Below are 56,956 nucleotides of genomic sequence, written 5' to 3'. Positions count from 1 at the left end.
CCCGGCGATGCCATACAGCTGACCCGCGACAGCCGGCACGGCGTGCCCGTGACGATGCTGATGGGCTCGTACGACCAGGCGAAGGTCGATGCCGAATCCGGCGAATGGGGCGCGTACGGCGAAGAATATCGCGCCATCGCGAACGCCGAGGTCGTCAGGATCGGCTCCGGCCACTGGCCGCAGTTCACCGTGCCGGACCGGCTGTCCGAACTGCTGGTGGCTGCCGTCGACCGCTGACGTCGTCGCCGGACGGGATCGGTGTCAGTGCCCCATCCCGAGGCCGCCGTCGACGGGGATGACGGCACCCGAGATGTAGGCGGCATCATCACCGGCCAGCCACACGACGGCTCCGGCGACCTCGTCCGGGGTGGCGAAGCGGCCGGCGGGAATACTCGCCTTGTACTGCTTCTGCGTCTCCTCGGGCAGCTGAGCGGTCATGTCGGTCTCGATGAAGCCGGGAGCCACCACGTTGGCGGTGATCCCGCGCCCGCCCAGCTCGCGGGTGAGCGAGCGGGCGAAGCCGACCAGGGCGCTCTTCGACGCGGAGTAGTTGACCTGCCCTGCAGAGCCGTACAGGCCGACGACGCTGGAGATGAGGATGACGCGGCCGAAGCGCGCCCGCAGCATACCCTTCGACGCGCGCTTGACGACGCGGAAGGTGCCGCCGAGATTCGTCGCGACGACGCTGTCGAAGTCGTCCTCGCTCATGCGCATCAGAAGGGTGTCCTTGGTGATCCCGGCGTTGGCGACCACGATCTCCACCGGCCCGAGCTGCTGCTCGACCTCGGTGAACGCCGCGTCGATCGCCGCGGCGTCGGTGACGTCGGCACGGACGGTCAGCGTGCCCTCGGGCCCTTCGCCGCTGCGTGCCGTGACCGCCACGCGGTATCCGTCGCGGACGAAGCGTTCGGCGATGGCGCGGCCGATGCCGCGGTTTCCGCCGGTGACGAGGACGACGCGCTCAGCGCTCATGTGGGGCTCCTGACTGGGGATCGGATCGCACGCCATCCTACCGAGCGCGGCCTCGCGGGACGGCGTCCCGTGGGCTGGGCGCGGCGTAGGCTTGAAGCACCGTGAAAGAGAAGCGCCCCGCAGCCGCCGTCACCTCCCTGCCGCAGTCGCCGCAGGTCGAGGCCGATCACCGCGTGCGCCGTTACGCGCTGACGATGATCATCCGCACGGTGTGCTTCCTGCTCATGGTGGTGGTGCAGCCGCTCGGCTGGTGGACATGGGCGTTCGCCGTCGCCGCGATCTTCCTTCCGTACATCGCCGTGGTCTATGCCAACGCGGGCAGCGACAGCACTCCACGCAGCGTGGAGTCGCCGGTCGCGCAGCTCGAAGCGCCCCGCGGTTCCGCACCGTCCCCGACCGGGGCGGAGCCGGAAGTGATCACGATCATCGAGCGCCGCGACGACGGCGGGGCGGACGACCGATGAGAGCTGAGCTGGAATGCGCGCGCGCCGCGTGCCGTCAACCCGCCACGCATCACATCGTCTGGCGCAATCCCCGCATCCACGCCGAGGATCGGCGCAAGATCTGGCTTGCCTGCGATGCGCACGTGGGGTTCCTGAGCGACTACCTCAGGGCACGGGACTTCCCCGTCACGGTGCACGAGGGGGTTCCGGCGTGAGCCGACTGATGCGCTGGGGCGTGTACCTGCTCGTCGCGATCGGCTTCGCGATCGCGTGCGCTTTCCTGTCGCAGTGGCAGTTCGACCGCAACGAGTCGCGCGCCGCGCAGATCTCACTGGTCGAGCGGAACTACGACGCGCAGCCCGTGCCCGTCGCGGACCTGCTCGGCGACGGGCGGGCGCTCGCGCCGGCCGACGAATGGCATCCGGTGCTGCTCGTCGGTGAGTACCTCGCCGACGAGCAGCTGCTCGTGAGGAACAGACCGCACGGCGGCACGAGCGCGTTCGAGGTGCTCGTGCCCTTCCGTGACGAGAGCGGTGTGGTGCTGCTGGTGGATCGCGGCTGGATCTCGCCCGGCGAGGACACTGTGCCCAAGACGGTGCCCGCGCCCCCCGAGGGAGAGAGCACTGTGGTGGTGCGCCTGCGCGCCGGTGAGCGGCTTCCGTCGTCGGGTCGCAGCGCGCCGGAAGGACAGGTGCCCACGATCCACCTGCCGACGATCGCCGACCGAGTGGATGCGTCGCTGGTTACGAGCGCCTACGGGCAGCTCGTCTCGGAGGATCCTGCCGCGGCTTCCGCCTTGGGTGGGTTCGCCTCCCCCACCGATGATCCGGGCCCGCACCTGTCGTACGCGATCCAGTGGATCCTGTTCGCCGTGATGGGGTTCGCGTTCATCGGCTACGTCATCCGCATCGAGATCGTGAAGGCGAAGGAGGATGCCGGCGAACTGCCGTCCCGCCGGCCTCGCCGCCGCGATCGGGACGCCGCTGACGAGGACGCACTGCTGGACTCCGCGGCACGCTGAGACCGGTGATCATCAGGGCTCAGGCGAGCTCGATGAGGTCCTGATACTCCTTGCTCCAGATGTCCTCGACGCCGTCGGGCAGGATCAGCACCCGCTCGGGGTTGAGCGATGCGACCGCTCCCGGGTCGTGCGAGACGAGCACGACAGCACCCTCGTAGTGAGCCAGGGCCCCCAGGATCTCCTCGCGGGAGGCGGGGTCGAGGTTGTTCGTCGGCTCGTCGAGAAGCAGCATGTTGGCCGCCGAGACGACGAGCGTCGCCAGCGACAGACGCGTCTTCTCGCCGCCGGAGAGAACGCCGGCGGGCTTGTGCACGTCATCGCCGGTGAAGAGGAACGAACCGAGCACCTTGCGCGCCTCGGTCTCGTTCAGATCAGGAGCGGCGGAGATCATGTTCTCGAGCACCGACCGCTTCACGTCGAGGTTCTCGTGCTCCTGGGCGTAGTAGCCGATCTTCAGTCCGTGGCCGGGCTCGAGCTGACCGGTGTCGGGCTGGTCGACCCCGGCGAGCAGACGCAGCAGCGTCGTCTTGCCCGCGCCGTTGAGCCCGAGCACGACGACCTTCGAGCCCCGGTCGATCGCGAGATCGACGTCGGTGAAGATCTCGAGCGAGCCGTACGACTTGGACAGGCCGGATGCCATCAGCGGGGTCTTCCCGCACGGTGCGGGCTTGGGGAATCGCAGCTTGGCGACCCGATCGACCTGGCGCACCTCGTCGAGGCCGGACAGCAGCTTCTCGGCTCGCGCCACCATCTGGTGCGCGGCGGCCGCCTTCGACGCCTTGGCGCCGAATCGCGCCGCCTGAAGCTGCAGCTGGGTCGCCTTCTTCTCGGCGTTCGCGCGCTCCTTCTTCCGGCGCTCCTCATCGGCCACCCGCTGGCGCAGGTAGTTCTTCCAGTTCATGTTGTAGATGTCGATGACCTGACGGTTCGCGTCGAGGTAGAACACCCGGTTGACCGTCTCGCCGACGAGCTCCACGTCGTGACTGATCACGATGAGCCCGCCCTTGTAGTTCTTCAGGAACTCGCGCAGCCAGACGACGCTGTCGGCGTCGAGGTGGTTGGTCGGCTCGTCGAGGATCATGGTGTCGGCGTCGGAGAACAGGATGCGCGCGAGCTCGATCCGGCGCCGCTGCCCACCCGAGAGGGTGCTCAGCGGCTGGTCGAGGATGCGGTCGGGCAGCGAGAGGTTGTTCGCGATGGATGCCGCCTCGGCCTCGGCCGCGTAACCACCCAGCGCCTCGAAGCGCTCGGTCAGATTGGCGAACTTCCGCATGGCGCGCTCGGCGATCTTGGGGTCGTCGGATGCCATGTCGTGCGACGCCGTGGCGATGCCCAATTGGATGGTCCCGAGCCCGCGCGCATCCAGGATGCGCGTCCTGGCGAGCATCTCGGGGTCGCCGATGCGCGGATCCTGCGGGAGGTAGCCGATCTCACCCGAGCGCGTGACCTTGCCCTCGGAGGCGAGGACGTCACCGGCGAGCACCTTGGTGAGCGTGGTCTTGCCGGCGCCGTTGCGTCCGACGAGGCCGATCTTGTCGCCCGCGGCGACCCGGAACGACACGTCCGACATGAGCACGCGTGCTCCGACGCGGATCTCGAGGTCATGCACGGCGAGCACAGCGGTATCCGTTCGTTGGGGGGAAGCGGCCGAAGGGCCAGCCTCCCAGTATAGTTCGCGGGCGGCTCGGGGCCCTTTCAGGGTGAGCACGACGTCGACGGCGGCGTCGGCGATGTCAGCGGCCGAGCCCCCGAGCCGTGAGCGCATCGCCGACGTCATCCGCGTGCTTCATCGCGAGCACGAGCAGCGGCACGGCTGCTCGCGCTGCGAGCCGCACTCCCCTGGCGCGCTGCGCGTCACGCACCTGCTCGAGAAGGCCCGCGAGCACCGGCACCATCGCGATCGTCAGCGAGACCGCCAGGGCCGGTGTGCCGGGATCGATGCCGAACACACGCAGCGGCCGGAACAGCGTGCGCAGCACGTCGAGCAGATCGCTCGTCTTCGTGGTTCTCGTCAGAGCCTCGGCGAGCAGCAGCAGCGCCACCACGCGTCCGGTGTTCTGCACGGCCGCGGCGACGCTGACGAAGACGACGAGTGCGCCGCCCAGCACGATGATGAGCCAGCGCAGACGCCACCACACGAGGAGCAGATCCGGCACCTTCGCACCGGCGGCGAGCAGCACCAGCGAGGCTGCCCCGAGCAGCACCAGCGTGCAGGTCGTCCCCGGGCGCGCGATCGAGATGGCCAGAGCGCTGGTCGCAAGGCCCAGCAGCTTCCACCCGGCAGAGACCCGATGCAGGATGCTGTCGCCGGGCCGGTACAGCGAGATCACGAGCTGACCCGGCGGTAGGTCTCGATCACGCCCCTGGGCTCCCCCTCGGCGACGAGCCGCCCTCCGTCGAAGAGCACTGCTTCGTCACAGCGCGCTGCCAGCTCGAGGTCGTGCGTGACGATCACGACGGGCACCGCGAGGGTCAGAAGCAGATCGGCGATCCGGCGGGCGTTGCGCAGATCGAGCAGCGTCGTCGGCTCATCGGCGACGACGAGCTGCGGCTCTGTGCACAGCACCGCCGCCAGCGCCAGCAGCTGTCGCTGGCCGCCGGAGAGCTCGGACACCGGCTGATCGCCGCGACCCGCGAGCCCGTACTCGTCGAGGATCCGCTCGACCCGTGCCGCGCGCATCGCACGCGGCACGGACGCGAGGGAGAGCGCCAGATCCTCGGCGGGCGTCGGCATGAGGATCTGCGCCTCGGGGTTGGTGACCACGAAGCCGACGCGCGAGCGCACGCGCGTCGCCTCGGCGGCAGGGTCGAGCCCCAGAACGCGCACGGCCCCCGACGTGGGCTGACGCAGTCCGTTGATCATGCGGGCGAAGGTCGACTTGCCTGAGCCGTTCGCGCCGATCACCGCTGTGCGCCGGGCGGCCAGTGCCGTCGTGACACCCGTCAGGATCGGAACACCGTCGACCTCGTAGGACACGTCGTCGAACGCGACGTGGGCGCGGGTCACTGCGCCGGCACGGCACCGGTCCGGACCGCGCGGCCGTGCGCGCCCGCGCTGACCGGAAAGGCGCGCGGATAGGCGCGGTGCAGGGCGACGGCGAGCACAGTCGCGAGCGCCGCCTTGAGCAGATCGCCGGGCAGGAAGGCGATGGTCGACAGTGCCGTCACATCCAGCGGCACCCCGGTGACCGCGGCCTGCACCGGAACGCCGAAAAGGTAGACGACGAGGATACCGCCGATGAGGGCGCCGCCGGCCGCACGCCACCAGGTGAAGCGCCCGCTGTGCGCGATCAGGCCGATCAGCATCGCCCCCGCCACCCAGCCCAGCATGTACCCGGCGGTCGGTCCTACGAAGGCGCCCAGGCCTCCGCGGCCCCCGGCGAGCACCGGCAGTCCGATCGCCGCGAGCGCCAGCACGAGCAGGATCGAGAGCGGGGCGCGTCGCGCGCCCAGCACGAGTCCGGCGAGCATGACACCCAGCGTCTGGCCTGTGATCGGAACTCCGCTCGGCAGCGGCACCATGACCGTGCCGAGCACGATCACCAGAGCGGCGAAGACGGCGATACGCGCGAGATCAGCGCTGAGTGGACGGCGGTCTGGAGTCATCGATCCTCCGATGGTCGTGGATTATGTGCACGAAACGGCATTCGTGTTGTCGATTCCCACAGTATTGAGCACATCGCTGTCGGCCCTGGACGACACCTACAGTGTGCGGGCGCGGATCTTGTCGGACAGACGACCGTCAGCGCACCGGATCCCCCATTTGCAGACCGGGCAGCAGAGCGGCCACGGTGCAGGCAGCAGCGAACGCGTACACGCTCGCGAAGCCGCTGCCCAACAGCGGAAGGGCGACGAAGCCAAGACCGGCGACGGCCACCGCGAGGGCGGATCCGGTGGCATCCGAGATCGACAGCGCCGACGAATTGAACCCCTCGTCGCGAGTCGTCGAGTAGGCCAGGGTGAGCACCGTCAGCCGGGGATAGAGCAGGCCCATCCCCGCCCCCGCGAGGCCCCACCCGACCACGACGATCCAGGGCGCAGGCCAGACGAGCACGACGGACAGGATGCCGGCGAGTGCCGAGATGAGGAGGGTGAACGTGATGAGCATGATGCGCCGACTGCCGAGACGGTCTCCCCACCGGCCCTGCACGGCGGATGCGCCTGACCAGCCGAGAGCCGCCAGTGTCAGTGCCAGGCCGGCGATGGACGGCGAGAAGTCGTGCTCATCCATCAGCAGCTTCGGGATGTACGCCTCGGCCGCGAAGAACGCCCCAGCGATGAGTCCGCGGGTCAGCACGACGCTCGGCAGGCCCGGTGCCGCACGCAGAGTGCGCCCTGGCAGCAGCGGCAGCAGGGCGATGCCGATCACGATGATGCCGACCAGGGCCAGTGGCCCTCCGATCGGGAACGGCAGCTCCACGGTGAACCCGACCCCCACCGCGCACACCGCCACGACGACGGCCAGCAGCATGCGCGCTGCGAACGAACCCGGCGCGGGTGCCGCGTTCGCGGTCTCGGCCACACGGGCATCCGGCACCGCGTCAGGGTCGCCCGTCTCCACCGCGTCGGCCTCCAGCGATACGTCGCGCAGGCGCTCCGCGACGAGCACGAATGCCGCTGCGGTGAGCACCGCGACTCCGAGGAAGGTCCAGCGCCAGGGCAGCAGCTCGGTGACGAGCCCAGCCAGGAACGGCCCGATCATCGATGGGACGACCCAGGCTGCGGCATACGCGGCGAAGATCCGCCCATGCAGGTGCGGTGGATACACCCGCGCGACCACGACGTACAGCGCGACCGTCTGACCGCCCGCGCCGAGCCCTTGGATGAGACGGCCGACGAGGAAGGTGTGCATGTCGGGGGCGATCCCGGAGACGATCAGCCCGGCCAGGAACAGCGCGACCGCCGTGTACAGCGCGGCGCGTGGCCCCGCGCGGTCACTCCAGGTTCCGGCGGCCACCATGCCGATGACGCTGGTGGCGAGCGTGCCCGAGAACGCGACCGCGTAGAGCGCCTCGCCGTGCAGGTCGACGCTCACCACCGGCATCACCGTGGTGACGGCGAGTGCCTCGATCGCGGCGAGGAAGATGAGCACGACCGAGCCGATCGTGATCCCGAGGCGGGTGGCATCCCAGATCGTCGCGGCCGGAGCTCTCTCGGTCACGCCTCCGCCTCGGGGGTGGGATGTTCCGCCCGCGAGCCGATGCGGAGCGCGCCCATCCGCGCGACGGCCTCGGTGATGATCTCCGGGCTCGTGCCGAAGTTGAGCCGGACGTGCCCTGCCCCCTCCGCACCGAACGCCGGACCGAAGTGCAGCGCGACCTCCGCCTCCCGCAGGATGCGTCGAGCGGGGTTCGGCCCCCACCCCAGGTCGGTGAGGTCGATCCAGGCGAGATAGCCGGCGTCCGGCATCCGGTAGCGCGCGCCGGGCAGCTGCTCGGCCAGCAGCGCGCCGAGCAGACGTCGGTTCTCGTCGAGCGTGCGCAGCAGCGCGTCAAGCCAGGCGTCGCTCTCGGGGGCGAATGCGGCGACGGCCGCTATCAGACCGAACTGACCGGTGCGCCACTCGACCTCGACCGGCATCTCCCGCAGCACGCGTCGGGTCCTGTCACTCGCGGCGACCATCAGCGCGCACTTCAATCCGGCCAGATTGAACGCCTTGCTGGCACTGACCACGGCGTACCCTACTTCCCTCGCCGCGTCTCCTGCGGCGAGGAACGGCATGTATCCGGCATCAGGCTGTGCGAGTGGCGCATGGATCTCGTCCGACACCACCGTCGCGCCGTGCGCGGCCGCGATCTCGGCGAGGGCGCGCAGGGTCGTGGCGGAGTGCACCGTCCCGGTCGGGTTGTGCGGGTTGCACAGCAGCACCGCCTTCGCCCCGGCTGCCAGCGCCGCTTCGATCGCGTCGAGATCGAGCTGCCACGCCTCGCCGGTGTCGCGCAGAGGCACGCGCTCGACGACGCCACCGGCCTCTTCGACGAGCTCGAAGAACGGCGGGTACACCGGCGGGTTGACGATCACCCTCTCGCCGGGAGCGATGGTCCGACGGAGGATCTCGACGATGCCCATGCTCACGTCGGCGGTGCTGCGCATGCCTGCCGGATCGGGTGCCCAGCCGAAGCGTCGCTCGGCGAACGCCGAGTAGGCCGTCGCGAGCGGCGTCCTGGAGGCGACATAGCCGGTGTCCCCCACCCGCACGGCGCGTTCGAGCGCCTTGGTGATCTCGGGGGCGAGCGCGAAGTCGGTCTCGGCGACGAAGAGCGGGAGCACCCCTTCCGGGTACTCCCGCCACTTCTCGCTCGTGCGCTGCCGCAGCTCCGCCAGGGGAAGAGCGACGACGTCCGCCGTCACGTCAGATCGCGAACCCAAGGGCACGCATCATGTCGCGGCCGTCGTCGGTGATCCGCTCCGGACCCCACGGCGGCATCCAGACCCAGTTGATCCGGAACTGGTCGACCACAGAGTCCAGCGCCTGGGCGGTCTGCTCCTCGAGAACGTCGGTCAGCGGGCATCCGGCGCTGGTCAGCGTCATGTGGATGACCAGCGCGTCGTTCTCGTCGTCCCAGGACAGATCGTAGATCAGGCCGAGGTCGACGACGTTGATCCCGAGCTCCGGGTCCATGACGTCCTTCAGAGCCTCGGTGACCTCGTCGAACTTCTCGGGAGTGAGCGTCGCGGTCATGCTCTCAGCCTACGCTTCGATGGGCTCGACGGGGTCGAGGAAGCGGTCGTAGCCCTCTTCCTCGAGACGATCGGCGAGCTCCGAGCCGCCCTCTTCGACGATCCGGCCCTTGACGATGACGTGCACGAAGTCCGGCCGGATGTAGCGCAGGATGCGCGTGTAGTGCGTGATCAGCAGCACACCGAGGTTGGTCGCCTCCTTGGCGCGATTGACGCCCTCCGAGACGATCTTCAGCGCGTCGACGTCCAGACCGGAGTCGGTCTCGTCCAGCACGGCGAACTTCGGCTTGAGCACCTCGAGCTGCATGATCTCGTGACGCTTCTTCTCGCCGCCCGAGAAGCCCTCGTTGACGTTGCGCTGTGCGAACTTGGGGTCCATGCGCAGGTTGCCCATGGCCTCCTTGACGTCCTTCGTCCACTGGCGGATCGAAGGCGCCTCGCCATCGATCGCGGTCTTGGCGGTGCGCAGGAAGTTCGTCACGGTGACACCGGGGATCTCGACCGGGTACTGCATCGCGAGGAACAGTCCGGCGCGGGCGCGCTCGTCGACGCTCATCTCGAGCACGTCCTCCCCGTCGAACGTGATGGTGCCCTGGGTGACGGTGTACTTGGGGTGACCGGCGATCGTGTAGGCGAGGGTCGACTTGCCCGAGCCGTTGGGGCCCATGATGGCGTGCGTCTCACCGGTCTTGATGGTGAGGTCGATCCCGTTGAGGATCGGCGTCTCGCCCTGGTCGGTCTCGACCGTTACGTGCAGGTCGCGGATCTCGAGAACAGACATTCAGACTTCCTTAGTGACAGAGGGGTCGATGAGCACGTCGTCGCCGTCGATCTCTACGACGAAGACGGGGACGGGCTCGTAAGCGGGGAGGTTGAGGGGGCGGCCGGTCTCGAGCGAGAACGCCGAGCCGTGGGCCCAGCACTCCAGCGTCTTGCCTTCCACGAACCCCTCGGACAGCGAGATGTCGCCGTGCGTGCAGCGGTCGCCGATCGCGTGGATCTGGTCGTCGCCGTCCTTCACGATCGAGATCGCGATGCCGTCGAGCTCGACGCGCAGGGGCGTGTCCTGCTCGAGCTCGCTGACGCTGCAGGCGCGCTGTGCGCTCACTTGCTCACCGCCTCGAGCTCGGCCTCGAGGGCTGCGGTCAGCTCGTCCTGCAGCGACGGGATGCCGATGCGCTGCACGACCTCGGTGAGGAAGCCGAACACGACGAGGCGACGGGCCTCCTCCTCCGAGATGCCGCGCGCCTGCAGGTAGAACAGCTGCTCGTCGTCGAAGCGACCCGTGGCGCTGGCGTGGCCGGCGCCGGCGATGTCGCCGGTCTGGATCTCGAGGTTCGGGATCGAGTCGGCGCGGGCGCCCTCGGTGAGCACCAGGTTGCGGTTCGCCTCGTAGGAGTCGGTGCCGGTCGCGTCGGGTCCGATCAGCACATCGCCGATCCACACACTGTGCGCGCTCTCGCCGTGCAGGGCCCCCTTGTAGAGCACGTCGCCGGTCGTGTGCGCACCCTTGTGATGCAGGTACACCTGGCTCTCGAGATGCTGCCCCGAGTCGGCGAACGACAGACCGTACAGGTATCCATGCGATCCGGTGCCGGCCAGCTCGACGTTGGGGTTCACCCGAACGACACCGCCGCCGAGGCTGACGACGATGTGCGTGAGCTCTGCGTCGCGGTCGACGCGCGCCTGGTGGGCGGCCGCGTGCACCGCGTCGTCCTCCCAGCGCTGCACGGTGACCAGCTTCAGCTTCGCGCCGTCGCGCACGATGATCTCGACGTTCTGCGCGTACTCGGCTGTGCCGCTGTGCTGCAGCACCACGGTCGCGACGCTGTGGCGTCCGGCCTCGACCACGATGTGCGCGTCGGCACGGCCGCCGCGGCCGTCGATCGTGACGATGATCGGCTCGGCGACCTCTTCGTCGGCGGGGATGCTGAGGTGCAGGGCCTCAGCCGCCCCCTGCCACGCCACGGCCGAGACGACGTCCTCCGGCACGAAGAACTCGCCGCGCGGGGACGCTCCGTGCGCGAGCGGGGCGCTCACGTACTGCTCGTGGCTGAAGGTGTACGTGACGGCGTCGCTCGCGCCTGCCACATCGAACAGCGTCTTCAGCTGCGCGACGGGCGTGTGCTTCCAGTTGACCTCGCGCCCGGTGGGCGCGCCGAAGTCCTCGGGGTCGAACGACCGGGGCCGCTCGGAGCGGGTCTGCACCGGCACGAAGCCGGCGTTCGCGACCTGGGCGGCCGGGTCGATGTGCGCGTTCGTCTGCGGCGCCAGCTCGGGCGCCTGGGTGGGGGCCGTCATCAGCCGACCGATCCTTCCATGCCCATCTCGATGAGCTTGTTCAGTTCCATCGCGTACTCCATGGGCAGCTCTCGTGCGATGGGCTCGATGAACCCGCGCACGATCATCGCCATGGCCTCGGTCTCCTCGATGCCGCGCGACTGCAGGTAGAACAGCTGCTCCTCGCTGACCTTCGAGACCGTGGCCTCGTGCCCGAGCTGCACGTCGTCGACGCGGATGTCGATCGCCGGGTAGGTGTCGGAGCGCGACTGCGTGTCGACGAGCAGGGCGTCGCAGACCACCGAGTTGGCGGAGTGGTGTGCGGCGGCGTCGACGCGGACCTCACCGCGGTAGCCGGCGCGTCCGCCGCCGCGAGCGATCGACTTGGAGACGATCGACGACTGCGTGTACGGCGCCATGTGCACCATCTTCGCGCCGGCGTCCTGGTGCTGGCCGGGACCGGCGAAGGCGACCGAGAGGGTCTCGCCCTTGGCATGCTCGCCCATCAGGTAGATCGACGGGTACTTCATCGTCACCTTGGAGCCGATGTTGCCGTCGACCCATTCCATGGTGGCGCCCTCGTGGGCGACCGCGCGCTTGGTGACGAGGTTGTACACGTTGCTCGACCAGTTCTGGATCGTCGTGTAACGCACGCGGGCGTTCTTCTTCACGATGATCTCGACGACCGCCGAGTGCAGCGAGTCCGACTTGTAGATCGGAGCGGTGCAGCCCTCGATGTAGTGGACGTAGCTGTCTTCGTCGGCGATGATCAGGGTGCGCTCGAACTGACCCATGTTCTCGGTGTTGATGCGGAAGTACGCCTGCAGCGGGATCTCGACGTGCACGCCCTTGGGCACGTACACGAACGAACCGCCCGACCACACGGCCGTGTTCAGCGCGGCGAACTTGTTGTCGCCGGTGGGGATGACGGTGCCGAAGTACTCCTCGAAGAACTCGGGGTGCTCGCGCAGCGCCGTGTCGGTGTCCATGAAGATGACGCCCTGCGCCTCCAGATCCTCGCGGATCTGGTGGTACACGACCTCGGATTCGTACTGCGCGGCGACGCCGGCCACGAGCCGCTGGCGCTCCGCCTCGGGGATGCCGAGCCGCTCGTAGGTGTTCTTGATGTCGTCGGGAAGGTCTTCCCAGCTCTGCGCCTGCTTCTCGGTGGAGCGGACGAAGTACTTGATGTTGTCGAAGTCGATCTCGCTGAGATCCGCTCCCCAGGTGGGCATCGGCTTGCGGTCGAACAGCGACAGCCCCTTGAGGCGGGTCTTGAGCATCCACTCCGGTTCGCTCTTGAGAGCCGAGATGTCGCGCACGACATCCTCGGAGAGGCCGCGGCGCGCGCTGGCTCCGGCTGCGTCAGCGTCGTGCCAGCCGAACTCGTACACCCCCAGCCCATCGAGTTCCGGGCGGTCGATCAGCACATCCGACATGACACACTCTCCTCAATCCGGCCCAGACGGTGTCATCCGCCCCGGCACACCGGTTCCCCGTCGAGTCTTCGGGGAAAGGATGCCGCTCATGGGCCCTCATCTTCGGCGCAGGACTCGCGCCTAAACTGTCGGTGAGGGAATCCGCGCTGGAAGCGCCCCTCATCACAATCCCGATTCTACAGGTTCCGCCTCGCGAGCGGGCCGCGCCCGCCTGTCGATTCCGCGAACCGGAGGCACCATGAACCACAACGCCGCTCCGGACACCCTCCCGCGCAGGCGCGCCCGCAGCGATTCCTTCGGGTGGCTGCCGACGACGATCGGCCGACGACTGCGGGTGTTCGCCTGGCTGTCGTTCCTCGCCGAGGTGATCATCATCGGCACCGGCGGGGCGGTGCGTCTCACCGGCTCCGGGCTCGGGTGCTCGGAGTGGCCGCTGTGCACCCCTGAGTCGCTCGTGCCGATCCTCGAGGTGCAGGGCCTGCATGGCGCGATCGAGTTCGGCAACCGCGTCATGACCGGCGTCGTCGGCCTGCTCGCGCTCGCCGTGCTGATGCTCACCCTGCACGTCCTCAGCGGCCGCCGCCTGGTGGTGCGCGCGCTCTGGTTCGCTCTCGGCGGCATCGTGCTCGGCGTCCTGGTCTACATCGGCACCGTCCTGGTGGGCCTGCCCGGAGCAGACGAGCGGACGACGGCGGTGATCGCGGCGGCGTTCATGTCGGCGGCGCTGCTGCTGGCGGTGCTCGTCGGCGCCACCGATTCGCTGCGCCAGCCGATGCCGCGCAAAGACCTTGCGGTGCTCGCCTGGGTCGTGCTCATCGGCGTCATGGCCCAGGCCGTGGTCGGCGGGTTCGCGGTGATCAGCAGTCTGAACGCCTTCATCGTCGGCTTCCATTACACGGTCTCGCTCGCCCTCGTCTGCGTGACGGCGCTCTTCCTCGTCCGACTCGGCGCCCCCGACGCTCCGCGCGTGGCGGCGGTGCCGACGTGGTTCTCGGTGCTGACCCACGTCACCGGCCTCGCTCTGGCCACCACGATCGTCGTCGGCGTGCTGACGACCGGATCGGGGCCGCACTCGGGTGACGAGGCGATCAAGCGGCAGGGCTTCGACGCGACCGTGCTCGCCCACGTGCATTCGTGGCCCGGCTACATCCTCGCCGCGCTCGTGCTCGCGCTGCTCATCGCGAGCTGGACGATGCGCCTGCGTCCGCGCACCTGGCTGCTCACGCTGACCGCGGCGATCGCCGTGCAGGTGGGTGTCGGGGTGCTGCAGGCGCGCACCGGGCTGCCGCCGATTCTCGTCGGCGCGCACATGGTTCTCGCCGCGCTCTCGGCCGCCACCTACGTGGTGGTGGTCACGAGGCTGAAGAGACCCGTCGACTGATCGCGCAATGCCAGAGGCCCCGACCGGATCGATTCCGGTGGGGGCCTCTGGCTACGCGGTCGGCCGGCGGTCAGAACGGCAGCAGCGGGTCGACCGCGACCGCGAGGAAGATCAGCGTGAGGTAGGTGATCGACGCGTGGAACACCCGCATCGGGCGCGCCTCACCGCCGTGCACGGCGCGGTTGTAGAGGCGGTGCGACTCGTAGATGAACCAGCCGCCGAAGACGAGCGCAGAGACGGTGTAGACGAGCCCCATGTGCGCGACGGGCACGAGCAGCAGAGAGCAGGCCACCGTCGCCCACGCGTACAGGATGACCTGCAGGCCGACCTGCGACGCTGAGCGCGTGACGCCGAGCATCGGCACGTCGACGTCGTCGTAGTCGTCCTTGTACTTCATCGACAGCGGCCAGTAGTGCGGCGGCGTCCACAGGAAGACGAGCACGAACAGCACAAACGGCGGCCAGTCCAGCGACCCGGTGACAGCGCTCCACCCGATGAGCACCGGGAAGCATCCCGCGATGCCGCCCCAGACGATGTTCTGTTCGGTGCGACGCTTCAGGATCATCGTGTAGATCACGACGTAGAAGAAGATGGCGACGACGGAGAGAGTCGCGGTCAGCCAGTTGGTCGTCAGCAGCAGCCAGACGGTGGATGCCACGGCGAGCACCCACGAGAACACCAGGGCGCCGCGCGGCGAGACCTCGCCCGTGACGAGGGGTCGGTTCTCGGTGCGCTTCATGTGCACGTCGATGTCGCGATCGAGGTACATGTTGAACGATGCCGCCGACGATGCGCTCATCGCTCCGCCGATGACCGTCGCGACGACGAGCCAGATGTCGGGCATCCCCCGCTCAGCGAGGAACATCACCGGAACGGTGGAGACGAGCAGAAGCTCGAGCACACGAGGCTTGGTGAGGGCGATGTATCCGCGGATCCTCTGGCCGACCGAGTGATGAGTCGCGGCGGCCTGCGATGTCGTCGAGATCGCGATCCCCTCCTTATACATGGCGAACGTCCTTCCATTCTACGCCACCCGGCGTGTCGTGCCCGGCCGGCGCACGGGCGGCGCGAGGTGCTGCGCTCAGTCGCGAGCGGGCGATTATCCGCCCTCTCTGAGCCGGATGCAACACTCTCCGGAGCGTCCTGTGCGCCCCGCTATGCTGAAACCCACTCGCGCACCCGCTGCTGTGCAAATCCACGCCGTGAAGACGCGGAAGGCGCAGGAATGCGGGAGCGTCCCCAAGCGTCTTAAGGAGTATGGCTGTGGCAGAACTGCACTGGGATGAGATCGATCGACGTGCGGTGGACACCGCCCGAGTGCTCGCGGCGGACGCCGTCGAGAAGGTGGGCAACGGTCACCCCGGCACGGCGATGAGCCTCGCTCCCGCGGCGTACCTCCTCTACCAGCGCGTGATGCGTCACGATCCGGCCGACACCGACTGGCTCGGCCGCGACCGCTTCGTCCTCTCGGTCGGCCACTCCTCGCTGACGCAGTACGTGCAGCTGTACCTCGGCGGCTTCGGCCTCGAGCTCGAAGACCTCGAGTCGCTGCGCACCTGGGGATCCAAGACGCCCGGCCACCCCGAGTACGGGCACACCAAGGGTGTCGAGATCACCACCGGCCCGCTCGGCCAGGGCCTCGCGTCGGCGGTCGGCTTCGCGTACGCCGCCCGGTACGAGCGTGGACTGTTCGACCCGGATGCCGCCGCCGGCACCAGCACGTTCGACCACTTCGTCTACGTGATCGCGGGCGACGGCGACCTGCAGGAGGGCGTGACCAGCGAGGCGTCGTCGCTCGCGGGCCACCAGCAGCTGGGCAACCTCATCGCGATCTACGACTCGAACCAGATCTCCATCGAGGACGACACCGACGTCGCATTCACCGAAGACGTCGCCGCACGCTACGAGGCCTACGGCTGGCACGTGCAGACGGTCGACTGGAAGAAGACGGGCGAGTACGTCGAGGACGTCGCCGAGCTGCACGCCGCGATCACCGCCGCACAGGGCGAGCAGTCCAAGCCCTCGCTGATCATCCTGAAGACCATCATCGGCTGGCCCTCGCCCGGAAAGCAGAACACCGGCAAGATCCACGGATCGGCGCTGGGCGCCGACGAGCTCGCCGCCACGAAGAAGGTGCTCGGCTTCGACCCCGAGCAGCACTTCGTCGTCGCCGACGACGTCATCGCACACACCCGCGCCCTCGGGCAGCGGGCCGCTGACGCGCGTGCCGAGTGGCAGAAGTCGTTCGACGCGTGGGCAGAGGCGAACCCCGAGCGCAAGGCGCTGCTCGACCGCCTCGAGGCGCACGAGCTGCCCGAGGGCATCGTCGACGCTCTGCCGGTCTTCGAAGCAGGCAAGGACGTCTCGACGCGTGCAGCATCCGGTCAGGTCATCAACGCTCTGGCGGCGCAGCTGCCCGAGCTGTGGGGCGGCTCGGCCGACCTGGCCGAGTCGAACCTCACGACCATCAAGGATGCCCCGTCGTTCATTCCGACCGAGTGGTCGACCCACGAGTGGAAGGGCAACCCCTACGGCCGGGTGCTGCACTTCGGCATCCGCGAGCACGCGATGGGCGCGATCATCAACGGCATCGTGCTGCACGGCCCGACGCGCGCGTTCGGCGGCACCTTCCTCATCTTCAGCGACTACATGCGCCCCGCCGTGCGTCTGGCCGCGCTGATGAACGTGCCGAGCATCTTCGTCTGGACCCACGACTCGGTGGCACTGGGCGAGGACGGCCCGACGCACCAGCCGATCGAGCAGCTCGCGTCGCTGCGCCTGATCCCCAACTTCACCGTCGTGCGCCCCGCCGACGCCAACGAGACCGCCGCCGCGTGGCTCGAGCTGCTGCGCCGTCACGGCGGACCGGCCGGTATCGCGCTGACGCGGCAGAACATCGCCGTGTTCGAGCGCGGCGACGGCGACGCCTCGGGCGACACGTTCGCCTCGGCGGCCGCTACCGCCAAGGGCGCCTACGTCCTCGCCGAGGCGCCGAGCGGCACGCCCGATGTGATCCTCATCGCCACCGGCTCCGAGGTGCAGCTGGCGGTCGCCGCGCGTCAGACGCTCGCCGCCGAGGGCGTGAACGCCCGCGTGGTGTCCGCGCCGTCTCTGGAATGGTTCGCCGAGCAGGACGAGGCGTACCGCGAGTCCGTGCTGCCGGCATCCGTCACCGCACGCGTCTCGGTCGAGGCCGGTTCCGTCGCCAGCTGGCGCGGCATCGTCGGCGACCGCGGTCGCTCGATCGGCATCGACCACTTCGGCGCATCCGCCGACTACAAGACCCTGTTCGAGAAGTTCGGCGTCACCGCCGAGGCGGTCGTCGCGGCCGCACGCGAGACCATCGCCGACGCGGCGCGCTGAGCGCCGCAGAAGGAGGACGACAGACATGAGCACCCCCACGCACAACCTCTCCCAGGCCGGCGTCAGCATCTGGCTCGACGACCTGTCGCGCACGCGCATCAGCTCCGGAAACCTCAAGCAGCTGATCGACACCCGCAACGTCGTCGGCGTCACGACGAACCCGACGATCTTCGCCACGGCGCTGATGGACGAGAACGACACGTCCTATGACGAGCAGACCCACCAGCTCGCCGTCGCGGGAGCCAGTGCATCCGAGGCGGTCTTCGCCGCCACCACGCAGGACGTGGCCGACGCGCTCGACGTGTTCCGCCCGGTGTGGGAGGCGACGAACCACGTCGACGGCCGCGTCTCGATCGAGGTCTCCCCCGATCTCGCCCACGACACCGAGGGCACTGTCGCTTCAGCCAAGGAGCTGTGGCAGAAGATCGACCGCCCCAACCTGCTGGTGAAGATCCCCGCCACCAAGGCCGGCCTTCCCGCGATCACCGAGGCTATCGCCGCGGGCATCAGCGTGAACGTCACCCTGATCTTCAGCCTGGAGCGCTACAACGACGTCATCGACGCCTACCTCGCGGGTCTGGAAGGAGCGAAGGCGGCCGGCCTCGACCTGTCGAGCATCCACTCGGTCGCGTCGTTCTTCGTGTCGCGCGTCGACACCGAGACCGATCGGCGTCTGGGAGAGATCGGCACCGACGAGGCGCTGGCGCTGAAGAGCAAGGCGGGGCTCGCCAATGCGCGCCTGGCCTACGAGCTCTTCGAGAAGAAGTTCGCCGAGAAGCGCGCACAGGATCTCATCGACCTGGGCGCCAACCTGCAGCGTCCGCTGTGGGCGTCCACCGGCGTCAAGGACCCGAACCTGCCGGACACCCTGTACGTCACCCAGCTCGTCGCCCCCGGCGTGGTGAACACCATGCCCGAGAAGACCCTCGAGGCGACCTTCGACCACGGCGAGGTCACCGGTGACACCATCACCTCGACCTACGCTGAATCGCATCAGGTCATGGCGGACCTCGAGTCCGTCGGCGTCGACTTCGACGACGTCACCCGGGTGCTCGAGGAGGAGGGCGTGGCGAAGTTCATCGACTCCTGGCACGGCCTGCTCGACAGCGTCGCGAAGGTTCTGGAAGCGGCACGATGACCGTCTCGGTGCACGTGTCGCATGCGACTGAGGCCGACGTCGACCAGCTCGTGCGCGTGCTGGTCGACGACCTCGTCGCATCACGTGTCACCGCGGCCGACAGCGATCTCTGGGGTGCGGATGCCTCGGCCGAGGCATCCGTGCGCCTGGGCTGGGTCGACGCCGTCTCGAACTCCCGTCCGCTCGTCGCGGAGATCGTCGCCCTGCGCGACGACCTCCGCGCACGCGGCGTCGACCGCGTCGTGCTGGCGGGCATGGGCGGCTCGTCGCTCGCCCCTGAGGTCATCGCGAATACCGCCGGGGTGCCGCTGACCATCCTCGACAGCACGGCACCCGCCCAGGTGCTGCGCGCGATCGACGACGGCCTGGCGCGCACGGCGCTGGTCGTCTCGTCGAAGTCCGGCTCGACGATCGAGACCGACTCGCAGCGGCGCGCCTTCGAGGCCGCCTTCAGCGACCTCGGAATCGACCCCGCCGAGCGGATCATCGTGGTCACCGACCCGGGATCGCCGCTGGAGGCGTCGGCACGGGATGCCGGATACCGGGTCTTCACCGCCGATCCGAACGTCGGCGGGAGGTACTCCGCGCTCACAGCGTTCGGCCTGGTCCCCTCAGGGCTCGCGGGCGCCGACATCGCCGAGCTGCTCGACGAGGCCGAGGCCTCGCTGCTGCAGTTCGCCGTCGACTCGCCAGAGAATCCGGCGCTCCGCCTGGCTGCCGCGATCGTGGGCACCGGGCCGCGTCGCGACAAGCTCGGGCTGATCAGCGACGGCACCCACATCGAGGGGCTGCCCGACTGGATCGAGCAGCTGATCGCCGAGTCCACCGGGAAGGGCGGTACCGGCATCCTCCCGGTGGTGCTGCTGCCCGTCTCCCCGGAGGTCGAGTCCCTCCCGCACGATCTGCAGATCGTGCGGCTCGTCGACGACGCAGGCGAGCTGCATCTGCGGCACCAGGGCGAGATCCTCGTCAGCGGAACGCTCGGCGCCCAGTTCCTTCTCTGGGAGTACGCGACCGCGATCGCCGGTCGACTGCTCGGCATCGATCCGTTCGATCAGCCCGACGTCGAAGCCGCCAAGAGCGCCGCGCGCGGACTCCTGGATGCCAGGCCGGAAGCGACCGCGGCCGCATTCGTCGAGAGCGGGATCGAGGTTCGCGCTTCCGACCCGGCGCTGCTCGGCTCCGGCACGCTCGCCGGCGTGCTCGATGCCCTGTGGGCGCGCCTCGGCCCTGACGGGTACGTGGCGATCCAGGCGTACGTCGACCGCACCGACATGCCGCAGCTCCAGGGGCTGCGCGAGATGGTGGCCGCCGATTCCGGACGCCCGACGACGTTCGGGTGGGGGCCGCGCTTCCTGCACTCGACCGGCCAGTACCACAAGGGCGGCCCCGCCCAGGGCGTGTTCCTGCAGATCACCGAGCGCACCGACGTCGATCTCGAGATCCCCGGGCGCCCGTTCACGTTCGGGCAGCTGATCGAGGCGCAGGCCGCCGGTGACGCGGCCGTGCTCGCCGGACTCGGTCGCCCCGTCGTCACCCTGACCATCACAGACGCCGTGGATGACGTGCTGGCGCTCTTCGAAGCCGCCCAGTGAGACCATCCTCACGACTTGGAGATATCCCCCACCGATGACTGCCACCGTCTCCCGCGGACACAATCCCCTCCGCGATCCCGATGATCGGCGCCTGAACCGCATCGCAGGCCCGAGCGCCCTCGTGATCTTCGGCGTGACCGGCGACCTGTCGCGCAAGAAGCTGATGCCCGCGGTATACGACCTCGCCAACCGCGGCCTGCTCCCGCCCGGCTTCGCCCTCGTCGGCTTCGCCCGGCGGGATTGGGAGGACCAGGACTTCGCGAAGGTCGTGTACGACGCCGTGAAGGAGCACTCCCGCACCGAGTTCCGCGAGGAGACGTGGCAGCAGCTGCTGCAGGGCATCCGGTTCGTGCAGGGCACGTTCGACGACCCGCAGTCGTTCGCACGCCTGCGCGAGACCGTCGAGACGCTCGACGTCGAGCGCGGCACCATGGGCAACCACGCCTTCTATCTGTCGATCCCGCCGAAGGACTTCCCCACGGTGGCGCGCCAGCTGAAGGAATCGGGGCTGGTCGGCGAGCACAGCGACGACGACACCTGCTGGCGCCGCGTCGTGATCGAGAAGCCGTTCGGCGACGACCTCGAGTCCGCTCGCGCGCTGAACAGCGCGCTCGAGGTCGCATTCCCCGCCGACTCGATCTTCCGCATCGACCACTACCTCGGCAAGGAGACGGTGCAGAACATCCTCGCGCTGCGCTTCGCGAACGAGCTGTACGAGCCGATCTGGAACCGCAACCACATCGACCATGTGCAGATCACCATGGCCGAGGACATCGGCGTGGGCGGACGTGCGGGATACTACGACGGCATCGGCGCCGCGCGCGACGTCATCCAGAATCACCTGCTGCAGCTTCTCGCCCTCACCGCGATGGAGGAGCCGATCAGTCTGTCGGCCGAGCATCTGCGCGCCGAGAAGGAGAAGGTCCTCGCGGCGGTGCAGCTGCCCGAGGACCTGTCGCTGGCTGCAGCCCGCGGCCAGTACGCCGGCGGCTGGCAGGGCGGCGAGAAGGTAAACGGCTTCCTCGAAGAGGAGGGGATGAACCCGCAGTCGACCACCGAGACCTACGCAGCCCTCAAGCTCGAGATCGCGACTCGTCGCTGGGCCGGCGTGCCCTTCTACCTCCGCACCGGGAAGCGCCTCGGTCGCCGGGTCACCGAGATCGCGGTCGTCTTCAAGCGCGCACCGCACCATCTGATGGGCCGCGCCTCCGAGATAGGTCAGAACGCACTGGTCATCCGCGTGCAGCCGAACGAGGGCGTCACGATCCGCTTCGGCTCGAAGGTCCCAGGCGCCGGCACCCAGGTGCGCGACGTGACGATGGACTTCGGCTACGGACACGCCTTCACCGAGGCCAGCCCCGAGGCGTACGAGCGCCTCATCCTCGACGTGCTGCTGGGGGACCCCCCGCTCTTCCCGCGGCACGAGGAGGTCGAGCTGTCGTGGAAGATCCTCGACCCGATCGAGCAGTACTGGGCATCGCTCGACGAGCAGCCCGAGCAGTACGCTCCCGGATCGTGGGGCCCCGCCTCGGCCGATGACCTCCTTGCCCGCGACGGACGAGTCTGGAGACGCCCGTGATCATCGACATCCCCGACACCACGATCAGCCAGGTCGCCAAGCAGCTCGTCAAGGTGCGCGAGGAGGGCGGCGCGGTCGCCCTGGGTCGCGTGCTGACCCTGATCATCGCCGCCCGCAACGGCGTGGCCGAAGAGGCGATCGAGGCGGCCAACGACGCATCCCGCGAGCACCCGATGCGCGTCATCGTGCTCACCGTCGGCGACGGCGACGCCCGTCTCGACGCGCAGATCCGCGTGGGCGGCGACGCCGGCGCGAGCGAGGTGGTGGTGCTGCGCGCCTTCGGCGATGCCGCGAGCAACGCCGAGAGCCTGGTCACCGGGCTGCTGCTTCCGGATGCCCCGGTCGTCGCGTGGTGGCCGGACGAGGCACCTCTGGATGCGGCCGACTCGCCGCTCGGCCGGATCGCGCAGCGGCGCATCACGGACGCTGCGACGAGCTCGGACGTGCGCGATCGCCTCAGCCTGCTGGGTCGCACGCACGCCCCCGGAGACACGGACCTCGCCTGGACCCGCCTGACGCACTGGCGTGAGCAGCTCGCCGCCGTGCTCGACCAGCCGCCCTTCGAAGACGTGACCAGCGCCGAGGTGCGCGGCGCTGCGGCGTCGCCGTCGACCGCCCTGCTCGCCGCATGGCTGCAGATGGCGCTCGAGGTGCCGGTGACCTGGTCGTACGAGGATCCGAGCGAGTGGGAGGAGGGCATCAAGTCGGTGCGCCTCACCCGCGCCAGCGGCGACATCCTGCTCGAGCGCCCCTCGCCGAGCGTCGCCGTGCTGACCCAGCCCGGCCAGCCCGACCACGAGCTGCACCTGCCGCGGCGCACGCTGCGGGAGTGCCTCGCCGAGGAGCTGCGCCGGCTGGATGCGGATCTGCTCTATGGTCGGGTCATCACCGAGGGCTGGTCGCACCTCGGTCCGCCCGAGCAGGAGGCATGATCGGATGAAGGTCCAGGGGACGACGAAGTCTGTGGTCGTCGAGCCCACTCCCGCCGCTCTCGCGGCGCGCGTGGCTGATCGCTTCCTCACTCGTCTGCAGGCCCGCACCCGCAACGGTCGCATCGCGCACGTGTGCCTGACGGGCGGTTCGATGGGCGGGGCCGTGCTCGCGGCCGCGGCCGACGACCCCCGCTCGGCGGACATCGACTGGTCGCTGGTGCATTTCTGGTGGGGGGACGAGCGCTTCGTCGAGCGCGACGACCCCGACCGCAACTCGCTGCAGTCGCGGCGGGCGCTGATCGATCGCATCACCGTGCCCGTCGAGAACGTGCACGAGGTGGCAGCTCCGAGCGACGGTCTGACCCTTGATCAGGCGGCGGCGGCGTACGCCGCCGAGCTCGCCAGGTTCCCGAGCGCGCACGGTGAGTGGCCGTCGTTCGCCGTGTGCTTCCTCGGCGTCGGGCCCGACGGGCACATCGCATCGCTCTTCCCGGATCGCCCCGAGGTGACGGTGACGGATGCCGCGGCGCTGCCCGTGCGCGACTCCCCCAAGCCCCCGCCCGAGCGTGTCACGCTGACCCGTCCGGTGCTGAACTCCGCCAAGCGCGTCTGGCTGGTGTTGACCGGTGCCGACAAGGCGTCCGCTCTCGGTCTCGCGCTCGCGGGCGCGAGCTATGCCAGTGTGCCCGCCGCGGGAGCGAAGGGACGCCGCCGCACGGTGTTCTTCGTCGACGAGGCCGCGGCCGCCGAGGTATCCCCCGAGCTCATCGATCGCGACTACTGAGCCGGCTCAGCCCTGCTGGGGCCCTGAGCCCGCCGAAGGGTCGCTGCCGCGGCGAAGGCCCAGCTCCTGGCTGTCGCTGAGCACCTGCGGGTGGTACCGGGCGAGGCTGAACACGCCCCAGATGGCGATCGCCCCGGCGATGACGAACAGCACGACGACCCACAGCGGCGCCGCCGCGGCCTCGCCGAGAACGAGCGCGCCGATGAGCACTGCGACGATCGGGTCGATCACCGTGAGGCCCGCGATGACCAGGTCGGGAGGCCCCGAGCTGTACGCGGTCTGCACGAAGTACGCGCCGACCGCTGCGGCGGCGATGAGCGCGATCACGCACACCACCGTGAGCCACTCGAAGTTCCCCGCCTGGATGCGGCTGATGACCGCCTTGGCAAGGGTGGCGACGAAGCCGTAGAGGATCCCAGCGCCGGTGACGTAGAACAGCGCGCGCATGCGGCGCCGCAGGATCAGCCAGCATGCGCCGAGCGCGATGATCACCACCAGCAGGATCGTGAGGATCATGAACAGGTCGTCGTTGCTGATCGGGCGCTCGGTCGCATACAGCGCGGCGAAGACGACGAACAGGAAGATGCCGCCCAGACACGCGCTGATCGCGATCAGCGACTGTCTGGTGGGCGTGTGACCTGAGATCCGGGCGTTCAGCAGCGTGGTCACGACCAGCGCGATCGCGCCGAGCGGCTGAACGACGATGAGCGGCGCGATGGCGATGGCGCTGAGCTGGCAGGCGATCGCGAGTCCGAGCATCAGGGTGCCGATGATCCACGACGGGCGCGTCAGCAGCGCCCTGAGCTGTGCGCCGCTGAGGCCGGTCGCTCCCTGCGTGCCGCTGAGCCGCTCGACCTTCTCGACTCCGCGATGCTGATACTGCGCGCCGAGCGACATGAAGACGGCTCCGGCCAGGGCCAGAGGGATGCCGAGCAGCAGAGCGGGGTTCTGAAACACCCCGACAAGCTGATCGCTCACGTTCCCTGCGAAGTCCGCCCCATGATGCACCGTCTCACCCTACCTGCCGCTTCCCGCCCGTTAGGGTTGTGGCGTGGCTGTTCTTCCGATTCGCATCATGGGCGATCCTGTTCTGCACGCACCCGCGAGCGAGGTCGGCCAGGTGACCGACGAGATCCGCACGCTCGTCGCCGACATGTACGAGACCATGGATGCCGCTCCCGGCGTAGGACTGGCGGCTCCCCAGGTGGGCGTGGGCCTGCGGATCTACGTCTACTCGTACGTCGACGACGACGAGAACCCGTGGCGCGGCGAGATCATCAACCCGGTGCTCTTGATGACGCCTCCGGAGCCCGGCTCCCCCGACTCCGACGAGGAGTCCGAGGGATGCCTGTCGTTCCCGGGCGAGCGCTTCGCACTGCGCCGCTCGGACCGCGTGCTCGTGACGGGCACCGACCTCGAGGGCCGCGACGTGCGCATCGAAGTCGACGGCTGGCGGGCGCGCATCATGCAGCACGAGTTCGATCACCTCGACGGCATCCTGTACGTCGACCGCCTCGACGACTCCGATCGGAAGACCGTGCAGAAGATCGCGCGCAAGCGCGGCTGGAGCCGAGGTTCGCACAGCTGGATGCCCGGGGTCGACGACCTCGAGGGCTGAGGCGTGACGAACGCCGGACCACACCTTCTCCGCACAGGAAAGAGCAACATGGACGCACAGCTGCGCATCGGAATCGTCGGCTACGGCAATCTCGGCCGAGGCGTCGAGCGATCACTGGCCATGAACCCCGACATGACCCTGGTCGGCGTCTTCACCCGCCGCGACCCCGAATCGGTCAGCACAGTCGACCCGACAGTGCCGGTTCGACGCATCGAGGAGCTCGACACGCTGCAGGACGAGATCGACGTGCTCATCCTGTGCGGCGGCTCGAAGAGCGATCTGCCTGAGCAGACTCCCGCGCTGGCAGCGCGCTTCTCGGTCGTCGACAGCTTCGACACGCACGCCCGCATCCCCGAGCACTTCGCCGCCGTCGACGCCGCCGCGCGAGCTGCGGAAACGACCGCGGTGATCTCGACCGGGTGGGACCCCGGCCTGTTCTCTCTGCAGCGTCTGTACGGCGAGGCGATCCTGCCGCAGGGCGAGACCTACACGTTCTGGGGGCGCGGGCTCAGCCAGGGCCACTCGGACGCCATCCGTCGGGTGCCCGGCGTCGCCGCCGGGGTGCAGTACACGATCCCCTCCGACGACGCCATGGCCCGCGTGCGCGCCGGCGACCGCCCCGCGCTGAGCACCCGCGACAAGCACACGCGGGAGTGCTTCGTGGTGCTGGAGGACGGCGCGGATCAGGATGCCGTGCGTGAGGCGATCGTGACGATGCCCGACTACTTCGAGCCGTACGACACGACGGTGCACATCGTGTCGGCCGAGGAGCTCGCCCGCGATCACGCGGGCGTGCCGCACGGCGGTTTCGTGATCCGCAGCGCGACCACCTCGGAGGGCGTCGCGCAGACCGTGGAGTTCCAGCTGGCGCTGGAGTCGAACCCCGAGTTCACCGCGAGTGTGCTGGTCGCCTACGCGCGCGCCGCTGCGCGGCTCTCCGCATCCGGGGATCACGGCGCGAAGACGCCGTTCGACATCGCACCCGGTCTGCTCTCACCCAAGTCACCCGAGCGGCTGCGCGCCGAGCTGCTCTGATGCCCCTCGGGACGGCTCTGAGCCGACCCGGGGTGTCGGCAGTCTCAGATGGTCTGGTGCGCAGTGCGCGGGTCTGCGCGCAGATCCGCACCGACACGCCGGATGCCCGGCATCCGCTCTGTGCTTCCCCACCCTCGGCCTCTGATCACGCGTCGCAGGAGTGCTGCCGAGACGGGAGAAGCCCCGACCCAGGGGTACTGGATCGGGGCTTCTATGGCTCCCCGGCTTGGACTCGAACCAAGAACCTGCCGGTTAACAGCCGGCTGCTCTGCCAATTGAGCTACCGAGGATCATTCGGTTGTCACCCGCTGGGCGGGCAACTCCCCCAGCTTAGCAAACTCCGCAGGCCCCGCTGAACACGGGCGACACCCCGGGCGTGGCGGGATCACTGACCGACGTCGGCCTCGGCGTTCGGAGCCCAGATGAGGTTCGACCCGACGCCCCTCGCGACGACATGGCCCGCTCTGAGCAGCAGCGCCTCGGCACCCAGCTCACGGATGAATGCTGCGTCGTTCGTCACCAGCAGAGCAGCCATGGCCCGCTCGGCCCGGCGGCGGGTGATCGCATCGAAGACGACCGGTCGCACCTCGAGGTCGAGATTCGCGAGCGGCTCGTCGGCGATGAGCACATGCGGTTCGAGCATCAGCGCGCGGGCGATGGCGACGCGCTGACGCATGCCGGCGCTGAGCTCATAGGGGAACTTCGAGGCGAGGCCGAGCGGCAGGTGCAGCTCGTCGAGCAGCGATGCCACCCGTATCGCCAGCGCTCTGCCGTTGACCTTCTTCTCGCGCGAGGTGATCGGCTCGGAGATCGCCTCGCCGACGGTCAGCCGGGGCGGCAGCGACGCGCCCGCCGCCTGAGCGAGGTGGCCGCTGAGAGCGGTGAGGGTACGGCGTCTGCGCCCGCGCCCCCGAATGTCCACGCCGCAGACCGTGGCGCGACCGCCGGCGACCTTCAGCGATGCATCACCCACCCCCGCGAGCGCGGTCACCAGGCTCGACTTCCCCGCGCCGGTCGCACCGCCGATGCACATCAGCTCACCGGGTCTGAGCGAGAAGGTCACGCCGTCGACGGCACGCGTCGTTCCACCGTGCCCGATCCGGTCGATGACCAGATCATGGCAGTCGATCGCGAACTCGCTGTCGGCAGGCATACCGTCCATCCTGCCGGGTTCAGCGGCCGAAAGCGCTCAGGACTCGGCGAACCTCAGTCGCTCGGCATCCACGTCGCGAAGTCGCATGCGAAGCGCGCGTCCCCCGTCCGAGTCGGCGGGCACCCGCTGCACCGCACCCAGCAGCTCCTGCTTCTCGCGCTCAATGGTGCGCAGGATCAGCCGCCGGCACAGGTCGGCCGAAGACGCCAGCGCTCCCTCGTCGTCGCGGGCGGGGAACGGCATCATCAGCAGCTCGCCTGCGAGGCTGCGGTACGGCTCGCGCACGGCATCCGCCGCTGCCGTCGCCCAGCCGACCCTGGTGCGGTCGGCGACGGATGCCACGGCGTCGCGCACCGCTTCCAGCGCCGGATGCCGGAAGGGCTCGCTCAGCGCGCGGGCGAGAGTCTGCTGGTCGAGCCGGTGACCGTACTGCAGCACGCCCATGAGCGCATCGCGCTCGAGCGCGACCTCCGGCGTGCGCGGCAGATCGACCAATCGAACGCGCGTAACGCCCTCGGCACTGTCACCGCCCGGCGCCTGCTGTCGCGGGCCCGGCTGCTCGCGTTCCCCGCGCGCGGCCCGCTGCACCTGCTGGTGCACAGCCGTGGGATCCATCCCGAGTCGGCGAGCCAGCACCCGCTCGTATCCGGGGCGCAGCAGCTCATCGCGGATCTCGGCGACGATCGGGGCTGCGGCCCGCAACGCGCCGACCTGCCCCTCGACGGTGGCGAGATCGTATCCGGCGAGCTTGCGATCGATCGCGAACTCGAACATGGGAACCTTGGCGTCCATCAGCCCGCGCACCGCGGCATCCCCCCGCTGCAGACGCATGTCGCAGGGATCGAGACCGTCGGGCGCGACGGCGACGAAGGTCTGCGCAGTGAAACGCGAGTCCTCGCTGAAGGCGCGCAGCGCCGCCTTCTGGCCCGCCTCATCGCCATCGAATGTGAATACGACCTCGCCCGCCGCCGAATCGTCGCCCATCACCCGGCGCAGCACCTTGATGTGCTCCGCTCCGAACGCGGTGCCACAGGTCGCGATCGCGGTCGTGACGCCTGCAAGGTGGCAGGCCATGACGTCGGTGTAGCCCTCGACGACGACCACGCGGCGCGGGTCTCCCCTGCTGATGTCGCGTTTGGCCAGGTCGAGCCCGTAGAGCACCTGCGCCTTCTTGTAGATCGGCGTCTCGGGGGTGTTCAGGTACTTCGGCCCCTGGTCGTCGTCGTAGAGCTTGCGTGCGCCGAACCCTATGGTCTGCCCGGTGACGTCTCGAATCGGCCAGACGACCCGACCCCTGAAGCGGTCGTAGACGCCGCGCTGCCCGGCCGAGACGAGCCCGGCGGCGGTGAGCTCGTCACGGGTGAAGCCCTTCGCACTCAGCGCCTTCAGCATGTTGTCCCAGCCGCGGGGCGCGTAGCCGACCCCGAAATGGGCTGCAGCGCCCGCATCGAACCCCCGCTCGCCGAGAAAGCGCCTGGCGCTCTCGGCCTCGGGGCTCAGCAGCTGCGAGCGGAAGTACTCCCCCGCGGCCGTGTTGGCCGCGTACAGCCGGCTGCGCCCGCTGGTCTCCGGCGCCGCACCGCCGTCCTCGTAGTGCAGTGAGTAGCCGACCCGGGCGGCAAGCCGCTCGACGGCCTCTGTGAAGCTGACGTGATCCATCTCGCGCAGGAACGAGTACACATCGCCCGAGGCGCCGCAGCCGAAACAGTGGTAGTACCCGACCTGCGGGCGCACGTGGAAGCTCGGACTCTTCTCGTCGTGGAACGGGCAGAGCCCCTTGAGCGAACCCACGCCTGCCGATTTGAGGGCGACCCGCTCGCCGACGATGTCGGCGATGTTCGTGCGGGTCTTCACCTCCTCGACGTCGGCCTGCAGGATGCGCGGCATCAGACGGCCCCTTCGACGACCACCCGGGATTCGGCGCGACGGTGCACGCCGGGGCGTGCGTGCCGCGGCGACCATATCCCCACCTCAGCGGGATCGATCTCGCCGACCAGGCGGTTGTGCCAGTCGACGGCGGTCTGGTCGGTCAGGCTCGCGACCTGGTCGACCACCACGCGTGCGCGCTGCGCATCGGTGTCGGCGGCGAGGAAGTCGGCTGAGAATGCAGGCTCCAGCACATCGGCGCCCGCCGACCACAGCGCGTCCGTCGACCACAGCGCGTCGGCGAGGCGATGCAGCACGCGACGCTGCTCTTTGTACACGCCCTTTCGCGCATCGATGGTGACGATCGCCTGGCCCATGATGCCCTTGAGCACCGCGATCTCGGTCTCGACCTCGCGGGGGATCACGACGTGCGCGCTGTACCGCGCGAGGGTCTCGCCGGAGTAGGCGGCCCTCGTGGCCGCCACCGAGCCGCGCGCGAAGCGGCCGATCATGTCGCTGGTGAGGTTCTTCAACCGAGCCAGATCGCGACGGGAGCGGTCGAACGACCGCATCCACATCGTCTCCCGCGTGAGCCGGTACAGGGCGTCGGCCAGCTCGTCACGCGTGTAGTCGTATCCGACCCACTGCTGGATTCGGCCGATGAGCGGGTGATGCTCGATCGGATCCGACAGCTGCGCCACGTCGACGTAGCCGTTCACGATCGCATCTTCGAAATCGTGCACGGAGTAGGCGATGTCATCGGACAGGTCCATGATCTCGGCTTCGATGCAGCGTTCCCGCCCGGTGGCGCCCTCGCGCATCCAGCGGAAGACCGGCTCGTCCTCGGGGTACACGCCGAACTTGAGCCGGCCACCCGGGTCGGGAACGGGCTCGTCGACGGTCCACGGGTACTTGCATGTCGCGTCGAGGCTGGCTCGGGTGAGGTTGAGTCCGACGGAGTGATCGCCGTCGTCGAGCACCTTCGCCTCGAGGCGAGTCAGGATGCGCAGCGACTGGGCGTTGCCCTCGAACCCGCCGATGTCCTCCGCCCACTCGTTCAGGGCCCGCTCGCCGTTGTGTCCGAAGGGCGGATGCCCGAGGTCGTGGCTCAGGCAGGCCGTGTCGACCACGTCGGCGGAGACGCCCAGGGCGCTCGCCAGCTCGCGGCCGACCTGCGCGACTTCGAGGGAATGCGTGAGCCGGTTGCGGGCGAAGTCGGCGGTGCTGGCGGGGCTGAGCACCTGGGTCTTCGCCGCAAGACGCCGCAGCGCCGCGGAGTGCAGCACGCGTGCGCGGTCGCGGGAGAAGTCGTCGCGCTCAGACCGATGGGTCTCCGAGTAGAAGCGCTCGGCGTCGTGCGCCCCGTAGCCGCGTACGACGTCAGCCGCCATCGTTCTCGGTCTCCGCTCCGCGCATCATGTCGCCGACGCCCTCGCCGAGCTCCCGTGAATCGAGCCAGCCCTCGGGCAGGGCCGTGCGCTTCGGCGAACCGGCGCGGCCCCGCTGCCCCTCCGCACCGATGCCGGGGTAGGGGGCGTCGCCGATCGTGCCGAGCAGGTCGTCGATCTCCTGCAGGGTGGATGCCCGTGCCAGCGCGGCGCGCAGCTCGCCGCCCACGGGATACCCCTTGAAGTACCACGCGACGTGCTTGCGGATGTCCTTGCAGCCGCGATCCTCGTCCTCGAAGAACTCCACCAGCAGTTCGGCGTGCCGGCGGAAGGCGTCTTTGACGAAGCCCAGCGTCGCATCGACCACCGGAGCCTGCTCGCGTCGTGAACCCGTCGCCTGGGTCCCTGAGCCTGCCTCCTGGGCCCCTGAGCCCGCCGAAGGGCCGAGCGCCGCGGCGAGCTCGCCGAACAGCCACGGCCGGCCCAGGCATCCTCGTCCCACGACCACGCCGTCACAGCCGGTCTCGTCCATCATCCGCACCGCGTCGGCGGCCGACCAGATGTCGCCGTTGCCCAGCACGGGAATGCTGGTCACCGCCTGCTTGAGCTCTCCGATGGCGCTCCAGTCGGCGTGGCCCGAGTAGTACTCCGACGCGGTGCGCGCGTGCAGGGCGACGGCGGCGGCACCCGCATCCTCCGCCGCGCGGCCGGCGTCGAGGAAGGTCAGATGATCCTTGTTGATGCCCTTGCGCATCTTGACGGTGAGCGGCACGTCGCCCGCCGCCTTCACGGCCCGCTGCACAATGTCGGAGAAGAGCCCGATCTTCCACGGCAGGGCGGCGCCGCCGCCCTTTCGGGTGACCTTCGGCACCGGGCAGCCGAAGTTCAGGTCGATGTGGTCCGCCCGGTCTTCGGCGACGATGATCCGCACCGCCTCGGCGATCGTCGCCGGATCGACGCCGTACAGCTGGATCGATCGCGGCGTCTCGCTCTCGTGGTGCTGGATGAGCCGCATCGTGATGGCGTTGCGCTCGACGAGCGCGCGCGAGGTGATCATCTCGCTGACGTACAGACCCGCCCCGTACTCGCGGCAGAGGCGGCGAAAGGCGGTGTTGGTGATCCCCGCCATCGGCGCCAGCACCACCGGGGTGTCGAGCGCGATCGGGCCGATGCGCAGCGCCGGAGCCGAAGCGGTTGCGGGGGCCGAAGCGACAGTGGGTCCCTGAGCGGGTCGAAGGTCAGCGGCGATAGTCATGTCCTCTCCATTCTCCCAGACGACGGCCCGGTGCGGGCACAGCGCGCTTAGGCTGTGGAGATGGCCGATGCGACCCTGCGACAGATCCCGTTCATCGACGCCGGGGGTGCCGAGAAGACCCTCGACGACATCGGCGCCGACGTGCTGCTGGTGGTCAACGTCGCCTCGAAGTGCGGGCTGACGCCGCAGTACACGCAGCTCGAAGAGCTGCAGCGACGCTTCGCCGATCGAGGCTTCAGCGTGGTCGGCTTCCCGTGCAACCAGTTCTTCGGCCAGGAGCCGGGGTCGATCGAGAAGATCCTCGAGTTCTGCTCGACGAGCTACGGGGTCACCTTCCCGATCAACGACAAGGTCAAGGTCAACGGACGCAACGCGCACGACCTCTACAAGGTGCTCAAGGACACTCCGGATGCCGGCGGCAGGGCCGGCCGGGTGGAGTGGAACTTCGAGAAGTTCCTCGTCGGAGCCGACGGCAGCGTTCAGCGTTTCCGTCCGCGTCAGACGCCCGATTCGCCGGAGATCGTCGCGGCGATCGAGAACGCTCTCGACTCGGCGCGGCGCTGATCACGCCTCGAAAGTCCGACGCGCGATCAGCTCGCGGCGCTCTTCTGCGCCCACACGTCGCGGATGACGTTCTCGAACGCCTCGGGCGGCTGAGCGCCGCTCACGCCGTACTGTCCGTCGATGACGAAGAAGGGCACGCCGTTGATACCGTAGGCGCGAGCCTGTGCCTGATCGGCGCGGACGGCGTCGAGGTAGGCATCGGATTCCAGCGCTGAGCGCGCCTCTCCGGCATCCAGCCCCACCTCCTCGGCGAGGGCGGCCAGATCGTCGATCCGGCCCACATGCCTGCCTTCGGTGAAGTAGGCCGACATGAGCCTCTCCTTCATCTCGTGCTGCAGGCCCTTCTCCTTCGCGAAGTGCAGCAGCTCGTGCGCCTTGACGGTGTTCGTGTGCTGCAGCAGGTCGAAGCGGTACTCGAGCCCGGCTCCCGCGGCCACGGTCGTCACATGTCCGAGCATCTGCTCGACCTGCTCGCGGGGCATGCCCTTGTGTCCGGCGAGGAAGTCGATCTCGTCGCCGTCGAAGTCGACAGGGGTGTCGGGTGAGAGCTCGAACGAGTGGAAGGTGACTCGCACCTGCGGTGCGTCGTCATCGCCTGCTGTCGCGGCGAGCCCCTTCTCGAGATTGCGCTTGCCGATGTAGCACCACGGGCAGGCGATGTCGGACCAGATGTCGATGGAGATGGGTTCGCTCACATCAGTTGACAACCGCATGCCCCTGTACGCATATTCCCGATCGGATAGCCTTCACTGGTGTTCACCGCCGACGATGCTCCTGCCCTGCACCGCTCGCGGGTGCTGATCGCTGGCGTGACGGGTGCGGGAAAGACCACTCTCGCCAAGCGCCTCGCCGAGATCTGGAACCTGCGTCACGTAGAGATCGACGCCCTCTTCCACGGGCCCGGCTGGACACCCCGCCCCGAGTTCACAGGCGACGTGCGCGCCTTCGCCGCGGAGCAGAGCTGGGTCACCGAGTGGCAGTACACGAGCCGCGGCACCGAGGCTATCCTCGCCCCGCGTGCAGAACTCGTGCTCTGGCTCGACTACCCCTACCGGGTCGTCCGTGCGCGCCTCGTGCGCCGCACGGTCGCTCGTCAGCTGCTGCGGACCGAGCTGTGGAACGGCAACCGGGAGCGCGGAATCACGAACATGTTCCGCCGCGATGCGACGGACAACATCCTGCTGTGGCAGACGAGAACCCTGCACAAGTGGGCGGAGCGGATGCCGGACGTCGAGGTGCGGCATCCGCATCTGACCGTCGTGCGTTTCCGGCATCCCCGTGAGACCCAGCGCTGGCTCGCGCGGGTCGCCGCAGCCGGTTCCTGAGCGCGGGTTCGCGAGATCGGTCGCATCGATCGCCGATGCGACCGGTCAGCCCCGCCTTTCCTCAACGGATGCGATGCGCCCGGAGGGAATGTCGGAGGTACGTTCTAATGTTCTCGTATGGCCACCACATCGGTTGATCCGTTCGTCCGGCAGCGCGAGCTGCTGGTCGAGTGGCTCGACGTGCGCGCCGAGATCAATCGCCTCGAGGAGCGGGCGGCGACGCTGCTGGCGCAGCGCGTGGAGGTGATGGATGCCGATGTCGCGGCCGCTCCGATGCACCGCGAGGCGATCCGCCGGTCGATCGTGGCGGAGTACTCCGCAGCCGGGCGGATGGCGAAGGTCACCGTCGAGCAGGCATTCACGGATGCCCGCGCCCTGTGCGATGACTTCCCGAACCTGCGCGCCTCGTTCGCCGCAGGGCGGGTCAGCGCCGCGCACGTGCGGGAGATCCTTCGTGCGGCAGGCCCCCTGATCCAGGCGCGCAGCGCCGGCGCGGCGACTGAGGCGGAGTGGGCGCTGTACGAGGCGGCGGCTCTGGAGTTCGCCGAGACCGAAGCACCCGCCCGAACCCGGGCTCACGTGCGGCAGCTCGTCGCGGCGCTCGTGCCGCAGACAGTGGCCGAGCGCCATCGGGCTGCGACGGCGGAGCAGGTCGTGAGCGTGCGAGAGCTCGACGATGAGATGTCTCTGCTTCAGGCCATCGTGCCCACCTATAAGGCCGTCGCCATCCTCGACCGTCTCACCAAGATGGGCCGCGCGCAGAGACAGCACCCCGACAACCGCACCCCCACCCTCCCCGTCGACGTCGACGTCGACGCCGACCTCGAATTCGAAGCTGCCCGCGCCGAAGCCGAAGCCGCCGCGAGGGCGGCTGCTTCCGCCCGGGCGATCTCCACCACCGGCGACATCTGCACGGCCGAATCGGCCGACCCGTTCGACCCGTTCGACCCGTTCGACCCGTTCGATGTTCCCGGAGCGGGGGAGGCGTACGACGACGCGATGGAGCGCATCATCGCCGCAGGTCCGGTCGTGATCCAGATCCCGATCGACGGCCGAGGGTTGGACGAGATCCGCACCGAACTGCTCTGCGACCTGCTGCTCAGTGCCACCCCGAGCGAGATCATGGGCACGGGGCTCGACAACATCCACGCCCGCATTCAGGTCACAGTCGCTGCGACCACCCTCACCGGCGCAGACGATCGCCCCGCCCAACTCGACGGGCACGGCAGCCTGCACCCCGACATCGCCCGCCGACTCGCCGGAAGCTCCACCGGATGGACGCGGTTGTTCCTCGACCCGACCGGACTCGTCACCGAGACCGACACCTACACCCCGACCGAGCCGATGCGCCGATTCCTGCGCGCCCGCGATCAGCACTGCCGTTTCCCCGGGTGCCGCATGCCCGTCCACCGCTGCGAATCGGACCACACCATCGACTGGGCCCTCGGCGGCCCCACTCGCACCGACAACCTCGCCCATCTCTGCCTCACTCACCATGCGCTGAAGCACCCGGACATACCGGAGGAGTTCCGCTGGACCGCCCGGCAGCTGCCCGACTGGTCGCTCGAGTGGACCAGCCCCGCCGGACGCACGCACCGCGATACCCCGCCGCGTCGCGTCATGTTCGTGCCCAGCGGGCCTTGGCCACCCGAAGCGGAGCACGAGCAGGCCGGCGAAGACGCGCAACGCGCCCCTGGCCCGCCGGGCCGTTCGGGCGCGCACAGCGAGTGGCCCGTGCAGAACGACACCCCGCCCTGGGAGGCGACTGACACGTGAAGCGGCCGTCCTGAGCGCACCCGCTTCAGACGGAGCGCTGACGGGATGGCCAGGAGCGAGCGCTGACGGCACAAGCGAACTCCGACGGAATCACCAGAAGCGAGCGCTGACGGCACAAGCGAACTCTGACGGAATCTCCAGAAGCGAGCGCTGAGAGGATCGCCACCCTCGAGCGCCGACGGGAACGCCACAAGCGAACGCCGACGGAAGCGCTAGAGGGAAGCGCCAGACAGGACCCTCAGATCGAGGCGTCGGGCATGTCGACCGCGCCGCCGAAGCGACGATCGCGCGACAGGTAGATCTCGATGGCCCGCCAGAGCTCGGCACGGGAGAAGTCGGGCCAGAGCGTGTCGAGGAAGACCATCTCGGCATAGGCGGCCTGCCAGAGCAGGAAGTTCGACGTGCGCTGCTCACCCGAACTGCGCAGGAAGAGATCGACGTCGGGCATGTCCGGAACGTACAGGTGCTTGCGGATCTGCTTCTCCGTGATGGCGCTGGGGCGCATCCTGCCCGCCTTGACCTCCTCCGCCATCGCCCGCATGGCGTCGACGAGCTCGACTCGGCCGCCGTAGTTCACGCACATGGTCAGGGTGAGCACGTCGTTGTCCCTGGTGAGCTGCTCGGCGAATTGCAGCTCTTTGATGACCGATCCCCACAGCCGAGGCTTGCGTCCGGCCCACCGCACGCGCACTCCCCATTCGTTGAGCTGATCGCGTCGACGATGCAGCACGTCGCGGTTGTAGCCCATGAGGAAGCGCACCTCCTCCGGCGAACGCGCCCAGTTCTCGGTGGAGAACGCGTAGACCGAGAGGTGCTTGACGCCCGCCTGGATAGCACCGGCGACGACATCCAGCAGCACCTCCTCGCCTGCCTTGTGCCCCTCGACCCGGTTCAGGCCGCGACGGTTCGCCCAGCGTCCGTTGCCGTCCATCACGATCGCGACGTGCTCCGGCACGGCGGGGAACGCCGGCGGGTGCTCACCCGTCCAGTCGAGCGGGCGGAACGGCACCGCGTCCTTGTGCGTGTACGGTTTCGGTGTCACAGGGCTCCCATGCTCGACGGATTCGTGACGTGCTCGAGCGAGCGGATGCCGCGCTCGAGATGCCATTGGGCGTAGGCCGCGATCGTGCCGGAGGCCGCCGCCATGTCCGGCGGTGATGCGGCATCCACCATCGTCCAGTCGCCGCCCATCAGCGCCCGCAGCAGCGACAGTGAAGACGACGAGATCCGCGGGCTGCCCGCAGGGGCGCACGCGTCGCACACCGACCCGCCCAGCTGTGCACCGAAATGGCGGTGCGGCCCAGGTGCTCCGCACCGGGCGCAGTCGTCGAGGGCCGGCGCCCACCCCGAAAGCGCCATGACACGAAGCAGGTAAGAATCGAGGATGCTTCGGGCGGCATGCTCGCCGCGGGAGAGAGAGCGCAGCCCGCCCACGAGCAGCAGGTACTGCTCGGCGGTCGCCTCGGCCTCGTTGAGCCGATCGGCGGTCTCGACCATGGCACTGGCCGCCGTGAAGCGCTCGTAGTCGACGGCGATGTCGGCGCCGTAGGCACCGAGCGAGTCGGCCTGCTGCACGATGTCGAGTGAGCGGCCCTTGTACATCTGCACGTCGGCGACCATGAACGGCTCGAGTCGCGAGCCGAACTTCGACGATGTGCGCCGCACGCCCTTGGCGACGGCCCGGATCTTGCCGTTGCGCCGCGACAGCATCGTGACGATGCGATCGGCTTCACCCAGCTTGTGGGTGCGCAGGATCACCGCTTCGTCTCGGTAGGTGGGCATCCATCGATTATCTCCCGCGCGCGAGAGAATGGACGGGTGACCGAACCGCTCTTCACCATCCCGCTCTGGGCGGATCTGCTCGGCGTCGGCCTTGGCGGCATCCAGGGAGCGATGTTCGCCTCGGGCTTCCAGGGTCAGCGCCGCCTGGACTGGCTCGGCGTGGCGATCATCGGCATCATGATCGGCATGGGCGGCGGCCTCATCCGCGATCTGCTGATCGGCCAGCCACCCGCCACCCTGCAGAACGACTGGTATCTCATCACCGCGGCCGGTGCAGCGCTGTTCGGGATGCTTCTCGCCGGCGTCTTCAACCGGATCAACACGTTCATCGTGGTGCTCGACGCCGCCGTGATCGGCATGTTCGGCGCGTTCGGGGTCAGCAAGGCGATCGCGTTCGGCATCCCGCCCGTGCCCGCCGTGTTCATCGGCGTGTGCGCCGCGGTCGGCGGCGGTGTGCTTCGCGACGTGCTCATGGGGCTGCCGGTCGCGATCATGCACGTCGGCTCGCTCTACGCGGTGGCGGCCGGCGCGGGCTGCACGGCCATCGTGATCCTGCATGCCTTCGACGTCTCGATCACCGTCGCGGCCGTGATCGGCATCGTCGTCACTGCCGTCATCCGGGTGCTCGCGGTGGTCTTCGACGTGTCGCTGCCCGAGCAGCGGCGTCTGTACCGCCGAAAGGTGGCCACCGAGACGGGGATGATCCCGATCATCAAGCCGTGATCGGGATCATCCGCGCTCAGACAGCGACGAGCTGGGGCTCGCGCGTGCGGATCGAGCGGTTCACGCACGACACGATCGCCTTCAGCGACGCCGTCGAGATGTCGCCGTCGATGCCGACGCCCCACAGGCGCTGATCGTCGACCTGCAGCTCGACGTACGCGGCTGCCTGCGCGTCGCCCCCGGCCGAGAGCGTGTGCTCGACGTAGTCGTACAGCGAGATGTCAAAGCCGCGACCGCGCAGGATCTCGATGAACGCGGCGATCGGGCCGTTCCCCTGACCGGACGCCTGCTCGCTGGTCTCCCCGTCGCGCAGCACGACGTCGAGGGAGACCTCGCCCGACATATCGCTTCGGGTCTGCGTGCCGAGCAGCTCGAACCGGCCCCACTTGGCGGTGTCGTCATCGGCCGGCAGGTACTCGTCGTGGAAGATCGACCAGATCTGCTCGCTGGTGACCTCCCCGCCCTCGGCATCCGTCTTCGCCTGCACCACACCGGAGAACTCGATCTGCAGCTTGCGCGGCAAGTCGAGGGAGTGGTCCGTCTTCAGCAGGTACGCCACTCCCCCCTTGCCCGACTGGGAGTTGACCCGGATCACGGCCTCGTACGAACGACCGAGGTCCTTCGGGTCGACCGGCAGATAGGGCACGCCCCATTCGATCTCGTCGACCGAGACACCCTGCTCCGCAGCCTTCGCGGCCATCGCCTCGAAGCCCTTCTTGATCGCGTCCTGGTGCGATCCGCTGAACGCCGTGAAGACCAGATCCCCGGCCCAAGGGCTGCGCTCGGGCACCGGCAGCTGGTTGCAGTACTCCACGGTGCGCTTGACCTGATCGATGTCACTGAAGTCGATCTGCGGGTCGATGCCCTGCGTGAACAGGTTGATGCCCAGCGCCACCAGATCGACATTGCCCGTGCGCTCGCCATTGCCGAACAGGCATCCCTCGATGCGGTCTGCGCCGGCCAGATATCCCAGCTCGGCGGCGGCGATCGCCGTGCCCCGGTCGTTGTGCGGGTGCAGCGAGAGGATCACGTTCTCGCGGTGCGCCAGGTGGCGGTTCATCCACTCGATCGAGTCGGCGTACACGTTGGGCGACGCCATCTCGACCGTCGCCGGCAGGTTGATGATCACCTTGCGGTCGGGCGTCGGCTCGAGCACGTCGAGCACGGCGTTGCACACCTCGACGGCGTACTCCAGCTCGGTGCCGGTGTAGCTCTCGGGTGAGTACTCGTAGTACACCTGCGTGTCGGGGATGCGCTTCTCGAACTGGCGGCACAGGCGCGCACCTTCCAGCGCGATCTGCTTGACGCCCTCGCGGTCTGAACGGAAGACGACCTCGCGCTGCAGCACACTGGTCGAGTTGTAGAAGTGCACGATCGCCTGCTTGGCGCCGACGATCGACTCATAGGTGCGCTCGATCAGGTGCTCACGGCACTGCGTCAGCACCTGGATGGTGACGTCGTCGGGAATGAGGTCCTCTTCGATCAGCTGACGCACGAAGTCGAAGTCGGTCTGGCTGGCCGACGGGAAGCCGACCTCGATCTCCTTGTATCCCATGCTCACGAGCAGCTCGAACATCACGCGCTTGCGCTCGGGCGACATCGGATCGATCAGAGCCTGGTTGCCGTCGCGGAGGTCGACGGCGCACCAGCGGGGAGCCTCGGTGATGCGCTTGGACGGCCAGGTGCGATCTTCGAGATCGATGCGGATCTGCTCGTGGAACGGACGGTACTTGTGCACCGGCATCGAGGTGGGCTTCTGGTGGTTCTTCATGATGGGGCTGCTTCTCTTCGTCAGATAACGTGCTCAGGCCAACACAAGCGCCGCGACGAGGAAGGCCCGATTGTCAGGACTCGCCGCGGCAGCTAAGAAGAAGCAGACCGCCCAGAGGCATGCATCGATGCTAACACCCCGCTTGGCAGGATGCTCACCCGCGACGCGATTCAGGGGATCAGCGCCAGCTTTCCGCCCGGATGCCCGTCGGCCAGGAAAGCGAGCGCCTGCGGCGCCTGATCGAGCGGAAACTCCCGCGAGACGGGCACGTCGAGATCGCCCCTCTCGGCCGCCTCGACGAGGCCGATGCGCACCGCATCGCGGTACCGTGCAGTCTCGGGATCCGAGCCGGCGCTCATCAGGAAGCCGTGCTCGGCAGCGGCACGCGGGTCGACGATCGTGACGATCCGCTGGCGATCGGGTACGAGCGCGAGAGACGTCTGCGTCGCCTCGGCCGTGCCGGCGGCGTCGAGCGCCGCATCGAGAGCGCTGATCCCGGCATCCGCCATGGCGGCGCGGATGCGCGACAGCAGGCCGTCACCGTACTCGATCGGGATGCCGCCGAAGCGGCGCACCTCTTCGAGGCGCGCTCGGCCGGCGGTGCCGATGATCCGGATGCCGCGCTGCGCCGCCTGCTGCAGAACGCTCACCCCGACCGCTCCCGACGCGGCGTGCAGCAGAAGGGTCTCGCCGGGCTGCGCGTCGACCGCGTGCAGCATGGCGGACGCCGTACTGCCGGCGAGCAGCAGATTCGCCGCCTCGGAGTGGGTGAGCGTCGCGGGCTTTCGCAGCACCTTCTGCGCGGGCACGGTCACCTCGGTCGCGTAGCCGCCGTGAATGCGGAATGCGATCACCTCGTCGCCGACGGCGACAGGACCGGACACGATCTCGGTGCCGGGGCCGACCGCCGTCACGACGCCGGAGACCTCGTAGCCGATCGGCACTGGCAGCTCCACACCTGTCCTGGCGGATGCGACGTGCTTGGCGTCGGCCGGATTCACCCCGGCGGCGTGCACGCGGATCGTCACCTCACCGGCATCCGGTGCAGCCACCTCGTACTGTTCGAGACGCCACCCGTCCGGCGAGCCCCATTTGCGGGCGACCCAGTGCTCGGCCATCTCAGAACCCGAGTCGTCCGAGCTGCTTCGGATCGCGCTGCCACTCCTTGGCGACCTTCACGTGCAGCTTCAGGAACACGCGCGTTCCGAGCAGCTCCTCGATCCCCTCGCGGGCCACCGCGCCGACGTCGCGCAGCCGCGCACCCTTGCGGCCGATGATGATCGCCTTCTGGCTGTCGCGCTCCACGACGATCGACGCGTACACGTCGGTGAGATCGCTGTCTTCCCGGGGCGCGACATCGTCGACGACGACCGCGATCGAGTGCGGCAGCTCGTCGCGCACCCCCTCGAGGGACGCCTCGCGGATGATCTCGGCGATGCGGTCCTCGTCCGACTCGTCGGTGACGATGCCGTCCTCGTACAGGCGCGGGCCGAGGGGCATCAGCTGCAGCATCTCGTCCGCCAGCACGTCGAGCTGCTCGCGAGTGAGCGCCGAGAGCGGGATGACGGCGGCCCAGTCCTCGCGCAGCGAGTCGACCTCCATGAGTCGTTCGACGATGTCGTCGCGGTCGGCGGCGTCGGTCTTGGTCACGATCGCGACCTTCTTCGCACGCGGATAGCCGTCGAGCGATGCGGCGATGCGGCGGTCACCCGGGCCGATCTTCTCGGTGGCGGGGACGCAGAAGCCGATCACGTCGACGTCGCCGAGCACCTGCTCGACGAGATCGTTGAGCCGCTCGCCGAGCAGCGTGCGCGGCTTGTGGATGCCGGGCGTGTCGACGATTACGAGCTGTCCGTCAGGACGGTTCAGGATGCCGCGGATGGCCCGCCGGGTGGTCTGCGGCTTCTCGCTCGTGATCGCGATCTTTTCGCCCACCAGCGCGTTCGTCAGCGTCGACTTGCCGACGTTCGGCCGCCCGACGAAGGTCACGAATCCGCTGCGGGTCTCATCCGACCCTGGTCGTCCAGACTGTCCGGCCTGCCCTGCCTGTCCGGCCTGCCCTGGCTGTCCGGCCTGCCCTGCCTGCCCTGCCTGTCCGGCCTGCCCTGCCTGTCCGCTCTGCTCAGTCATCGCCCTGTCCTCCCTCGCGTTCCTCGTCCCAGCCCTGCGGCGCCCGCTCGACGAACACCGTGGCGATCCCGCGCCCCCGGCCGCGCGAGGCGCCGCCGGTGAGGACGAGGCCCTGCACGATCACGGTGGCGCCCGGCTGCGGGATCCGGCCCAGCTCCTTGGCCAGCAGGCCGCCGACCGAGTCGACGTCCTCATCTTCGAGCTCGAGCCCGAACAGATCCCCCACGTCTTCGAGGCCGAGACGCGAGTTGACGCGGTATCGGCCGTCGGCCAGCTCCACGACCTCGGCGGGTCCCCTGTCGTACTCGTCGGCGATCTCGCCCACCAGCTCCTCGATGAGATCCTCGAGCGTCACCAGCCCCGAGATGCCACCGTGCTCGTCGATGACGATGCACACGTGCACGGCGTCGCGCTTCATCTGCTGCAGCAGAGTCTCGGCGCGCATCGACTCGGGTACGTACACCGCCGGCCGCGCGATCGGCCGCACGGGCCGCCCGCGCCACGCGCTCTCGTCGCGGTAGGCGAACTGCACGAGATCCTTCAGGTAGAGAACACCGACGACGTCGTCCGCGTCGTCGTCGACCACCGGCATGCGCGAGACTCCGGTGCGCAGGAACAGCTCCATCGCCTCGGTGGTGGTCGCCTCGGCGCCCACCGTCATCATCTCGGTGCGCGGCACCATCACAGCGCGCACGAATTGATCGGTGAAGTCGAACACCGAGTGGATCAGATCGCGGTCGTCCTCTTCGATGAGCAGGTTCGACGCCGCTTCGTCGACCATGCTGAGCAGCTGCTCCTCAGAGGCGAAGCTGCTGCGTCCCGTTCCGGGCGTCACCCGCTGGCCCGCCGAGACGAGCGCCTGCGCGAGCGGTCCGAGCAGGATGCGCACGCCGCGCACGACCGGCGCCCAGGTGCGCAGCATCGAGGTCGCATGCAGTCGGCCGAACGAGCGCGGGCTCGATCCGACGAGCACGAACGTGATGCCCGTCATCAGCACGGCGGCCGCCAGCATCGCCCACCAGATGCTCGGCAGCAGGGCGTCGAGAGCCACGGTCACGAACACCGCGGCGGTGGTCTCCGAGAGCACGCGCATGAAGGCGACGGCGTTCACGTGCGGCGCAGGATCAGCGGCGATGCGCGCGAGCGCCTCAGCGTTGCGACCGTCGGCCGACATGTTCTCGAGGTCGGTGTTCGAACTGACCGAGAAGGCCGCGTCGACGGCGGCCATCAGGCCGCCGAAGGCGACCAGCAGCACCGCGGCTGCGAGGAGTATCGCGGGGGTCATCGACCGCGTTCGACGCGCGCGAAGCCCTCGATCAGCGACTTCTGCAGCCCGAACATCTCACGCTCCTCGTCGGGTTCCGCGTGGTCGAAGCCGAGCAGGTGCAGCAGGCCGTGCGTGGTCAGCAGGATCAGCTCGTCCATCAGCGAGTGACCGGCGGTCTGCGCCTGCGCCTCGGCGACCTGCGGGCAGAGCACGATGTCGCCCAGCAGACCGGGCGCAGTCGGGTTGTCCGGGCTGCCGGGGCGCAGCTCGTCCATCGGGAAGCTCAGCACGTCGGTGGGCCCGGGCTCGTCCATCCACTGCACGTGCAGCGACTCCATGGCGCCCTCGTCGACGAGCACGATCGCGACCTCGGCGTCGGGGCTGACGTGCAGCTGCGCGAGGTTGAAGTCGGTGAGCCGCTGCAGCACGGTCTCATCGACCGCGATGGCCGACTCGTTGTTGATCTCGATCACTTCAGGCCTCGCTTCGGCATGCGGTCTCGGGGTTTCTGCGGTGCTCCGCCGCGACGCTCCGCACGGTTCGCGAACTGGTGCGCCTGCTCGCGCTCGACGCGCGCCGCCGTGCGCTGTTCGTCGTACTCGCTGTACGCGTCGACGATGCGGCCCACCAGGGAGTGCCGCACCACGTCGTCGCTGGTCAGCCGCGAGAAGTGGATGTCGTCGATGTCGCCGAGCACCCGGGTGACCAGGCGCAGTCCCGAGGCGCCCTGTGGCAGGTCGATCTGCGTGATATCGCCGGTGACGACCATCTTCGTGCCGAAGCCCAGGCGGGTGAGGAACATCTTCATCTGCTCGGGCGTGGTGTTCTGCGCCTCGTCGAGTACGACGAACGAGTCGTTCAGCGTGCGACCTCGCATGTAGGCGAGCGGGGCGACCTCGATGGTGCCGGTCGCCATCAGGCGCGGCACGACCTCGGGGTCCATCATCTCGTTGAGCGCATCGTACAGCGGGCGCAGGTAGGGGTCGATCTTGTCGGTCAGCGATCCGGGCAGGAACCCGAGCCTCTCCCCTGCTTCCACGGCCGGCCGGGTGAGGATGATGCGCTGCACCTCTTTGCGCTGCAGGGCCTGCACTGCCTTCGCCATCGCGAGATAGGTCTTGCCCGTACCCGCGGGACCGATGCCGAACACGATGGTGTTCTGCTCGATCGCGTCGACGTACTCCTTCTGTCCCAGTGTCTTCGGGCGGATCACCCGCCCCCGGGTCGACAGGATCGCTTCGCCGAGCACCTCACTGGGGCGGGGTCCGTCGTCGCGCCGCAGGATCCGCGCGGAGTGCTCGACGTCGCTCGGCGCGAGATCGTGCCCCGAGCGGGTCATCTCGATCAGCTCGTCGACGAGTCGCTTCGCCGCGGCGACGTCCTCAGACGATCCGCCCAGGGTGATCTCGTTGCCGCGCACCATCACCTGCACATTCGGATGCTGCTTCTCGAGCATCCGCAGCAGCCGATCCTGCGGGCCGAGCAGCTGCACCATGGCGATGCCGTCGGCGAAGATGCGCTCGGTGCTCTCGGGCTGGGCAGGGAACCGCGGGGGTGCGCTGTCGTTGTGTGCGCTGTCGTCAGAAGCCAACGAGCTTGCCCTCCTCGATGTCTCCGAGCACATGCGCGTGGACGTGGAAGACCGACTGCGCAGCGCTGGCGCCGTTGTTGAAGATCAGGCGGTACTCGCCGTTGGCGTGCTCGGAGGCGATCTGCTTGGCCACGGCCACCATGTCGGCCATCAGGCCCGGGTCGCCGGCGGCCAGTTCGGTGACGTCGCGGTACTGCTCGGTCTTGGGGATCACGAGTGCGTGCAGCGGCGCCTGCGGATTGATGTCGCGGATCGCGAACACGCGGTCGGTTTCGGCGAGAATCTCGCCGGGGATCTCCCCGTTCAGGATGCGGGTGAAGATCGAGGGTTCGCTCATGCTTTCAGCTTATCCGGGTCCCTAGGCGTGTCGCCCTGGATCCCTGCGTACATCTGGGTCCCTGAGTCTGTCGCCTGCACCGAGCGAGCGCCGGCGAGACGAAGTGAAGGGTCACCAGCGGCCCAGGTTGGCCGAGAGTACCGCGATCGCCGCGGGGCCTGCAGTCGAGGTGCGCAGCACCGTGTCGCCGAGGCGGACGCGCTCGGCGCCCGCCGCCTCGAGCCGCTCCAGCTCGTCGGGCGCGATGCCACCCTCCGGCCCGACCACGAGCACGAGGTCACGACCGTCGGGACGGATGCTGGTGAGCGGCGTCTGCGTCCACGGGTCGAGCACGAGCAGCCTGGCATCCGCCGCCCGCTCGGCCAGCTGCGCGGTGGACTGCACGGCGGTCACCTCGGGGACCCAGGCCCGGTGCGCCTGCTTGGCCGCCTCGCGGACGATCGTCGCCCAGCGCTCCCGACCCTTCGCCGCCTTCGGGCCCTCCCAGCGTGAGATGCTGCGTGCTGCCTGCCACGGCACGATCTCGTCGACGCCGAGCTCGCATGCGGCCTGCACGGCCAGCTCGTCTCGGTCGCCCTTCGCGAGCGCCTGCGCGAGCACGATGCGCGTCTCGGGTCCGTCCTGCACGCGGCGGCCGGTGATTCGCACACTCACCTGAGATGCGGTGACGTCTTCCGCCGCGCCCTCGAGCCAGACACCCCTGCCGTCGCCGATCGTCACCGTCTCGCCGACGCGCACCCGGCGCACCACCGAGGCGTGCTTCGCCTCTGATCCGGTGAGCCGGACGAGTTCTCCGATGGTGGCGTCGGTGCAGTCGGGTACGACGAAGTGCAGGGCCATGGGGCTCCGATCGGCTGTGGTGCGGAAGTCGGTCAGTGGCTGCGGAAGCGGTCGCGCAGCTTCGAGAACAACCCCTGCTGGAACTGGGCGAGCTTGGGCTCCGGAGCCTTCGTCTTCTTGGCGAAGTCCTCGATGAGCTTGCGCTGCGCCCCGTCGAGCCGCGTCGGCGTGAGAACCTGCACGCCCACGCGCAGGTCGCCGCGCTGAGATCCGCGCAACGGGGTGATGCCCCGGCCGTCGATCGTGAGCACGTCACCCGACTGGACGCCGGCCCGCAGCTCCAGATCGACCGTGCCGTCGAGGCCCTCGATGGTCGTGGTGGTGCCGAGGATGGCATCCGCCATCGACACCTCGAGCGTGGCGAGCAGATCGTCGCCGTCCCGGCTGAAGACCGGATGCGGCGCAACGGCGACCTCGACGTACAGGTCGCCGTTCGGGCCTCCCGCGCGACCGACCTCGCCCGAGCCGGGCAGCTGCAGGCGCAGACCGGTCTCGACGCCGGCCGGGATGTCGAGGGCGACGGTGCGCCGCGAGCGCACGCGGCCCTGACCGGCGCACGACCCGCAGGGGTTGGGGATGACAGTGCCGTAGCCCTCGCAGGTGCCGCACGGCTGGGTGGTCACGACGTTGCCGAGCAGGCTGCGCACCTGACGCTGCACGTGGCCGCTGCCGCCGCAGACGTCGCAGGTGACCGGAGACGTGCCGGGCTGGCAGCAGCTGCCGTGGCAGGTCTCGCACAGCACCGCGGTGTCGACCTCGATGTCCCGGTGCACGCCGAACACGACGTCGCCGAGCTCGAGGTTGATGCGCACGAGCGCATCCTGACCCCGTTCGCGACGCGACCGCGGACGCGCAGAACGGGCGCCGCCCGCGGAGCCGAAGAACGTCTCGAAGATGTCGCCGAATCCGCCGAACCCGCCGCCGAATCCGCCGTTCTGGTCGCCGCCCATGTCATAGCGGCGCCGGGAGTCCTCGTCGCTGAGCACGTCGTAGGCGTGCGTGACGAGCTTGAACCGCTCAGCCGCGTCCTCCCCCGGATTCACGTCCGGGTGCAGCTGCCTGGCGAGCTTGCGATAGGCCTTCTTGATCTCGTCCTGGGAGGCGTCCTTCGACACCCCGAGGACCTCGTAGTGATCCGCCACGGTCACCTTTCTTCGTGTGCGTTCGTGTATTCGGTCGCCCGGATCAGCGGGCGGCCTCGTCTTCTTCGAGCATCCGCGACAGATAGCGGGCGACGGCCCGTGCTGCGGCGAGGTTGCTCGGGTAGTCCATGCGGGTCGGTCCCATCACGCCGACGCGCGCCGTGCTGCCTGGCGCGGCGTAGTTGCTCGCCACGATCGACGCCTCACCGAGTCCGAACGGGGCGTTCTCGGTGCCGATGCTCGTGGCGAGGCCGTGCTCGTCGGTCACCATCTCGCTCATCAGCCGCAGCAGGGTCACCTGCTCCTCAATCGCCTCGAGCAGAGGATGGATGCTGCCGCGGAAGTCCTGCTCGCGCCGCGCGAGCGTGGCAGCCCCCGCCATCACCAGCCGCTCCTGACGGAATTCGGCCAGCTCCTCGGCGATCACCGCCGCCAGCGACGACAGCGCCGGCGCGAGGCGCGAGCCGGTCTGCGGTTCGCGCGCCGATGCGATGCGCTCGGACGCCTCACCGACCGCACGGCCGGTGATGAGCGCCGCGAGCTGGGCGCGCAGCACTGCGAGGTCTGCGTCGTCGATGTCGATCGGCAGCGGCGAGATCCGCTGCGACACCCCGCCCGCGTCGGTGACCAGTACCACCAGCACGCGGTTGGGTGCCAAGGCGACGAGTTCGACGTGGGTGATGCTCGCGCGCGCGAACGACGGGTACTGGGCGAGAGCGACCTGGCCGGTGAGCTGGGTGAGCACCCGCACCGTGCGGGCCATCAGATCGTCGAGGTCGCTGGGCGCGGCGAGGAACGACTCGATCGCGGTGCGCTGCGGCGCCGACAGCGGGCGCACCTGGGCGAGGTGGTTGACGAAGACCCGGTATCCCTTGTCGGTCGGCACCCGCCCCGAGGAGGTGTGCGGAGCGGTGATCAGCTCTTCATCTTCCAGCTGGGCCATGTCGTTTCGGATCGTCGCGGCCGAGACGCCGAACGCATGGCGTTCGACGATCGATCTGCTGCCGACCGGTTCGTGCGTGGCGACGTAGTCCTGCACGATCGCACGGAGGACCTCAAGGCCTCGCTGTGTGACCATCATCCCTCCCGCTGGCACTCGAACGTTCCGAGTGCCAATCCTACCCGCTCGGGCTCCCCCTCAGGCTCGCGCCGGCTGTGCGGGTCGCACTGGCCGTAGGGGGCCGCGTCGGCTGTGCGGGTCGCGCTAATCGGTGAGCGCGCGCACGACGGCATCCGCGAGCAGCCGGCCCCGCAGGGTCAGGCGCACGCGACGCTGCCGCAGAGCCGCGGCGGCATCGACCAGTCCGTCCGAGATCAGCTCGGCGACCCGATCGCGGCGGCCTTCGGCGATGTCGTCGATCGGCAGGCCCTCCGCGAGGCGACTCTGCAGCAGCACCCGCTCGAGGGTGCGCGCCTCGAGGTCGGGCCGCTCGCGGCCTGCGGCGGGCGACTCGCCGACGGCGAGACGCTGCGCGTACGCCGCCGGATGCTTGACATTCCACCACCGCAGACCGGCGACATGGCTGTGCGCGCCGGGCCCGAAGCCCCACCAGTCCGCGCCGCGCCAGTACGCCATGTTGTGCCGCGACCGGTGGTCCCTCCCCTCGGGGGTTCCCGCGTCCGTCGGAGGACGCGCCCAGTTGCTGACCTCGTACCATTCGTATCCCGCCGCACCGAGACGCTCGTCGGCGACCTCGTACATGTCGGCCTGCAGGTCGTCGTCGGGCGCCGGCACCTCGCCCCGCCTGATCTGCCTGGCGAGCTTGGTGCCGTCCTCGATGATCAGCGCGTACGCCGAGATGTGGTCGGGCTCGAGGGCGAGAGCCGCGTCGAGGGACCTCTCCCAGTCCGCCAGCGACTCGCCGGGGGCGCCGTAGATCAGGTCGACGCTCACGTCGAGCCCGGCATCGCGTGCCGCGTCGACGGCCGTGCGCACGTTCTCGGGCCGATGCGTGCGGTCGAGTGCCGCCAGCACGTGCGGCACGGCCGACTGCATTCCGATCGAGAGGCGGGTGACCCCGGCATCCAGCAGCGTCCGCACCACCTCGGGCGTGACGGTGTCGGGGTTGGCCTCGACCGTCACCTCGGCGCCGTCGCGGATGCCGAACGCCGAGGTCGCCGCCGTGAGCATCCGCGCCAGATCGCCGGCGGGCAGCAGGGTCGGCGTGCCTCCGCCGAAGAAGACGGTGTCGAGCGGGCGGATGCCGTCGGCTTCGCCCAGCACCGCGCTCGCCAGCGCGATCTCTCGGATGAGCGTGTCGGCGTACTCGTCCTGCTTCGCTCCGCGCAGCTCGGTCGCGGTGTAGGTGTTGAAGTCGCAGTACCCGCAGCGAACCCGACAGAACGGCACGTGCAGGTAGGCCGAGAAGGGCACCGCACGGTCGACGGTGAGGTCGTCGGGCAGGCGGCCGTCGGCCGGCGCCGGGTCGCCCAGCGGAAGAGGGCCGGCCATCAGAGCGTCCGGGCCATCAGGATGCCTGTGCCATCAGCGAGCGCGCACCATCAGATCGGGGTGGCGTACAGCGGCGAGATCGCGCGCAGGTAGAGGGCGAACAGCTCGCGACGACGACGCCGCACCATCCCGGGAAGGCGGTACAGCAGGGCGACGGGAGCGTCGAACGCCCGCACGGTGAACCACACCTCGTCGGTGTCCTCGCGCCAGTCGATGTCGAACGACTCCTCGCCGCTCACCACCGAGCCGCCGACCGTGCCGAGCACGAAGCCGATGCGGCGCCGCTCCTCGGTCACCGAGATCACCCGCAGCTCGGCATCCGCTCTCATCCCCTTGACGCGGCCGTGCAGCTTGAGGGTCGTGCCCGGCGCGACGAAAGGCGTGCCGTCGGTGGCGAAGCGCTGCTCGACCTGGGTGCGGTTCGGCGCGATGGGCGCGCCCTCGGCGTCGAAGCTGACGCCCGTGTACGCCGAACCCGCGGCCGGGCGCACATCGCGCAGCTCGAGGCCGGCCGCGCGCTGCGCGGTCCACGACAGAAGCGATTCGCCGGCGGTGCGGAAGCGGTCCTCACCGCTGCCGAGACGCCACGATGCCTCCGCGGGAATACTGCGTTCGGGCGGATACTGCATCAGGTCCGGTGCGTGGGTCGCCCCCACCGCGGCATAGTCGACCGTGCCTTCACGGAAAGTCCCCCGACGCATGATCTCCAGCCTAAGCGACCTGTCTGAACAGTCTCCGAACGACACCGCGCCCGAACGGCCTACTTCTTGTCCTTGGTCTCGACATCGCCGGACAGGGCGGCGATGAACGCCTCCTGTGGCACCTCGACACGGCCGACCATCTTCATGCGCTTCTTGCCCTCCTTCTGCTTCTCGAGCAGCTTGCGCTTGCGGCTGATGTCACCGCCGTAGCACTTGGCGAGCACGTCCTTGCGGAGGGCGCGGATCGTCTCGCGAGCGATGATGCGCGCGCCGATGGCGGCCTGGATGGGCACCTCGAAGTTCTGCCGTGGGATGAGCTTGCGCAGGCGCTCGGTCATCAGCGTGCCGTAGGCGTACGCCTTGTCGCGGTGCACGATCGCGCTGAACGCGTCGACCTTGTCGCCCTGCAGCAGTACGTCCACCTTGACGAGGTCTCCCTCCTGCTGCCCGTCGGGCTCGTAGTCGAGGCTTGCGTAGCCCTGCGTCTTGGACTTCAGCTGGTCGAAGAAGTCGAACACGATCTCGCCGAGCGGCATGCGGTAGCGCAGCTCGACCCGCTCCTCCGAGAAGTACTCCATGCCCAGCAACGCACCGCGCCGCGACTGGCAGAGCTCCATGACCGTTCCGACGTAGTCCTTGGGCAGCAGGATCGCGGTCTTCACCATGGGCTCGGACACGGTGGCGACGCGCCCATCGGGGTACTCGCTCGGGTTGGTGACGGTGACCTTCTCTCCCGTGTCGGTGACGACCTCGTAGATCACGCTCGGCGCGGTGGTGATGAGGTCGAGACCGAACTCACGCGACAGCCGCTCGGTGATGATCTCGAGGTGCAGCAGTCCGAGGAATCCGCAGCGGAAGCCGAAGCCGAGCGCGACCGATGTCTCGGGCTCGTACTGCAGCGACGCGTCCGACAGCTTGAGCTTGTCGAGCGCCTCGCGCAGCTCGGCGTAGTCGCTGCCGTCGATCGGATAGATGCCCGAGAACACCATCGGCTTCGGGTCGGTGTAGCCGGCGAGCGCCTCGGTGGCGGCGCCCCGAGCGGTGGTGACGGTGTCGCCCACCTTCGACTGGCGCACGTCCTTCACGCCGGTGATGAGGTAGCCCACCTCTCCGACACCGAGCCCCTTGGACGGGATCGGCTCTGGGCTCGACACACCGATCTCGAGCAGGTCGTGCATCGCCTTGGTCGACATCATCTGGATCCGCTCACGCGGGTTCAGCTTGCCGTCGACCATGCGCACATAGGTCACGACGCCGCGGTACGAGTCGTACACCGAGTCGAAGATCATGGCCCGCGCCGGGGCATCCGGGTCGCCGACCGGGGCCGGGATGTCCTGCACGATGCGGTCGAGCAGCTCCTCGACACCGACGCCGGTCTTGCCCGACACGCGCAGCACGTCCTCGGGCCTGCCGCCGATGAGATCGGCGAGCTCCTTGGCGAACTTCTCGGGATCGGCCGCAGGAAGATCGATCTTGTTCAGCACGGGGATGATGTGCAGGTCGTTCTCGAGCGCCAGGTACAGGTTCGCGAGGGTCTGCGCCTCGATGCCCTGCGCCGCGTCGACCAGCAGGATGGCGCCCTCGCACGCCGCCAGCGAGCGGGAGACCTCGTAGGTGAAGTCCACGTGACCGGGCGTGTCGATCATGTTCAGGGCGAAGGTCTCGCCGCCGGCCGACCAGGGCATCCGCACGGCCTGGCTCTTGATGGTGATGCCGCGCTCGCGCTCGATGTCCATGCGGTCGAGGTACTGAGCGCGCATGTCGCGCTCCGCCACCGAGCCGGTGACCTGCAGCATCCGATCGGCCAGGGTCGACTTGCCGTGATCGATGTGGGCGATGATGCAGAAGTTGCGGATCTGCGTGGCGGGCGTCGCTGCCGGTGACAGCGGGGTGAGAGCGCGGGGTGACATGTGGTCCTTGGGGCGTCCGAGAGGGTTCAGACAAGTCTACGTTCAGCCCGGCGCAATCCCCATTCCGCTGCACCGGTGATAGTCTCGCGAAGTTGCCCGAGGCGATCCGGCGAGACTGGATCCCATCGGCTATACGACTCCGTCACAGCCTCCCCGCGGGTGTCGGCGTAGGCTGGAAGTGGAATGACCCATGACGTCATCCCGACTCAGCGTCGCGTCGGAGATCCCGTGCACGGCTGTAGAAGAGAAAGACCCCACACCTTGATCAAGTATCTCGTGCGCCGGACACTCGGCTGGCTGCTCATGATCGTGGTCGCGACGAATGTCACCTACTTCCTTGCCTGGTCATTCCTCGATCCGCGAAGCAACTACGTCGGCCGCAAACCGCCCTTGAGTCCTGAGCAGATCGAGAATCTGCTCGGACCGCGAAATCTCAGCGAGAGCACTCCGCTGATCGAGAGGTGGTGGACCTGGCTCACGGGCATCCTGCTCCGTTGGGACTGGGGCCTGAGCCCCACCGGCGGCTCGGTGAACAACGAGATCGGCTACCGCATGTGGGTCAGCGCCGAGCTGGTGCTCGGCGCGACCATCATCATGACCGTCCTGGGCATCTGGATCGGCGTGTACACGGCATCCCACCAGTACAAGCTCGGCGATCGCATCTGGCAGGCCGTGTCGATCATCACGATGAACATCAACATCATCGTCGCCGCACTCGCCGTGGTCATCCTCGCGATCAACTTCAACAACTGGGTGGGCACCCGCGTCTTCTACGTCACGGGCTCCTCGAGTCAGGGGGTCACCGGCTTCTTCCCGGTGCTCGTCGACGCACTGCAGCATCTGATCCTGCCGACCATCGCGCTCGTCGTGACCGGGTACGCGGGCACGCACTTCCTGCAGCGCTCGCTGCTGCTCGACAACATCAGCGCCGACTACGTCCGCACGGCACGCGCCAAGGGGCTCACCAAGTCCCAGGCCATCCGGCGCCACGCCCTGCGCACATCGCTGATCCCCGTGGCCACGCAGGTCGCGTTCTCGATCCCGGCGATCTTCACCGGCGCCATCCTGACCGAGACGATCTTCGCCTGGCAGGGCATGGGGCGCTACTTCCTGACCACGATCAACGGCAACGATGTGCACGGCGTGGTCGCCGTGGCAGCCTTCGGTGCCGTGCTGACCGCGATCGGCGCCGTGCTCGCCGACATCGCCGTCGTGGTCCTCGACCCGCGAGTGAGGGTGAGCTGACATGACGAACCAGATGATCGACTCCGGGGTCCAGCCGCCGGTCGGCCCCGACACCACCGCCGAGCGGATCCCCAGCAAGCAGCTGTCGAAATGGACGCTGTACACGCGCCGCTTCATGCGCAACAAGCCGGCCGTGTTCGGCATCGTGATCTTCGTCCTGCTGGCCCTGGCCTCCGTCATCGTGCCGCTGTTCGCGCGCTGGGAGGTCAACGAGATGGACTTCCTGAACCTTTCCACCGGCCCCTCGTCCGACCACTGGTTCGGCACGAACGCCTCGGGCAACGACACGTTCATGCAGACCTTCGTGGGTCTGCAGCGCTCGCTGATGATCGCCCTCGTCGTCTCCATCGGTGTGACGGTGATCTCGGCGATCGTCGGCACCGCGGCAGCCTACTTCGGTGGCATGGTGGAGCGGGTCACCCTGCTGGTCATCCACTTCTTCATGGTGGTGCCGACCTTCCTCATCCTCGCCCTCGTCTCGAACGACGCCGGCGGCGACTGGCGGGTCATCTCGCTCGCTCTGATCTTCACAGGCTGGTTCTTCCCCGCCCGCGTGATCTGGACCATGGCGCTCTCGCTGCGCGAGCGCGAGTACGTGCACGCGGCGCGCTACATGGGCGTGCCCGGCATGCGCGTGGTGCTGCGGCACCTGCTGCCGAACGTCGGCTCGCTGCTGGTGATCAACTTCACCCTGGGCGTGGTCGCCGCGGTCATGACCGAGACCGGCCTGTCGTTCATCGGCTTCGGTGTGAAGATCCCCGACGTCTCGCTCGGCTCGCTCATCGGCGAGGGAGCGGCCAGCGTCACCAGCGCACCGTGGCTGTTCTACTTCCCGGCCCTCGCCCTCACCCTGCTGACCGTGTCTATGGCGCTCGTCGCCGACGGACTTCGCGATGCCCTCGACCCCACCTCTGCGGCGGGAGGCCGTGCATGAGCAACGTACTCTCCGTCCGTGACCTCAAGGTCAGTTTCGCCTCGGAGGCCGGCCGCGTCGACGCCGTGCGCGGGGTCTCGTTCGACCTTGAGGCAGGCAAGACGCTCGGCATCGTCGGCGAGTCCGGCTCGGGCAAGTCGGTCACCTCGCTGGCCATCATGGGGCTGCTCGACGAGAACGCGCGAGTCACCGGCTCCATCCAGTTCGAGGGCGAGGAGCTGCTCGGCAAGACCGACAAGGAGATGTCGGTGATCCGCGGCAACGGCATGGCGATGGTCTTCCAGGACCCGCTCACCTCGCTCACGCCGGTGTTCACGATCGGCGATCAGCTGATCGAGGCGCTCACGGTGCATCGCAGCCTGTCGCGCGCCCAGGCATGGGAGCGCTCGCTCGAGCTGCTGCGCCTGGTCGGCATCCCCGAGCCCGAGAAGCGGATGAAGTCGTTCCCGCACGAGTTCTCCGGCGGGATGCGCCAGCGCGTGGTCATCGCCATCGCGATGGCGAACAACCCGCGCCTGATCATCTGCGACGAGCCGACGACGGCCCTCGACGTGACCATCCAGGCGCAGATCCTCGACCTCATCGAGAAGGCACAGGACGAGACCGGCGCCGCGGTGATCATGATCACTCACGACATGGGCGTGGTGGCGCGCACCGCCGATGACGTCATGGTGATGTACGCGGGCAAGCCCGTCGAGCACGCCCCGGCGCACGAGTTGTTCCACCGCACCCGGATGCCGTACTCGATCGGCCTGCTCGGCGCGATCCCCCGCGTCGACAAGGTCGAGAAGGAGCCGCTGACACCCATCAAGGGCAACCCGCCGCTGCTGATCGACCTGCCCGACGCGTGCCCGTTCGCCGCGCGCTGCCCGATCGCGCTCCCGGCGTGCGTGCAGGGCGAGCCTGCGCTGCTGCCGGTCGTCACCGGCGGCGGCCAGTCGCACCTGGCGGCGTGCATCCGTGCCGACGAGATCGACGACGACGCGCGCATCGGCGGGCTGCCGGTGTACCCGGTCGCCCCGATCCCCGAGAGCGACCTCACCCGCACGCCCCGCGAGCAGCGTCCGGTGACGCTCGAGGTGCGCAACATGGTCAAGACGTTCCCGCTGACCAAGGGCGCGTTCCTCAAGCGCAAGGTGGGCGAGGTGCACGCGGTCAAGGGCGTGAGCTTCGATGTGCGCGAGGGCGAGACCATGGCCATCGTCGGCGAGTCCGGTTCGGGCAAGACCACGACCCTGCTGCAGATCATGGACTTCGAGAAGCAGGCCGACGGCGACATCATCATCGCCGGCACAAGTGTGAACGAGCTGCACGATCGCAAGCTCGAGCGCCGGCTGCGCCGCGACATCCAGATCGTCTTCCAGGACCCGATGGGCGCGCTCGACCCGCGCATGACGGTCACCGACATCATCGCCGAGCCCATGCGCGCCATCGGAATGGATAAGGACGAGGTCAACAGCCGGGTGCACGAGCTGATGGACCTGGTGGGGCTGAACCCCGCGCACCGCGACCGCTTCCCCGGCGCGTTCTCGGGCGGCCAGCGCCAGCGCATCGGCATCGCTCGGGCGCTGTCGACCAATCCGAAGATCATCGTGCTCGACGAGCCGGTCTCGGCGCTCGACGTATCGATCCAGGCCGGCGTGATCAACCTGCTCGACGAGCTCAAGGTCAAGCTGGGACTGTCGTACCTGTTCGTCGCCCACGACCTCTCCGTCATCCGCCACATCGCGGATCGGGTCGCGGTCATGTACCTCGGCGAGTTCGTCGAGCACGGCGACGTCGACGAGGTCTTCGACAACCCCCAGCACCCCTACACGCAGGCGCTGCTGTCGGCGATCCCCGTGCCCGACCCCGACATCGAGCGCACCCGCCAGAGGGTCGTGTTCGATCCGGAGACCATGTCGACACGTCCGGCCACGGTCTGATCACCGTCCGATAACGGTTAGTCACGATTCACTGTCGCGCCCGCCGGGGTCGGAAAGCGCGAACTATTCTCCCCATATGACACGCCGCAAGGCGAAAGGAGCACCATGAAGCAGCAGAAGCTGATGGGAGCGCTGGCACTCACCGGCGCTTTCGCACTCGTCCTCACCGGGTGCGCCTCTGACACCGGCGACAACGGTGGCAGCGGCGACAACGGCAGCGCAGCCGAGACCTCGGCCGCGGACTACAACCCGCAGCCGCGCGAGAACCTCAAGGAGGGCGGCACGGTCAACTTCCCGATCAACGAGATCCCCGAGCAGCTGAACGCCTTCCACGGCGACGGCAGCGCTGACACCGCCCGCGTCGCCGCGTGGTACATGCCCCAGATCCTGCTGCAGAAGCCGGACGGCACCCCGTACAAGCACGACGCCTACCTCGACGAGTGGAAGATCGACACGGTCGACGGCAAGACCCAGATCACCTTCACGTTCACCGACGAGGCGACCTGGAACGACGGCACGCCGATGGACTGGACCGCGATCGACGCGACCTGGAAGGCCAGCCGCTCGACCGAGGAGGGCTTCGTCCCGAACGCCACCGACGGCTACAAGGAGATCGAG

55 protein-coding genes and 1 tRNA gene (2 of these 56 only partly in view) are annotated in these 56,956 nt (G+C 68.9%); 21 read left to right on the top strand and 35 right to left on the bottom strand.

Features of this window, described 5'->3' with window-relative positions; all coding sequences use genetic code 11:
- A protein-coding gene (locus PGB26_RS10030; RefSeq protein WP_271637481.1) for an alpha/beta fold hydrolase crosses the window boundary here: on the top strand, positions 1-237 show its 3' end. The gene continues 459 nt to the left of window position 1, outside the view; only the last 237 of its 696 coding nucleotides appear in the window; its start codon lies beyond the left edge, outside the window; it ends in the stop codon at positions 235-237.
- 24 nt (positions 238-261) lie between these two features.
- On the opposite strand, the gene PGB26_RS10025 is transcribed toward PGB26_RS10030, so the two are convergent.
- Positions 262-972: a beta-ketoacyl-ACP reductase gene (locus tag PGB26_RS10025; protein WP_271637480.1), complete on the bottom strand. Its 711-nt coding sequence runs from the start codon at positions 970-972 to the stop codon at positions 262-264.
- Positions 973-1,073: 101 nt separating this feature from the next.
- Here PGB26_RS10025 and PGB26_RS10020 point away from each other — a divergent pair, with 101 nt between their 5' ends.
- From PGB26_RS10020 to PGB26_RS10010, 3 genes are read left to right on the top strand one after another with little or no spacing between them, the layout of a single operon-like run.
- Positions 1,074-1,436 (top strand): DUF3099 domain-containing protein, encoded by a 363-nt coding sequence (locus PGB26_RS10020; RefSeq protein WP_271637479.1) that lies wholly within the window; start codon positions 1,074-1,076, stop codon positions 1,434-1,436.
- A complete protein-coding gene (locus tag PGB26_RS10015; RefSeq protein ID WP_271637478.1) occupies positions 1,433-1,630 on the top strand; it encodes a hypothetical protein in 198 nt (65 codons plus the stop codon). Before PGB26_RS10020 ends, PGB26_RS10015 begins: the two co-directional genes overlap by 4 nt.
- An 8-nt stretch (positions 1,631-1,638) precedes the next feature.
- A complete protein-coding gene (locus tag PGB26_RS10010) occupies positions 1,639-2,436 on the top strand; it encodes an SURF1 family cytochrome oxidase biogenesis protein (protein WP_271639635.1) in 798 nt (265 codons plus the stop codon).
- Between the two features lie 19 nt (positions 2,437-2,455).
- Here PGB26_RS10010 and PGB26_RS10005 read toward each other — a convergent pair whose 3' ends face one another.
- The 11 genes from PGB26_RS10005 to sufB all read right to left on the bottom strand — a co-directional run bounded on the left by PGB26_RS10005 (position 2,456) and on the right by sufB (position 12,836).
- Positions 2,456-4,054: an ABC-F family ATP-binding cassette domain-containing protein gene (locus tag PGB26_RS10005; RefSeq protein ID WP_271637477.1), complete on the bottom strand. Its 1,599-nt coding sequence runs from the start codon at positions 4,052-4,054 to the stop codon at positions 2,456-2,458.
- Between the two features lie 115 nt (positions 4,055-4,169).
- Positions 4,170-4,766 (bottom strand): energy-coupling factor transporter transmembrane component T family protein, encoded by a 597-nt coding sequence (locus PGB26_RS10000; RefSeq protein WP_271637476.1) that lies wholly within the window; start codon positions 4,764-4,766, stop codon positions 4,170-4,172.
- Complete coding sequence (locus PGB26_RS09995; RefSeq protein ID WP_271637475.1) at positions 4,763-5,443, bottom strand: energy-coupling factor ABC transporter ATP-binding protein; 681 nt, start codon at positions 5,441-5,443, stop codon at positions 4,763-4,765. Before PGB26_RS09995 ends, PGB26_RS10000 begins: the two co-directional genes overlap by 4 nt.
- The gene (locus PGB26_RS09990; protein WP_271637474.1) at positions 5,440-6,042 is read right to left on the bottom strand and encodes a biotin transporter BioY; all 603 of its coding nucleotides are present in this window, start codon (positions 6,040-6,042) and stop codon (positions 5,440-5,442) included. The genes PGB26_RS09995 and PGB26_RS09990 overlap by 4 nt, the downstream gene beginning before the upstream one ends.
- Before the next feature lie 136 nt (positions 6,043-6,178).
- Positions 6,179-7,597 carry an MFS transporter gene (locus tag PGB26_RS09985; RefSeq protein ID WP_271637473.1) on the bottom strand — a complete coding sequence of 473 codons (1,419 nt, stop codon included), beginning with the start codon at positions 7,595-7,597 and terminating at the stop codon, positions 6,179-6,181.
- The gene (locus tag PGB26_RS09980) at positions 7,594-8,787 is read right to left on the bottom strand and encodes a MalY/PatB family protein (RefSeq protein WP_271637472.1); all 1,194 of its coding nucleotides are present in this window, start codon (positions 8,785-8,787) and stop codon (positions 7,594-7,596) included. The genes PGB26_RS09985 and PGB26_RS09980 overlap by 4 nt, the downstream gene beginning before the upstream one ends.
- A gap of 1 nt (position 8,788) precedes the next feature.
- Complete coding sequence (locus PGB26_RS09975) at positions 8,789-9,118, bottom strand: metal-sulfur cluster assembly factor (RefSeq protein WP_271637471.1); 330 nt, start codon at positions 9,116-9,118, stop codon at positions 8,789-8,791.
- A 9-nt stretch (positions 9,119-9,127) separates the two neighbouring features.
- Positions 9,128-9,898: a Fe-S cluster assembly ATPase SufC gene (gene sufC / locus PGB26_RS09970; RefSeq protein ID WP_271637470.1), complete on the bottom strand. Its 771-nt coding sequence runs from the start codon at positions 9,896-9,898 to the stop codon at positions 9,128-9,130.
- Positions 9,899-10,225: a non-heme iron oxygenase ferredoxin subunit gene (locus tag PGB26_RS09965; protein ID WP_271637469.1), complete on the bottom strand. Its 327-nt coding sequence runs from the start codon at positions 10,223-10,225 to the stop codon at positions 9,899-9,901.
- The gene (sufD, locus tag PGB26_RS09960; RefSeq protein ID WP_271637468.1) at positions 10,222-11,418 is read right to left on the bottom strand and encodes a Fe-S cluster assembly protein SufD; all 1,197 of its coding nucleotides are present in this window, start codon (positions 11,416-11,418) and stop codon (positions 10,222-10,224) included. The genes PGB26_RS09965 and sufD overlap by 4 nt, the downstream gene beginning before the upstream one ends.
- Entirely contained in the window at positions 11,418-12,836 is a 1,419-nt protein-coding gene (sufB, locus tag PGB26_RS09955; protein ID WP_271637467.1) for a Fe-S cluster assembly protein SufB, read from the bottom strand. The genes sufD and sufB overlap by 1 nt, the downstream gene beginning before the upstream one ends.
- A gap of 238 nt (positions 12,837-13,074) precedes the next feature.
- On the opposite strand from sufB, the gene PGB26_RS09950 reads away from it, so the two are divergent.
- Entirely contained in the window at positions 13,075-14,217 is a 1,143-nt protein-coding gene (locus PGB26_RS09950; RefSeq protein WP_271637466.1) for a COX15/CtaA family protein, read from the top strand.
- 70 nt (positions 14,218-14,287) lie between these two features.
- Here PGB26_RS09950 and PGB26_RS09945 read toward each other — a convergent pair whose 3' ends face one another.
- Complete coding sequence (locus PGB26_RS09945) at positions 14,288-15,223, bottom strand: heme o synthase (RefSeq protein ID WP_271637465.1); 936 nt, start codon at positions 15,221-15,223, stop codon at positions 14,288-14,290.
- Between the two features lie 257 nt (positions 15,224-15,480).
- Here PGB26_RS09945 and tkt point away from each other — a divergent pair, with 257 nt between their 5' ends.
- Genes tkt through pgl form a run of 6 tightly spaced genes read left to right on the top strand, consistent with a single transcriptional unit; the run spans position 15,481 to position 23,608 of the window.
- Positions 15,481-17,580, top strand: a complete 2,100-nt coding sequence (gene tkt / locus PGB26_RS09940) for a transketolase (protein WP_271637464.1) — start codon at positions 15,481-15,483, stop codon at positions 17,578-17,580.
- A gap of 25 nt (positions 17,581-17,605) precedes the next feature.
- Positions 17,606-18,718, top strand: coding sequence for a transaldolase (gene tal / locus PGB26_RS09935; RefSeq protein ID WP_271637463.1), 1,113 nt, complete (start codon positions 17,606-17,608; stop codon positions 18,716-18,718).
- Positions 18,715-20,313: a glucose-6-phosphate isomerase gene (locus tag PGB26_RS09930; protein ID WP_271637462.1), complete on the top strand. Its 1,599-nt coding sequence runs from the start codon at positions 18,715-18,717 to the stop codon at positions 20,311-20,313. Before tal ends, PGB26_RS09930 begins: the two co-directional genes overlap by 4 nt.
- 34 nt (positions 20,314-20,347) lie before the next feature.
- Positions 20,348-21,892: a glucose-6-phosphate dehydrogenase gene (zwf, locus tag PGB26_RS09925; protein WP_271637461.1), complete on the top strand. Its 1,545-nt coding sequence runs from the start codon at positions 20,348-20,350 to the stop codon at positions 21,890-21,892.
- A complete protein-coding gene (locus PGB26_RS09920) occupies positions 21,889-22,824 on the top strand; it encodes a glucose-6-phosphate dehydrogenase assembly protein OpcA (RefSeq protein ID WP_271637460.1) in 936 nt (311 codons plus the stop codon). Before zwf ends, PGB26_RS09920 begins: the two co-directional genes overlap by 4 nt.
- Positions 22,825-22,828: 4 nt before the next feature.
- Positions 22,829-23,608, top strand: coding sequence for a 6-phosphogluconolactonase (pgl, locus tag PGB26_RS09915; protein ID WP_271637459.1), 780 nt, complete (start codon positions 22,829-22,831; stop codon positions 23,606-23,608).
- A gap of 6 nt (positions 23,609-23,614) precedes the next feature.
- On the opposite strand, the gene PGB26_RS09910 is transcribed toward pgl, so the two are convergent.
- On the bottom strand, positions 23,615-24,586 hold the full coding sequence (locus PGB26_RS09910; protein ID WP_271637458.1) for a DMT family transporter: 972 nt from the start codon (positions 24,584-24,586) through the stop codon (positions 23,615-23,617).
- Between the two features lie 73 nt (positions 24,587-24,659).
- Between PGB26_RS09910 and def the strand changes: the two genes are divergently transcribed.
- On the top strand, positions 24,660-25,226 hold the full coding sequence (def, locus tag PGB26_RS09905; protein ID WP_271637457.1) for a peptide deformylase: 567 nt from the start codon (positions 24,660-24,662) through the stop codon (positions 25,224-25,226).
- A 48-nt stretch (positions 25,227-25,274) separates the two neighbouring features.
- Positions 25,275-26,261, top strand: a complete 987-nt coding sequence (locus tag PGB26_RS09900) for a diaminopimelate dehydrogenase (RefSeq protein WP_271637456.1) — start codon at positions 25,275-25,277, stop codon at positions 26,259-26,261.
- Between the two features lie 214 nt (positions 26,262-26,475).
- On the opposite strand, the gene PGB26_RS09895 is transcribed toward PGB26_RS09900, so the two are convergent.
- The 5 genes from PGB26_RS09895 to dusB form a co-directional block, all read right to left on the bottom strand.
- Positions 26,476-26,551, bottom strand: a tRNA-Asn gene (locus PGB26_RS09895).
- Positions 26,552-26,646: 95 nt separating this feature from the next.
- Entirely contained in the window at positions 26,647-27,414 is a 768-nt protein-coding gene (locus tag PGB26_RS09890; protein ID WP_333909423.1) for an ATP-binding cassette domain-containing protein, read from the bottom strand.
- 36 nt (positions 27,415-27,450) lie between these two features.
- Entirely contained in the window at positions 27,451-29,301 is a 1,851-nt protein-coding gene (gene dnaG / locus PGB26_RS09885; RefSeq protein WP_271637454.1) for a DNA primase, read from the bottom strand.
- Positions 29,301-30,671, bottom strand: coding sequence for a deoxyguanosinetriphosphate triphosphohydrolase (locus tag PGB26_RS09880; RefSeq protein ID WP_271637453.1), 1,371 nt, complete (start codon positions 30,669-30,671; stop codon positions 29,301-29,303). Before PGB26_RS09880 ends, dnaG begins: the two co-directional genes overlap by 1 nt.
- The gene (gene dusB, locus PGB26_RS09875; protein WP_271637452.1) at positions 30,661-31,923 is read right to left on the bottom strand and encodes a tRNA dihydrouridine synthase DusB; all 1,263 of its coding nucleotides are present in this window, start codon (positions 31,921-31,923) and stop codon (positions 30,661-30,663) included. The genes PGB26_RS09880 and dusB overlap by 11 nt, the downstream gene beginning before the upstream one ends.
- A gap of 60 nt (positions 31,924-31,983) precedes the next feature.
- Between dusB and PGB26_RS09870 the strand changes: the two genes are divergently transcribed.
- Complete coding sequence (locus tag PGB26_RS09870; protein ID WP_271637451.1) at positions 31,984-32,487, top strand: glutathione peroxidase; 504 nt, start codon at positions 31,984-31,986, stop codon at positions 32,485-32,487.
- Between the two features lie 26 nt (positions 32,488-32,513).
- Here PGB26_RS09870 and PGB26_RS09865 read toward each other — a convergent pair whose 3' ends face one another.
- Complete coding sequence (locus PGB26_RS09865) at positions 32,514-33,182, bottom strand: DsbA family oxidoreductase (RefSeq protein WP_271637450.1); 669 nt, start codon at positions 33,180-33,182, stop codon at positions 32,514-32,516.
- 57 nt (positions 33,183-33,239) lie between these two features.
- On the opposite strand from PGB26_RS09865, the gene PGB26_RS09860 reads away from it, so the two are divergent.
- Both PGB26_RS09860 and PGB26_RS09855 read left to right on the top strand, forming a co-directional pair.
- Entirely contained in the window at positions 33,240-33,812 is a 573-nt protein-coding gene (locus PGB26_RS09860; RefSeq protein WP_271637449.1) for an AAA family ATPase, read from the top strand.
- 117 nt (positions 33,813-33,929) lie between these two features.
- Positions 33,930-35,588 (top strand): HNH endonuclease signature motif containing protein, encoded by a 1,659-nt coding sequence (locus PGB26_RS09855; protein WP_271637448.1) that lies wholly within the window; start codon positions 33,930-33,932, stop codon positions 35,586-35,588.
- Positions 35,589-35,826: 238 nt separating this feature from the next.
- Here PGB26_RS09855 and PGB26_RS09850 read toward each other — a convergent pair whose 3' ends face one another.
- Together PGB26_RS09850 and recO are read right to left on the bottom strand one after the other, a co-directional pair.
- Positions 35,827-36,630: an isoprenyl transferase gene (locus tag PGB26_RS09850; RefSeq protein ID WP_271637447.1), complete on the bottom strand. Its 804-nt coding sequence runs from the start codon at positions 36,628-36,630 to the stop codon at positions 35,827-35,829.
- A complete protein-coding gene (recO, locus tag PGB26_RS09845) occupies positions 36,627-37,370 on the bottom strand; it encodes a DNA repair protein RecO (protein WP_271637446.1) in 744 nt (247 codons plus the stop codon). Before recO ends, PGB26_RS09850 begins: the two co-directional genes overlap by 4 nt.
- A 36-nt stretch (positions 37,371-37,406) precedes the next feature.
- Between recO and PGB26_RS09840 the strand changes: the two genes are divergently transcribed.
- Complete coding sequence (locus PGB26_RS09840; RefSeq protein ID WP_271637445.1) at positions 37,407-38,093, top strand: trimeric intracellular cation channel family protein; 687 nt, start codon at positions 37,407-37,409, stop codon at positions 38,091-38,093.
- Between the two features lie 16 nt (positions 38,094-38,109).
- Here PGB26_RS09840 and leuA read toward each other — a convergent pair whose 3' ends face one another.
- The 13 genes from leuA to lepA form a co-directional block, all read right to left on the bottom strand.
- The gene (gene leuA, locus PGB26_RS09835; protein WP_271637444.1) at positions 38,110-39,864 is read right to left on the bottom strand and encodes a 2-isopropylmalate synthase; all 1,755 of its coding nucleotides are present in this window, start codon (positions 39,862-39,864) and stop codon (positions 38,110-38,112) included.
- A 170-nt stretch (positions 39,865-40,034) separates the two neighbouring features.
- A complete protein-coding gene (locus tag PGB26_RS09830; protein WP_271637443.1) occupies positions 40,035-40,982 on the bottom strand; it encodes a quinone oxidoreductase family protein in 948 nt (315 codons plus the stop codon).
- A 1-nt stretch (position 40,983) separates the two neighbouring features.
- On the bottom strand, positions 40,984-41,994 hold the full coding sequence (era, locus tag PGB26_RS09825; RefSeq protein WP_271637442.1) for a GTPase Era: 1,011 nt from the start codon (positions 41,992-41,994) through the stop codon (positions 40,984-40,986).
- Positions 41,987-43,279, bottom strand: coding sequence for a hemolysin family protein (locus tag PGB26_RS09820; protein ID WP_271637441.1), 1,293 nt, complete (start codon positions 43,277-43,279; stop codon positions 41,987-41,989). Before PGB26_RS09820 ends, era begins: the two co-directional genes overlap by 8 nt.
- Complete coding sequence (ybeY, locus tag PGB26_RS09815; RefSeq protein WP_271637440.1) at positions 43,276-43,734, bottom strand: rRNA maturation RNase YbeY; 459 nt, start codon at positions 43,732-43,734, stop codon at positions 43,276-43,278. The genes PGB26_RS09820 and ybeY overlap by 4 nt, the downstream gene beginning before the upstream one ends.
- The gene (locus PGB26_RS09810; protein ID WP_271639634.1) at positions 43,731-44,756 is read right to left on the bottom strand and encodes a PhoH family protein; all 1,026 of its coding nucleotides are present in this window, start codon (positions 44,754-44,756) and stop codon (positions 43,731-43,733) included. Before PGB26_RS09810 ends, ybeY begins: the two co-directional genes overlap by 4 nt.
- A gap of 85 nt (positions 44,757-44,841) precedes the next feature.
- Positions 44,842-45,189: an HIT domain-containing protein gene (locus tag PGB26_RS09805; protein ID WP_271637439.1), complete on the bottom strand. Its 348-nt coding sequence runs from the start codon at positions 45,187-45,189 to the stop codon at positions 44,842-44,844.
- Positions 45,190-45,300: 111 nt separating this feature from the next.
- A complete protein-coding gene (locus PGB26_RS09800; RefSeq protein ID WP_271637438.1) occupies positions 45,301-46,029 on the bottom strand; it encodes a 16S rRNA (uracil(1498)-N(3))-methyltransferase in 729 nt (242 codons plus the stop codon).
- Positions 46,030-46,061: 32 nt separating this feature from the next.
- Positions 46,062-47,171: a molecular chaperone DnaJ gene (gene dnaJ / locus PGB26_RS09795; RefSeq protein ID WP_271637437.1), complete on the bottom strand. Its 1,110-nt coding sequence runs from the start codon at positions 47,169-47,171 to the stop codon at positions 46,062-46,064.
- A gap of 43 nt (positions 47,172-47,214) precedes the next feature.
- Positions 47,215-48,249, bottom strand: coding sequence for a heat-inducible transcriptional repressor HrcA (gene hrcA, locus PGB26_RS09790; protein WP_271637436.1), 1,035 nt, complete (start codon positions 48,247-48,249; stop codon positions 47,215-47,217).
- Positions 48,250-48,375: 126 nt separating this feature from the next.
- On the bottom strand, positions 48,376-49,623 hold the full coding sequence (gene hemW, locus PGB26_RS09785) for a radical SAM family heme chaperone HemW (RefSeq protein ID WP_271637435.1): 1,248 nt from the start codon (positions 49,621-49,623) through the stop codon (positions 48,376-48,378).
- A 50-nt stretch (positions 49,624-49,673) separates the two neighbouring features.
- Positions 49,674-50,324: a DUF1990 family protein gene (locus PGB26_RS09780; protein WP_271637434.1), complete on the bottom strand. Its 651-nt coding sequence runs from the start codon at positions 50,322-50,324 to the stop codon at positions 49,674-49,676.
- Between the two features lie 59 nt (positions 50,325-50,383).
- A complete protein-coding gene (gene lepA, locus PGB26_RS09775; RefSeq protein WP_271637433.1) occupies positions 50,384-52,234 on the bottom strand; it encodes a translation elongation factor 4 in 1,851 nt (616 codons plus the stop codon).
- A gap of 261 nt (positions 52,235-52,495) precedes the next feature.
- Here lepA and PGB26_RS09770 point away from each other — a divergent pair, with 261 nt between their 5' ends.
- From PGB26_RS09770 to PGB26_RS09755, 4 genes are all read left to right on the top strand, one after another.
- Positions 52,496-53,479 carry an ABC transporter permease gene (locus PGB26_RS09770; protein ID WP_271637432.1) on the top strand — a complete coding sequence of 328 codons (984 nt, stop codon included), beginning with the start codon at positions 52,496-52,498 and terminating at the stop codon, positions 53,477-53,479.
- Position 53,480: 1 nt separating this feature from the next.
- On the top strand, positions 53,481-54,413 hold the full coding sequence (locus PGB26_RS09765; RefSeq protein ID WP_271637431.1) for an ABC transporter permease: 933 nt from the start codon (positions 53,481-53,483) through the stop codon (positions 54,411-54,413).
- Positions 54,410-56,338, top strand: coding sequence for an ABC transporter ATP-binding protein (locus tag PGB26_RS09760; RefSeq protein WP_271637430.1), 1,929 nt, complete (start codon positions 54,410-54,412; stop codon positions 56,336-56,338). Before PGB26_RS09765 ends, PGB26_RS09760 begins: the two co-directional genes overlap by 4 nt.
- Positions 56,339-56,443: 105 nt before the next feature.
- A protein-coding gene (locus PGB26_RS09755) for an ABC transporter family substrate-binding protein (RefSeq protein WP_271637429.1) crosses the window boundary here: on the top strand, positions 56,444-56,956 show its 5' portion. 1,197 nt of this gene lie beyond the right edge of the window; the window shows 513 of its 1,710 coding nt (coding positions 1-513); the start codon lies at positions 56,444-56,446; its stop codon lies beyond the right edge, outside the window.

It is taken from the genome of Microbacterium sp. nov. GSS16 (assembly GCF_028198145.1).
In the GTDB taxonomy this organism is placed as follows: domain Bacteria; phylum Actinomycetota; class Actinomycetes; order Actinomycetales; family Microbacteriaceae; genus Microbacterium.
Note: the sequence above shows the minus strand (reverse complement) of the source record. Positions and strands in the feature narration are given on the sequence as shown.

Excerpts from the sequence above, each read along its gene's own strand:
- PGB26_RS09880 (WP_271637453.1), bottom strand. The coding sequence starts at position 30,671 with ATGGCGGCTGACGTCGTACGCGGCTACGGGGCGCACGACGCCGAGCGC.
- PGB26_RS09950 (WP_271637466.1), top strand. The coding sequence starts at position 13,075 with ATGAACCACAACGCCGCTCCGGACACCCTCCCGCGCAGGCGCGCCCGC.
- dusB (WP_271637452.1), bottom strand. The coding sequence starts at position 31,923 with ATGACTATCGCCGCTGACCTTCGACCCGCTCAGGGACCCACTGTCGCT.
- PGB26_RS09820 (WP_271637441.1), bottom strand. The coding sequence starts at position 43,279 with ATGACCCCCGCGATACTCCTCGCAGCCGCGGTGCTGCTGGTCGCCTTC.
- sufD (WP_271637468.1), bottom strand. The coding sequence starts at position 11,418 with ATGACGGCCCCCACCCAGGCGCCCGAGCTGGCGCCGCAGACGAACGCG.
- PGB26_RS09780 (WP_271637434.1), bottom strand. The coding sequence starts at position 50,324 with ATGCGTCGGGGGACTTTCCGTGAAGGCACGGTCGACTATGCCGCGGTG.
- PGB26_RS09765 (WP_271637431.1), top strand. The coding sequence starts at position 53,481 with ATGACGAACCAGATGATCGACTCCGGGGTCCAGCCGCCGGTCGGCCCC.
- PGB26_RS09805 (WP_271637439.1), bottom strand. The coding sequence starts at position 45,189 with ATGAGCGAACCCTCGATCTTCACCCGCATCCTGAACGGGGAGATCCCC.
- sufB (WP_271637467.1), bottom strand. The coding sequence starts at position 12,836 with ATGTCGGATGTGCTGATCGACCGCCCGGAACTCGATGGGCTGGGGGTG.
- era (WP_271637442.1), bottom strand. The coding sequence starts at position 41,994 with ATGACTGAGCAGAGCGGACAGGCAGGGCAGGCCGGACAGGCAGGGCAG.
- pgl (WP_271637459.1), top strand. The coding sequence starts at position 22,829 with ATGAAGGTCCAGGGGACGACGAAGTCTGTGGTCGTCGAGCCCACTCCC.
- PGB26_RS09900 (WP_271637456.1), top strand. The coding sequence starts at position 25,275 with ATGGACGCACAGCTGCGCATCGGAATCGTCGGCTACGGCAATCTCGGC.
- PGB26_RS10010 (WP_271639635.1), top strand. The coding sequence starts at position 1,639 with ATGCGCTGGGGCGTGTACCTGCTCGTCGCGATCGGCTTCGCGATCGCG.
- PGB26_RS09830 (WP_271637443.1), bottom strand. The coding sequence starts at position 40,982 with ATGGCCGAGCACTGGGTCGCCCGCAAATGGGGCTCGCCGGACGGGTGG.
- PGB26_RS09855 (WP_271637448.1), top strand. The coding sequence starts at position 33,930 with ATGGCCACCACATCGGTTGATCCGTTCGTCCGGCAGCGCGAGCTGCTG.
- leuA (WP_271637444.1), bottom strand. The coding sequence starts at position 39,864 with ATGAAGAACCACCAGAAGCCCACCTCGATGCCGGTGCACAAGTACCGT.
- recO (WP_271637446.1), bottom strand. The coding sequence starts at position 37,370 with ATGCCCACCTACCGAGACGAAGCGGTGATCCTGCGCACCCACAAGCTG.
- PGB26_RS09975 (WP_271637471.1), bottom strand. The coding sequence starts at position 9,118 with ATGACCGCGACGCTCACTCCCGAGAAGTTCGACGAGGTCACCGAGGCT.
- zwf (WP_271637461.1), top strand. The coding sequence starts at position 20,348 with ATGACTGCCACCGTCTCCCGCGGACACAATCCCCTCCGCGATCCCGAT.
- PGB26_RS09810 (WP_271639634.1), bottom strand. The coding sequence starts at position 44,756 with ATGGTGCAGCTGCTCGGCCCGCAGGATCGGCTGCTGCGGATGCTCGAG.
- hemW (WP_271637435.1), bottom strand. The coding sequence starts at position 49,623 with ATGGCCGGCCCTCTTCCGCTGGGCGACCCGGCGCCGGCCGACGGCCGC.
- PGB26_RS09800 (WP_271637438.1), bottom strand. The coding sequence starts at position 46,029 with ATGGCCCTGCACTTCGTCGTACCCGACTGCACCGACGCCACCATCGGA.
- PGB26_RS09945 (WP_271637465.1), bottom strand. The coding sequence starts at position 15,223 with ATGTATAAGGAGGGGATCGCGATCTCGACGACATCGCAGGCCGCCGCG.
- dnaG (WP_271637454.1), bottom strand. The coding sequence starts at position 29,301 with ATGCCGCGCATCCTGCAGGCCGACGTCGAGGAGGTGAAGACCCGCACG.
- lepA (WP_271637433.1), bottom strand. The coding sequence starts at position 52,234 with ATGTCACCCCGCGCTCTCACCCCGCTGTCACCGGCAGCGACGCCCGCC.
- PGB26_RS09990 (WP_271637474.1), bottom strand. The coding sequence starts at position 6,042 with ATGACTCCAGACCGCCGTCCACTCAGCGCTGATCTCGCGCGTATCGCC.
- PGB26_RS09760 (WP_271637430.1), top strand. The coding sequence starts at position 54,410 with ATGAGCAACGTACTCTCCGTCCGTGACCTCAAGGTCAGTTTCGCCTCG.
- PGB26_RS09890 (WP_333909423.1), bottom strand. The coding sequence starts at position 27,414 with ATGCCTGCCGACAGCGAGTTCGCGATCGACTGCCATGATCTGGTCATC.
- sufC (WP_271637470.1), bottom strand. The coding sequence starts at position 9,898 with ATGTCTGTTCTCGAGATCCGCGACCTGCACGTAACGGTCGAGACCGAC.
- PGB26_RS10025 (WP_271637480.1), bottom strand. The coding sequence starts at position 972 with ATGAGCGCTGAGCGCGTCGTCCTCGTCACCGGCGGAAACCGCGGCATC.
- PGB26_RS10015 (WP_271637478.1), top strand. The coding sequence starts at position 1,433 with ATGAGAGCTGAGCTGGAATGCGCGCGCGCCGCGTGCCGTCAACCCGCC.
- hrcA (WP_271637436.1), bottom strand. The coding sequence starts at position 48,249 with ATGGTCACACAGCGAGGCCTTGAGGTCCTCCGTGCGATCGTGCAGGAC.
- PGB26_RS09870 (WP_271637451.1), top strand. The coding sequence starts at position 31,984 with ATGGCCGATGCGACCCTGCGACAGATCCCGTTCATCGACGCCGGGGGT.
- PGB26_RS09930 (WP_271637462.1), top strand. The coding sequence starts at position 18,715 with ATGACCGTCTCGGTGCACGTGTCGCATGCGACTGAGGCCGACGTCGAC.
- tal (WP_271637463.1), top strand. The coding sequence starts at position 17,606 with ATGAGCACCCCCACGCACAACCTCTCCCAGGCCGGCGTCAGCATCTGG.